Source organism: Rubritalea spongiae (genome assembly GCF_042652385.1).
Classification (GTDB): Bacteria; Verrucomicrobiota; Verrucomicrobiia; order Verrucomicrobiales; family Akkermansiaceae; genus Rubritalea; species Rubritalea spongiae.
The window spans coordinates 399,870-457,540 of record NZ_JBHSJM010000001.1 but is presented as its reverse complement, the minus strand read 5'-3'; the positions used below and the strand labels follow the sequence as shown (position 1 = coordinate 457,540).

Here is a 57,671-nt window from a genome sequence, read left to right as displayed (position 1 = left end):
TGATTCTCTAGAGAAATATCTCAACGCAGTAGAGTCTCTGGCTAAGTCTTGGTGATTCGCTTGTTGCCTTCAGCGCTTTTCTGATGTGTTTGATAAGGGGAGCTGCTCTGTAGAATTGGATGCATGAGTTTGCGGCTATTGTTTGGTGGTTGTGGTTCTTCATAGCTCCTTTTGATGTATTGTGCATTACACCCTTGTTTTTCAGGCGATGTTTAACCGCCATAACCTTGCGATTGGTTTCCTTATCAAGCGCTGGATTTTTGTAGTTGTGGTGTGAAAAGTAATCGATGATTTGTGACGATTCTCCTCTTTCACATCCTGTTCATTTAGTGTAAATGACTAGATGAAATGGTTTCATTCGTTTTGTGCACTTTTGTAACATAGTAAAAAAATGTATAAAATTAAGTTGTTGTCAATTAGTTGCTATGTTACAAAAAGTCCAAGAAAGAGAAAAATGGCTCTACGAAGCTTAAAAAATTTTAATTATGAATAAAATGACAATCAAGCTGCAGGAAGCACTGCAGCAAGCACAACAAACGGCGACTCGCTCGGGGAATCCTGAGTTAAAGGACACGCATGTTTTGTTGGAGCTACTCCAGCAAGAAGGAGGTATCGTTGTCCCGATTTTAGAGAGTGCGGGCATCGACCTCGTTAAGTTAAAGGCAAGCGTGGTGAGCGCCTTGGCCTCTGAGACAAGTGTGAAGGGAAGTTCTGGTCAACCACAGCCAAGTTATGGTTTGAGAGAGACTTTGGATGAAGCGGAGCAAGCTCGCGAAAAAATGGGAGATGACTACTTGAGTGTGGAGCATTTCTTAATCGGAGCTTTAAAATCAAAAAGCCCAGCTGGGAAAATTCTTGAGGGCGCTGGGCTCACCTTAGAAGCGTTAGAGAAAGCCCTCAAAGCGGTTCGTGGTAACCAGAAAGTGACGGATGAAGACCCCGAGGGGAAATATCAGTCACTTGAGAAATATGGTACTGACTTAACAGCACGTGCGCGTGCAGGAAAGATTGATCCTGTGATTGGGCGTGACGATGAGATTCGTCGGGTTATGCAGGTACTAAGCCGCAGGACTAAAAACAACCCTGTGTTGATCGGTGATCCTGGTGTTGGTAAGACTGCGATCGTAGAAGGGCTCGCACGACGCATTGTAAGTGGGGACGTTCCTACTTCGATGCAAGGGAAGCGCCTCATTTCAATGGATATTGGGGCAATGGTTGCTGGCGCGAAGTACCGTGGAGAATTCGAAGATCGCTTAAAAGCATTTTTGAAAGAAGTGAGCGAATCAGAAGGGGAAATCATTCTCTTTATTGATGAGCTACATACAATTGTTGGAGCTGGTGGAAGTGAAGGTGCGGTAGATGCGTCAAATCTGCTCAAGCCTCAACTCGCGCGTGGTGAGTTAAGAACGATTGGTGCGACGACTCTCGACGAATACAAAAAATACATCGAAAAGGATGCTGCTCTTGAGCGTCGTTTCCAGCCTGTGAAAGTGGGTGAGCCTAGCGTCGAAGACACTATTGCGATTCTGCGTGGTTTGAAGGAACGCTATGAAGTTCACCACGGGGTGAGGATCAAGGATAGCGCGATCGTTGCAGCGGCGTCCTTGAGTGATCGGTACATTTCCGACCGTTTCTTGCCGGATAAAGCAGTCGACTTAGTCGATGAGGCTGCCTCTCGTTTGAAGATAGAGCTCGATTCTGTGCCTACAGAAATTGACCAAATCGAACGTCAAGTCATGCAGTTAGAGATGGAGCGTCAGGCACTTGAGAAAGAGTCGGACGCAGCGAGTGCAAAGCGCCTCGACAAGGTGAAGGAAGAAATGGCGAACCTAAAAGAGAAGTCTGATGGACTCATGGCTCAATGGCGTAATGAAAAGGAGGTCATTGATATTGTGAACAATGCGCAAGAGCGTATCGAGGCTCTCAAGACAGAGGCCGAACAAGCAAAACGTGACGGAGATCTCAGTAAAGCTTCTGAAATCACTTACGGTCAGATCCCAGATGCTGAAAAAGAAGCTGAAGAGGCGAAGCTTAAGCTCGATGACATTCAGAAGACTGGTCGCATACTCAATGAGGAAGTGAGCGAGGAAGACATTTCACGTGTGGTGGCAAGCTGGACAGGTATTCCGGTGAGTCGACTACAGGAAGGTGAGCGTTCTAAATTAGTCAAAATGGAATCTCGTCTAGGAAAGCGCGTGATCGGACAAAGGCAAGCAATCGATGCGGTTTCGAACGCTGTTCGTCGAGCGCGTGCTGGTTTGCAAGATGAAGATCGCCCGATCGGTTCCTTCTTATTCCTCGGGCCAACAGGTGTAGGTAAGACAGAGTTGTCTAAGGCTCTAGCGGAGTTTCTGTTTGATGACGAACAGGCGATGGTACGTATCGATATGTCTGAGTACATGGAGAAACATGCCGTATCTCGCTTGATTGGAGCGCCTCCAGGATATGTGGGTTATGATGAAGGTGGACAGCTTTCTGAACACGTGCGTCGTAAACCATACAGTGTGGTGCTGTTCGACGAGGTTGAGAAAGCTCATCCAGATGTCTTCAATGTTCTGCTTCAGGTCTTAGATGATGGTCGGATTACAGATGGCCAAGGTCGTACCGTTGATTTTCGCAATACGGTGTTAATTATGACATCGAATATCGGAAGTCAGTATATCATGGATGAAAGCAATGCTGAGCAGCGTGAGGCAAAAGTGAACGAAGCTCTTCGTGCGCATTTTAGGCCTGAATTTCTCAACCGGATCGATGAGACGATCATCTTTGATCGACTTGATAAAGAGGAACTCGGCAGCATCATTGGTCTTCAGTTAGATCGGGTTTGTGAACGTCTAGGTAAACAAGGGCTCAAGCTGGAGTTAAGCAATGCCGTGAGGGATTACATAGCTGAGCAGGGCTACGATCCGACTTATGGGGCTCGACCACTCAAGCGTGCAATTCAGAAGTATTTGTTAGATCCTCTGAGTTTGGACGTGCTCGATGGAAAATTCGCTGAAGGTGATACGATCACTGCAGAGTTAGATAGTTCTAACAAGGTGGTATTCAGTAAAGCGTAATACCTTTGAAAGCAAAAGGCCGCATCGGACTTCCGGTGCGGCCTTTTTTTTGAGTGATGAAAAATTTTATTCGCTGAGCTCGTCTTCTTTATGGGCCTTGTCGTTACCGTAGTAACTTTTAATGTAGCCGTATTCGGTCATGGTGTCTTCCCAAGAGGCAAGCTGCTGAGCGTTTGCGGAGTAGACGCGGCGTCCTTTATTAAGCCAGTTTAGGCCTTCAGTGTCGTTGTCTTCAGCATAGTTAATCGCAGCATTAGCATAGTAGTAATACGGGGAATCGTCCGTATAGTCGTAGCGCTGAGACATTTCCTTGGCCGTAGCGGTGTGTTGCTTGCGCTCTTCTTCAGAAAGTGAGGAGTCTTTGCCGAGAGCAATCTCACAGAGCATAATTTTAAATTCTACGAGGCGTCGCATTTGCGTGGCGTTTTCCGGAGCAAGCTCGAGAGTGTCTTTAAATCCTTGGAGGGACTCTTTCCATTTCTCGGCAACAAACGCAACTTCGGCGATGTTGAACATGACGTTGAATGATGGGCCGGTGATAGCTTTCGAGAGTTCGAATTGTTCAGTAGCTTTACCAAAATCGCGAAGTTCTACGTAACACGCTCCACGGAGGTTTATGGTTTGAGGGTCGTCAGGGAAGATTTCGATAAGCTCGCGTGAAGCTTCAAGGGCTTCAAAAATACGTTTATTTTGGAAAAGTACGCTTGCTTCGTTACGCTTTTTAAGGAATTCGACACGTGTCTCTTCTGGCAAGTTACTGAAGGCGTCAATGACTTCTTGGTAGCGTGAGTCGACTTGTGCTTTATCACTCGGTGCGTCAGCAGCTTTTCCGAGTTCTGGAGAGGAACCAATTCCTTCAACTGAAGTGGTGTCTTGTGCGAAAAGTAGTGGGTAGCTCAGGAGTAATGCTGTTGTGATAGCAATTTTTTTCATTCTTTAGGAATTTAGTTTCGTTTATTAGAGGCTGAATTTGTGTGAAATCAAGAAGCTACTTTGTATAGAGCTTATTTTCTTTGATATAGTTGGCGACTTTAGGGTGAAGCCAGCGCATGGGGCGATTTTTCTGAGCATCGTTTCTAACAGCAGTGGCTGAGGCTGGGTGTTGGCCGGAGAGGGGCAGAGATTGGAAGCCGTCGAGTGATAGTAGAGGCTCGGTGCGATGGAAGACGATGATCTGAAGTAGTTGTGCAAAATGTTCAGCACGGTTCCAGCGCGGTAGGGCATTCCATTGATCGGTTCCCATGAGCCAGAATAGTTCTGCATCTGGATAGAGTGCTTTAAAATGCTCAGCCGTGCGCCACGAGTAGGATAGAGTCGGAGCGGTGAGATCGTAGTCGCTTACTTCTGCCCATGGAAGTTCGGCAGTGGCTAGTTTACACATTTTAAGACGGTGAGCATCAGAAGCGGTTTCGATGTCTAACTTATGAGGCGATTGTCTGCAGGGTAGAAAAATGACTTTGTCGAGGGAAAGTGAGAGCTTAGCCTGAAGTGCGATGTAGGTGTGGCCAAGATGGATGGGGTCGAATGTGCCGCCAATGAGACAGATTTTTGTTTGCGGAGTTTCCATCGTACTTCTATGGGAAGGCATGCAATTTTTTACCTGCTTCTGGACTGCACTCAAGCTTGGACTGACTTCATTTGGCGGTCCCGTGGCACATTTGGGGTATTTTAGAGAGACCTATGTTGTAAAAAAGGGCTGGATCAGTGAAGAGCGATTTGCTGAGCTGTTAGCATTATGCCAATTCTTGCCAGGGCCTGCGAGCAGTCAATTTGGCGCGGCGATTGGTTACGAAAAAGGTGGCTGGTCTGGGGCTTTAGCTGCGTGGATTGGGTTTACCTTACCCTCAGCGGTATTGATGATTTTGTTAGCGATTGGGCTGCAACCGATTTCAGATGTGTTAGGTGTGGGGTGGATTCACGGACTGAAGCTGGCAGCTGTGGCGATTGTGGCCATCGCCGTGATGGGCATGAAAAAGAAACTCTGCACGATGCCAACGCATCATGTGATCGCTTTGTTGTCTCTATTGCTTCTAGTGATTTTTCATCAAGCATGGTTGCAGCCATTGGTGATCCTCATTGGCGGTGTGGTGGGAGCGTGGTGTTTTGCGGATTATCGGGATTATCAAGAGCATTTAGCTGAGAAAAGGGGACGTTTACCGATCCTAAGTGTGGTTGCACTTGGGCTCTTCATTGCTAGTTTAGCAGTTCTTCCTGTGATGCAAAAAATGGGGGGAGGTGCTGAAGCTACTGCTGGTTTATTACGTGCTGGATCGTTGGTGTTTGGTGGGGGGCACGTTGTTTTGCCATTGCTGGAATCGAGTTATGTGGCTGAGGGCTTGGTGACACAGGATGAATTTCTTGCTGGATATGGAGCCGCCCAGGCGGTACCCGGGCCGATGTTTACTCTGGGTTCTTATTTGGGAGCGGCCACTGGAATTGGAGGAAATGTTTGGTTGGGTGGACTGATAGGAACGGTGGCGATATTTGCTCCCGGCATGTTTTTATTAGCTTGTGGAGTGCCTCTGTGGAATTGGTTGAAGGGAATGCCAAGGGCTCGCGGGGCGGTGAGTGGGGCGAATGCTGCGGTAGTGGGATTACTTGGCGCTGCTCTGCTACAGATGTTTACTTATGTCTTAGGCTCCGATACGAAGATGACCGCGATCAACGTATTGGTCGTTGTGGTGCTTTTCTATTTTCATGGGTTTAGGAAAACGCCTGCTTGGTTGATTGTGTTATCGGCCGGTGTGGTGGGGGCGGCACTGTTGCATTAGATGTCTAGAAATGGGTGAATGGATTTAGTATCATTTAGTTCTGCCCATATTTCAGAGAAATATGTATACTTATCAGACACAAGATTATGCAATATTTCTACGACCTGTCTCTTTTGGATGTGCAGAACGCGCTCAGCCACTGTCTTCGTACTCTCTACCAAGAGTGTGAGTGTTCTGGCTGCGCTGAGAATGGCATCAAAGACGTTTACTGTATTGAAATTGATCTCACTGAATACGCTGCATTCCACGATGGTGTGCATGATTACGCCTTGATGTTTTTTGAGAAGAGCTGGAACGACCGAGTGTGGAAAATGAAGTTGTTCGAGAAACGGCGGGACTTAAGAGCGATCACCACACGAGTGCTGCTCAGTACAAAAGCAACGAACAATCCGCCACACGATCACCATTTATTTACTTCCTCAAATCGTTATATTGATTTTGCCAATTACAAACAACAAGCCTTTAGCAAGGATGTTCCATCTTCGTTCATCCATTTATTTAACCAAAGGTTTGTTGGCTACTTGATGCGCAGTGAGAGAAGCTTTGAAGATGTCCACCGCATGTTCAATGTGTGCCGCTTAGAAGATGTGCTTCCACACGATGAGCAACATAAAGAATGTGAACATTATGCTGCGTACTGCATGAGTGCTTGATTTTTAGCTGTGCGTGCAGTCATTTTTTTTGAGCGAGGAAATGTAGGAAAATCTGTTTGGCGTATTCCGTATGTATGATTAGGTATTGCACCATTGGCTCTACAACTGAGCTGGACTAAGTGATGAGTGAAATACGGTTAGATAAGGTTCTGGAGTATGTGTATGAGCACATTCCAATTACTGAGCACTTAGATGCAAGATTGCGAAAGTATGATGGTGAAATGTTGGAAGTTACCGCTTCGCTAGAGGCAAATATTAATCATCGGAATTCGGCCTTTGGGGGGAGCATGTCGGCGATTGGCATTCTCTCCGGCTGGGCATTACTCTTCATCAAAATGCGTGAGCTGGGGTTAAAAAATAAGTTGGTGATTCAGAGTTCTCAATTTCAATTTCTAGAGCCAGTAGTGACCGACTTTGTGGCAATCAGTGCTTTGCCAGAAGCTAAGGATTACCAACGTTTCCTGAAGATTCTGGAACGAAAGGGCAAGGCGCGTATTCGCATTGATTCCTCAGTTTATGACCACAGTGGCAAGCTTTGTGGAACACATACAGGTGAGTATGTAGCTATTCTTTTGTGATGGTGTAAAGATCTGTGGGTTAAATGGCTATAGAGTTGAGAGAAGTTCGTGCATTTTTGAAACCAAAAAATGGTTGCACAGGTGAGGATGCCAGTTAGCTTGCGCGTCCGCGATTATGGAGAGAGTACAAATTATTCCTGGGCAAAGATGGGTAAGTGATTCCGAACCAGAAATGGGCTTAGGAATGATTCTCAAAGTGGAGCACTCCACTGTAGAAATTCTATTCCCTGCGGCTGAGGAAACGCGTTGTTATGCGCGCGAGAGCGCTCCATTACGCCGTGTCATTTTCAAGAAAGGTGAGGTCATTCTGACGCATGAAGACGAAGAGTTTACCGTGAATGCTATTAAGGAATCGGCTGGGCTTGTGACTTATCTCTGTGAGGGAGATTCTGAGATTCCAGAGGCGATGCTCTCGGATAATACGGGCTTCAATAAGCCTCAGGATCGTTTGTTTGGGGCACAAGTGGATGACAACACTGTGTTCAGATTGAGAGCAGAAGCTCTCTATCGGCAACATCAGATCCGTAAGTCGTCATTGCGTGGCTACATCGGAGGTCGGACCGACTTGCTTTCTCATCAGATCTCGATTGTGAATGAGGTTTCAAAGCGCCTTATGCCGCGGGTGCTATTAGCGGATGAAGTGGGGCTCGGCAAAACGATTGAAGCGTGTATGATAATGCATCGCTTGCACCTAACTGGGAGAGCGGATCGCGTGCTCATTTTATTGCCAGAGCCGTTGATTAACCAGTGGTTTGTCGAGTTGTTGCGTCGTTTTCATATGATGTTCAGCTTGTTTGATGAGGAACGTTGCGCTGCCATACAAGAGAATGATCCGGAGTGTAATCCATTTCTCGATAGCCAGCTGGTCATCGCCAGTGTCGACTTTTTGGCGTACAGTGAAGAGCGAGCAGAACAGGCGCGTGAAGCGGGATGGGATTTATTGATTGTCGACGAAGCGCACCACCTGGAGTGGAACACTGAGGAGATGAGCTGGGAATATGCTCTAGTGGAATCCTTTGCTTGGATTGTTGATAGTTTACTTCTTCTTACTGCGACTCCGCAGCAGCTCGGCGTTGTTGGGCATTTCGCTCGACTTCGTTTGTTAGATCCTGAGCGTTTTTGTGATCTTGACGCCTTTATTGCAGAATCTGAGAAGTACGGAGAAGTGGCACAGATTGTTGAACAGATTGAGGCAGGTGAGAATGTACAGCTTGGAGAGAGCTATTCTGAGCGCGTGCAGGAAGAAGCCACGGCCTATGCCAAGGGAGAAAATGGTAGCCAGGAACGACTCATCGAGGCATTGTTAGATGGTTTTGGAACTGGCCGCGTGATGTTCAGAAACACACGAGATAATCTTACTGGGTTTCCCGAACGAAAGGTCCAATTGAATGGTCTTATTGGTGAGAATACAGAAGAGAAAATCGAATGGCTGGTGAATTTGCTAGGTAAGTTAGGCGATGAGAAGGTTTTGTTGATTTGTCAAACCAAGGAATTGGTAGAAGAAATTTCAGAAGGTGTACTCGATCAAGTTCAAATCAATCTAGCGCATTTCCATGAGGATCTCAGTCTCAATCAACGAGATCGTAATGCCGCGTATTTCGCAGAGAAAGATGGTGCTCAGCTCTTGTTGTGTTCTGAAATCGGTAGCGAGGGTCGCAATTTTCAGTTCGCTCATCACCTTATTTTATTTGATCTACCAGAAGATCCAGAATTACTGGAACAGCGCATTGGTCGTCTTGATCGAATTGGCCAAAAGGAGACGATTCAAATTTACGTGCCGTACTTGGTAGAGTCGGCTGAAGAAGTTTGGGCGAAATATTACCACGAAGGCTTGAACGCCTTTGAGCAAAATGTGCATGGAGTGACAGACGTTTTCCAGCAGACTAGCGAAGCGCTCTACGTCCTCACTGAAGAGTACGATGTAGCAGCTTTGGCAGATTTAATTCAGAATACTCAAAGCATCAAAGCTTCTGTTGGCGAAAAGCTTTCTGAAGGTTATGATAGATTATTAGAGCTCAATTCTCATAAGCCTGAATTGGCAAAGCAAGTGATTAAGGAAATTGAGAAAGCTGATAAAGATGAGCATTTCGAGGACTTTTTACTCCGTATGTTAGATCAGTTCGGGGTGGAAGTGGAGGATTTGGATGATCGCAACTATCTGCTAAAACCGGGCAAGATCACAACGGATGCATTTCCTGAAATTCCTGATGAGGGGATGAGTATCACTTTCGATCGCAAAGTGGCTCTTAGCCGTGAGGATCTGCAATTCATGAGTGTAGATCACCCAATCGCGCGAGCATGTTTTGATATTATGCTCGGTTCTGAAGTTGGCAATTCTTCGTTTGGGGTGTGGGAGGCACCTGGGGAGAAAATGATTTTCCTCGAGAGTTATTTTGTAGTCGAGTCGCTTGCTCCGAGTTACTTGCACATTGATCGGTTTTTGCCAGCTACTCCGATCCGAGTAGCTGTCGACCATGAAGGAAAGGATTGGAGTAATGATAAATCACTAGTGCAAGCGAAGCTTCGTAAAGGTGGTGTGCGTAAATTGCTGGATAAGCCGGTGGTGAAAACGACTATTCTGCCTAAAATGCTCGAACAGCTTGAAGAGTTGGCAAAGAAAGAGATGGTTGGAATCGTTGCCAAAGCAAAACGTGAAATGCGTAAGCAGCTGAAGGCTGAGATCGTGAGATTACAGAGTCTAGCGCAAGAAAATCCACAGATTAGCCCTGAAGAGATCGCTATGCTTGAGGAGCATCGTGATCAACTGGAGGAAGCGATTGTTTCGGCACGCTTGCGACCTGATGCTGTTCGAATGATCTGGAAGGAAACTGCTCTTCAGTAGAGGGAGAGCGTTTTTTTTGAAATGGCTGGGATTCCAAAAAAATACCGGCCTAGTGAGTCAGGAGCGAAGTGTCACTGCAATGCGCTGTGGTGGATAGCGGATTCGCTTTTCATTAGAGAGTGGTGACAGATCTGTTGCTTGTGAATAACTGGTTGCGTTTTTAGGAATTTCCTACACTTTGGTAACTCTGACAAGGGATGGTGCAATCGAAGGAAAAGCTTATAGGTGTAGTAGCAGCGGTGATGATTCACTTGTTGTTGGCTGTAGCTTTGACTCAAGAAGCGATCATCAAATGGTTATTTCCGAAGCCAAAGAGCGAACAAGCTGCAGAGGTTAAAGATAAAGCGAAGACTGTCGTAAGTTTTCGCATAGCACCGAAACCTAAAGTTAAGCCTGAGCCGATTCCTGAAACTAAGGTAGAAGAGCCAACTCCGGAGCCTGAGCCGTCTGAGTCTCAGTTTATGCGTACGGCGGAGAACCAGCTTAAAGGGAAACCAAAGAACACTCGATTTTATGGAAACCGCGATACACTGGCTCAAAGTAATGCGGATACTGATGCTAACGCACCTGAACGAGCTTCAGTGAAAGGAGAGAAACGTGAGTATGAGAATGCTACGGCGTCTGAATATAAGGAAGGCTCGATCGAGCATGAGAATCCTGGAAGTCCAGAAATCCCGCCGATGCCAAAGGAGATGACTTCACCGCCTAGCCCCGAAGCGGAAATAGAAGTGGCACAGGAAAAAAGTGATGGACTCATTTCTGCTCCAGATGCAGGCAAGCCTCTAGCGGGTTCGAATATTCCTTTAGTGGACTACATGGAGACTGTTAAAAAGTTGCCTTCACAAGTCCGGACTAAAGAAACCAATGATAAGATTGATCTAGCAGATAAGGGGAAAGCGAAGACTGGCAGACAAGAGGAAAATAAAGAAGTCACTAAGGCGGAAGATCAAGCGAAGCCACGCAAAGACACAGCCCGACCATCGAGCCAAAGCACCGAATCTGGATTTACGCCCTTATCAAAAGCGACTGAGATGGTCGGTTCCATTACGCGTAGAGGAAGTATTTCATCCAACGATGTGGAAGGTACTCCCTTGGGTAAATATACTCAGAAAGTCCAGAATGCGATCGCGGCTGAGTGGACGCGTAGACTTGGACAACATCGCGATCTTGTACTCCCCGGGAGTATTCGTATTCGTTGGTATGTGTATGACGATGGCAAAGTGAAGATTGACCCTTACCACGTGTACAAAAAAAATGGATCGGAGATTCAGTTTGGCATCACATTTCAATCAATAACCTCTGCAAAAATTCCTAAAATGCCAGCTGATCTCAAGCGCGATCTGAATGGCGATCCGATCTCCATGGTCATTAACTTTCATTTCTAACAAACAACCTTCTTATGCATTTAACTATCCTCGCAACAGCATTAGCCTCTAGCATGGCAAAGATTGCTGAATTTTATGATAAAGGCGGCATCATTATGTACGCATTGACGTTTTGTTCTATACTCACTCTGGCTGTGATCATTTTTAAAGCATTGAGCCTGTCGAGAAAGAAGGTGCTACCTAACGGTATGCAGCAGACTATTAACCATTTCGTGCAGAACTCGAATGACACGGCAGCTGAGCAACTAGCGCTGGAAGCTAGCAAAGGGGAGTCCGTTTTAGCACGTTTGTCACAAACTGTGGTGAACCGTAGTCAAAGTAGTGGGCAGAAAATCCGAGATGCAGTGCAAGCCAAGGCTCATGAGGAGATAGTTAAACTACAAGGCGGGATTCAAGTGCTCGACGTAGTGATCGTGGTTTCTCCGCTACTTGGTCTGTTAGGTACGGCAAGTGGTATCACTACGGTGTTTGACGGTCTTAGCTCTTTAGAAGATGTAAAAATGAACATCATGGCTGCAGGTGTGGCAGAAGCGCTTTCGACGACGATTGCAGGTTTGGCGGTCGCTGTCCCTGCGGTGATTGGCCACAGTTTTTTCAATCGCAAGATCGAGACCTACGCTTCTCAGTTAGAAGTGACTTGTGATGATTTGGTCAATGCAGTGACTGAAAGGCAAGATAAGGCTGCATAACTCAAAAGAATACCTTTATGCAGTTTTATCGCCCTAGAAAACCCATTCCAGCGATACCGATCGTTTCATTGATCGATATTCTGGTGATTCTTTTGATCTTCTTCATCGTGACGATGCAGCCGAAGCAGAAGCGCACGATTTTAGACATTGAGATGCCAGTGGTTGGGGAAATGCCTACTGAGCAAGTTGTCGATGTGCGCACCGTGTTGGCGATTGATAAAGAAGGACTCATCACCCTCGATAGTGTACAGGTGCATGAGAAAATGTTAGTCGACTATTTAAAAACAATCAAAGAGGAGAACCGTAAGCTCGAACTCGAGATGGATAAGCAGGTGCGACTCGAGCAAATGATTATGATCTCAGAGGCATTGACCCAAGCTGGCTTTGAGGCTAACTTGCCGACCCGCGTACGCGATTCCAAGCAAACAACAGACTCATGATTTTAGATATTGTCCAATTCGGCGAACCCGTCCTCCGTAACAAATGCCAGCCCGTCGAGAAGGTCGATGCCGAGCTTGAAAAGTTCGTGCAGGACATGATCGAGACGATGAAGGATGCTGAAGGAGTTGGTTTAGCGGCTCCTCAAGTGGGTGCTGACATTCGCTTGGCCATTGTCGATACATCACACGACCCTGACTGTGTGAGCTTCTTCAAGGTGAATGGAGAAGATGCCAAAATGGAAGACTACATGCCTCTCATTTTCATCAATCCAGAGCTCGAATTTACCGGCCCGCAGGAAACTGACATGGAGGGTTGTCTCTCGATTCAAGAGATTCGTGCCAAAGTGAAGCGCAAATCGATTGTGAAGGCGCACTTGCCTCAGTTAGACGGTTCAGTGTTAGAAATTGAAACCGATGGCCTTTGTTCGCGTGCGATTCAGCATGAGGTCGATCATCTCAATGGGATCCTTTTCATCGATCGTATTAGTTCGACTACCAAGACGCGCCTTAGACGTAAATTGAAGGAACTCTCAGAAACTAAATGGGAATACCCATCTCAGCAAAAAGAGAAATAGCCATTTTCTAACAGTAAGCTCTCTAAACGTCTCGCGCCATATTGGTTCGAGACGTTTTTTGTTTTCGTGCGACTAGCTGCTGAGGGAAAGTGGTTATTGTTAGGAATTAATACGGAGTGAAAAATAGTATGGACGAATTTAATAAAGATTTTTAAGGTATAAGGTTGCCAATCGAGCCAGCTAGGGGCAAGCTGCTCTACATGCATCCTGAGGTAGCACCACTCGTAGAAGCTGGTCGGATTTCTGAAGAAATCGGAACACGATTATCACAACTCGCACCTGGCAATTATTGTCTCCACAAAAGCTGGGGAGCGGGAAAAGTCCTCGACTGGGACATCCGTGGCGGAAAGATTACCATTAATTTTGAAAAGAATGAGGATGCCACAATGGGGCTCCAACTCGCCATTTCAAAGACTGAACAACTGGATGCGGATCACTTCCGTGCACAGAAGTTAGAAGCGATGGATGAACTTCGTGAACTTGCAAGTTCTGACCCTGTTGAACTTGTTCGGAGAACACTGAAATCTAATGGAGGTACGATGAAAATCGACCAGTTAGAACGTGAACTCATCGGTTCAGTCGTTCCTGAAGAAAATTATAAAAAGTGGTGGGACGGAGCGAAGAAAGTTCTTCGTGAAAGCCGCGCCGCTATCGTCCCGACGAAACGTACGGAACCACTCGTTCTCCGCGATGAAAACATTTCTCCAGCTGACTCACTTCTTCAAGACTTTGAAGCAGCCCGTGATTTTAAAGCAAAAGCGCGTGCGCTTGAGGCTATCATTAAGGATTTTAAACACTTTAAGGACAATGCTGAAGCGCAAGAAGCGATCAATAAGAGTATCGATGAATCTGTACGTAAGGGGATGAAGCTGCATCTAGGTCAGGCTCTCGATCTGTTAGTTGGGCGCGATGAATTGATGGCAGCATCGGATATCATTGAGCTCGATGCTTCGGCTCTCCGCGTTTCTGATATTATTGCAAACGAAGGCACGAAAATTGGTGAAGAACTCGGCTCATTGCCAGCTGCGCGTCAGCGTATGGTGTTTGAAGCCTATCCAGCGGCTTATGGCGATGCTTGGGTAAAAGAGCTACTTGCTATTTTTGACACTGTAGGACCGCGTGGTCTTGCTGAAATTGCAAAACTCCTTATCGAGGAAAGTAAGAGTTCTGAGCTATTTGAATTTTTAAGAAAACACATTGGTGGCCGTACATTGGGAGCTGATTCTCTTCTATGGGTATGTCGCGAGCGCAAAAAATCCGCAGAGCCAGTTTTCGACGTGGAAGTAGGGAATGCTATTCTTAGCCTTCTTGAGCGCGACGTCATGGATGACGGACCTCGCAAGAGCAGCCGACTTCAATCCTATTTCATGGAAGATCGCGGACTTATTGCGGATTTACTTGAAGGTGCCGATAATAATGAAGTGCGCAACTTTGCACGTAAGCTTCACCAATCACAAATTTTCCCAGAGCTTGATCGTAAATCTCTGATGGCTCGCGTGATTAAAGCGAATCCACAAAGCCAAGAGCTAGTTAATAGCGATGGTGCAGAGAAGAAAACCGATAGTGTTATCTCCTCATGGGATAGTATTGCGAAGCGCAAGGAAGATCTCGAAGACCTCATCTCAAATCAAATTCCACAGAACCGCGAAGACATCAAGATCGCACGTTCTTATGGTGACTTGCGTGAGAATGCGGAATATCACATGGCTAAGGATCACCAAAAGGTTCTCATGCGTCGTCAAGCAGATACAGAAGCAGCATTGGCTTCAGTTCAAGGTACTGACTTTAGTAATGTAAATACAGATGAGGTTAATATCGGTACGGTAATTGCTTTCGAAGATGCTGATGGGAATTCCGTCACATACACCGTTCTCGGTGCTTGGGACTCCGATACAGACAATAACGTGATTTCCTATCTCTCAGAACTAGGTAACAGCATGCTCGGACTCAAAGTCGGAGATAGCGTGAAGGTTCAGAATGTAGAGATGAAAGTCACTTCGATCGAAGCATACAACAAAGGCTAACAATTTTATAGGAATGCATAGAGTGCGTTCCTTTCTTGAACATAAACTCAAGAAACCAACATGAGCTCTTCACCACATCTGAGCTCAAAACAGAACTAACAAAATGGAATTCACAGCAATTGAAGATATACGCGGACGCGAAATCATTGACTCCCGTGGTAACCCAACTGTCGAAGTTGATGTTACCCTCGCAGACGGTTCATTTGGCCGAGCAGCAGTACCTAGTGGAGCATCCACAGGTGAACACGAAGCTTGCGAGCTTCGCGATGGAGATAAAAGCCGTTACCTCGGCAAAGGCGTTGCGAACGCAGTAGCTAATGTGAACGAGAAAATCGCTCCTGAGCTTATTGGTCTCGACGCTACAGATCAGGCACTCATCGATCGTACGATGCTCGAGCTAGACGGAACCAAGAACAAGACCAACCTCGGTGCTAACGCAATTCTTGGTGTATCACTAGCAGTAGCTCACGCTGCGGCAGCATCTTGTGACCTTCCGCTCTTCAAATACCTCGGTGGACCTAACGCTAAAGTACTTCCAGTGCCGATGATGAACATCGTCAATGGCGGCTCGCATTCGGATGCACCGATCGCGTTCCAGGAATTTATGATTCGCCCAGTTGGAGCTCCAACATTTAAAGATGCAGTTCGCATGGGTGCAGAGATTTTTCACGCACTTAAGAAAGTGCTTCACGACCGCGGTCTCAGTACTGCAGTGGGTGATGAAGGTGGATTTGCTCCAACATTTGATGGTACTTACGATGCTCTCGATACAGTTTCTAAAGCTGTTGAGAATGCCGGATACAAGCTCGGTGAAGAAGTTACATTTGCACTCGACTGTGCGGCATCTGAATTCTTTGAAGATGGGGTTTACAACTATGCGAAGTTCGAAGGCGAAGGTGGTCAGAAACTTACCTCCGATGAGCAGGCTGCATTCCTTGCTGAACTTTGTGAAAAATACCCAATTGACTCAATCGAAGACGGTTGTGATGAGAATGACTGGGACGGCTGGAAAGCGCTTACTGACAAAGTTGGTGACAAGGTACAGCTGGTAGGTGACGATCTTTTCGTAACTAATGTTGAGTTCCTCCAGAAGGGAATCGACCTCGGAGTTGCGAATTCCATCCTTATCAAGGTGAACCAAATCGGTACACTTACTGAGACATTCGACGCTATTGAGCTAGGTAAAGTGAATGGTTATAATTCTGTTATTTCTCACCGCTCTGGTGAAACAGAAGATAATACTATTGCTGATATTGCAGTAGCGACCAACGCTGGTCAGATCAAAACTGGCTCAATGAGCCGTTCAGACAGGATTGCTAAGTACAACCAACTTCTTCGTATTGAAGAAAAGCTTGGTGCTAATGCAATCTATGCTGGCACTCTCTAAGGGTTTCTGTTAAGAAAACTTAGAAACAAATTTTCCTCATGATCTAAAATGGTCATGAGGAATTCTGTGTTTAATTAGAGTCGGATAGAGCTCTTTAGATTACAGAATACAATTCCATGAAAATGGCAAGAAAACAGACATCGAGAATTCGCAGACGATCTTATGCAGATGATCGCATGATGTCGCGGACACTTTTCTTGAAACGTCTCAATGTTTTTGCTTTTTATTTACTGCTAATTATCGCCTGTGGCGGTGTAATTGCAAAGTGTCTTCCAGAGTTTCGTAAGTTACAAAATGCAGAAGAGGAGCTGGCTTTAGTGCAAGCAAATGAAGCAGCCATCAATGCACAGTATGATCAACAGCTGCGAGAATATAGAGCGCTCGAGCAAGACCCTTACTATCTAGAAATTTACGGAAGAGATAGGTTAGATTTGCACAAAGAAGGCGAGCGTGTGTTTCGATTCTCTCGTGAGCGGATGCCATGAGTATATGCTTATTCTTCTAGCAGATAGTCGTGACAATCTTCTGCCAATTCGAGAGCACAGTCGATTAACGCTAGATGACTGTAGGCTTGTGGGAAGTTTCCAAGGTGTCTTTTTGTGACAAAGTCTAGATCTTCTCCATAGAGGCCTTTTGGATTAGCGTAGGATAAGAGTGTTTGGAATCTCTCATAAGCTTCTTTTCTTTTACCTGATCTCGCTAGAGCTTTTACCATCCAGAAAGAGCATACAGTAAATGCACTGGAGGGTTCACCGAAGTCATCTTGATTGCGATAACGGTACATGAGGCCGTCTCGACAGAGTTCTTTTTCGCTTTGTTCGACAGTGGATACAAAGCGAGAATCGGTGGGTGAAAGGAATCCATAATCAGCCATAAGCAAATTTGCGGAGTCTAAATCACTACGGCCGTAAGCTTGCGTAAAAGCTTGTTTTTCTTCGTTCCATCCTTTGGTGCACACATCGTGATGGATCTGGTCACGCAGTGGTTTGTGTTTATCCGCCCAGTTGTTTTTCTTTAGGATTTCGGCTACTTTGATAGCTCTATCAACAGCTACCCAACATAGGACTTTCGAAAATACGAAGTGGCGTTCCTCTCCACGAATTTCCCAAATGCCTCGGTCGGGTTCTTGCCAAAATTCTTCGACAGTTTTGACGATAGATCTAACGCGTGTCCAAACTCTATCGAGAGCTTCTGGAGCGGGGTGGCGATCAGCTATTTTTTGTTGCTTCAGGTCTTTATAAATAAGATCCATCAAAATGCCGTAAATGTCGTGTTGTTTCTGATGGTAGGCTGCATTACCAATTCTAACAGGAGCTGAATCGTGGTAACCGCTGAAGTGGTCGAGGGTTTCCTCGGTGAGTTTACGTTCTCCGCGGATACCGTACATGATCTGTAGGGAGTCATCTTTGGTGGGAACGGTTTGCATTACCCAGTTGATAAAACTTTCAGCCATTGCTGGGTGTCCAATTCGATGGAGAATATCGACTGTCATTGACCCATCACGGATCCAACAAAATCTGTAATCCCAGTTTCGGACTTCGCCGATAGTCTCGGGAAGTGAAGTGGTGGCTGCAGCTAACACGGCACCAGTCGGAGCGAATTGAAGCATTTTCAGAGTGATGGCGCTGCGGATGATCTCTTCAGCATAGCATTCGCAGCGATGTGTCCGAGCAGTCCACAAGAGCCAATAGGAGCGAGTTCTTTGGAGTTTTAGCTCAACGCGTTCAGTGTCAGGTGGAATGACTTTGTCATGGTAGCTGAGAAGCAAGAAGCGTTGCTTCTCAAGCTTGAATGGCTGCTGTTCAAGGATGCACTCTGAGTTGATGTCTGAGTAAAGGTAACAAGATTCGTAGATTGTTTTATCGTGTTCACGTCCAGTAGTTGTACTTTTGATGCGGCCTGGGCCGAATACGAATGATTCAGTATCGAATTTCGCATAATCTAACTTCGGGTCATATTCTACGATTACCTCTGGAGTTCCAGAGAGTGGTCGGAGGACGCGAATAATATCACTTGAGACATCGTCTCTAGCTCCAGCACGTCCATCCCAGGTGTAGCGTGGCATGAAGTCTATTACTTCGAAGCTGCCAGTTGAGCCTTCAAAAGTAGTGACGAGGATACCTGTATTTTTTTCGTAAGCTTGTTTCGTGGCTTTACCATTTGGCATTTTAACTCTGAATTTTCCGCCTTTATTTTTATCAAGGATGGAGGCAAAAATTGTTCCAGAGTCGAAGTCTGGCATACAGGAGAAGACGATAGTAGAGTCGTCATCGACAATGGCACAGGTGCGACCATTGCCAATGATACCGTGATTGTAGTTCAAGTCGTTGTGAGACATCTGAATGTGATAAGAAATGTTAAGGTTAGAGGGTATGGCGCTCGCTAACTAGAGATTCTAGCAGATTTCGTAAACCTTGGATAGTAGTTCGTTGGTTTGCTCTAGTATCACCTTCACCAATTTTAAGTGAATGAAGCACTGAGTTTTCAAAGGTTGGACATGCGAACATAGTTTCGTCAGTAACATCATCGCCTGCAGTCACTGCGATTCTGGGGTGCCAGAGTTGCAGCATTCTCTCTACAGCCACGCCTTTGTTAACGAGCTGGCTAGCGACTTCGATAATCTTTTGGCCATGGTGGACTGAGACAGGGAGCGAGGCAGTTGTGGAAGTGAGTTCGGAGAGTAATCCTTTAGCCCGCCAGAGTGCAAATTCTGGGTCGGCTTGACGGTAGTGCCATACCAGTGCTGAGTTTTTTTCTTCTACTTCGGAGCCAGGTGTTAGGGCTGTAGCTGCTTCCAAATGAGGGAGAACAGTTTCTTTCCACGTCGTGTCTACATGTTCATTAAGTAGCTCCCAGTCATCCATATCTCTGAGTTTCCAATAAAATCCATGTTCAGCAACTAGGTGAAGTGGGAGATCTCCAAGATGCTTTTCCATAAATGCTCGGGGACGACCGCTGACAATAGCTACTTCAATTTGTGGGTGTTCTCCTAATTGTTGAAGTAAATTTTTTAGCTCTTCATTAGGAGTGGCGTCTTCGGGTTTTGCTGTGAATGGTCGCAAGGTGCCATCGTAATCGATGAAGAGGGCGAGCTTTTTGCCGTTATTGAGTTCTTGATGAAGTTGTTTGCTAATGTCTAACAATGGTTGTTCTTCATTGCTGCAAGGGAGTTCTTGCGAAGCATTTTCTAAGTCGGTTAGATATCTCTTTGCCCAAGCTCCGGCGTGGTTGAGATCGAGTCTTTTCTGCATGGCTTGGACTCGCGCTTCCATTTCCTCTTGCTCCATATCTAAGGCGATTTGGATAGTATTTGCCACACCGACAGTGTCGTGTGGGTTGACAAGTAAGGCGTGAGACATTTCCTGGGCGGCACCAGCAAATTCGCTGAGAATGAGGGCTCCAGGTCGAGCCCGATGGCTGTCGCGCTTACAGTCAATAAATTCTTTTGCCACTAAGTTCATGCCATCGACAGTGGGGGTCACCATGCAAACGTCAGCGAGAGCGTACAGAGCCGCAAGTTCTTCTAGGGCGAAGCTGCGGTGAAGGAATTGTACAGGAGCGTGCCCGACTTCACCAAAGGTGCCATTGATAGAGCTCACAGCGCATTGAACTTCTTCTGTGAGGTTATCATATTCTTCGACCCCGCGCCTAGAGGGAACGGCGATGAGAACAAAATAAACTTTATTAGCTTGTTCGGGGTGGGTTTCTAAAAAGTGTCTAATGGCGTCTAGTTTTTGTGGAACGCCTTTTGTATAATCTAGGCGCTCTACGCTAAGAATGAGTTTGTCATCTTCTAGCTGCTCACGATGGGTCTTGTAAGTTTGTTGGAAAATATCAGATTTCGCTGCTTTTTTAAATCCGTGATGATTGTGGCCGATGGGGTGTACACCTAGTTGAATTCTACGGTTACGGTACTGTAAGCCATCGACATCAGCTTCTTGGCCTAGGATGCGAATGAGTGAGGATATGAAGTGTCTGAGGTAGTTGTAGGTGTGAAAGCCGATGAGGTCACAGCCTAGCATTCCTTTTAAAAGTTCATCGCGCTCAGGCAGTGCGCGAAAGACCTCACTGGAAGGGAAGGGGGTGTGAAGGAAGAATCCAATTTTTAAGTCGGGTCTGCGCTGGCGGAGGATTTTCGGTAGGAGCATGAGGTGGTAGTCATGAATCCAGATTGTTGCTCCAGGTGCTGCAATGTTAAGAATGGTGTCTGCGAACTTTTCATTAACCTGCCTATAATACCGTATCCATTCTGGCTGGAAACGTGCCCTTTCAGTCATGTAATGAAGTAAGGGCCACAAGGTGGAGTTCGAGTAACCTTCGTAGTATCCATTAACTTCTTCATCGCTTAGAAGAACTGGCTCTACTCCAAGTTTTCTCATTTGTTCTAAGAATTCGTCTGTCTTTGTTCCTTTACTCGGGCTGCTTCCGCCCCAGCCAACCCATGTGTAATTATCATCCAGACCAGCTCCTTCGAGTGCTGAAGCGAGCCCTCCGGTAGTTCGTTCGAGTGATCCGTTAGAGTTTAACTTAATAGGTAATCTGTTAGATACTAGTATGAGAGAACGCATGTGTGAAAAATAATTAGAATGTAAGAAGTACTAATACATGGCATACTACATATAATTAACGTGCTGTCTACCTCACTCAAGAAGGAGTTTTATGTAGTAATTAGAGCTTAGTCGGTGTGGAAAAATTGCTTCAACGTACGATTGGATTCTATTTGATATGAAATTGATGGCCTGTGGTTAAGTGCCGTTTCGTTCTATGGAGCGATGAAGAAAGAGCGCAAAAGTCTTTTCAATTTAGGGGCGACTGTCTATTGCGTGGGCATGCGCCTTTTTGATACGCTTGCACGAGAAGTCCACGATTTATCACCATTGAATGGAGAACGTTTTGGATTTTATTGTTGTGGGCCTACGGTCTATGGGCCGGCGCACATTGGGAATTTTAGAACATTTGTTGTGCAAGATGTCTTTCGTAGAGCTCTGGAGCTTGGAGGCACTCCAACGAAGCATGTGCGGAATCTCACTGATGTAGACGATAAGACGATTCGTGATTCGCAATCTGCGGGGAAATCATTGCGTGAATTTACTGCATTCTGGACGGAAAAGTTTCATGCAGATTGTACTGCTCTTAACTGTTTGGAACCCCATATTGAACCGAGTGCTGTTGAGCACATTCCGCAGCAGGTTCAGATGATTGGAGAGCTTATAGAAAAAGGACACGCTTACGCTGCTGAGGATGGCTCTGTATATTTCCGAATTAGTTCTTATCCCGAGTATGGGAGCTTGTCGCATTTAGAGAATCGAGATTTGGATCTTGGCCATACTCAAGATACACGAGCGAATGACTCTGACGAGTATGAGAAAGATAGCATTGCTGATTTTGTGCTTTGGAAAGCGCGACGTGAGGAAGATGGTGAGAATTATTGGGAGAGTCCTTGGGGGGAGGGGCGCCCAGGTTGGCATTTAGAGTGTTCGGCGATGATTCGTGAATATCTTGGTGAAAGTTTCGACTTACATTCTGGTGGGGAAGATTTGGTGTTTCCGCACCACGAAAACGAAATAGCCCAGAGCAAGTGTGCTTGTGGTGGTGATTTCGCAGCACATTGGTTTCACATCACCCATCTGTTAGTAGAAGGGAAAAAGATGTCTAAGTCACTTGGCAATTTTTATCGACTCGATGACTTGATTGAAAAAGGGGTGAAGGCCAATGAGGTACGTTTTGCTCTGATCGGAGCACACTATCGGAAGCAACTCAACTTTACTTTAGATAGCTTGCACGCAGCACGCGAGGCTTTGGATAAACTGCTGAAAGCTGAACGTGCACTTGCAGAATTAGCTGGAGTGGATGATACTCCGAGTTACGAGGAGCTTGTTGGTCTTGAAGACAAAGGGCTGTTTGAAAATGCTTGGGAGGGACTGAATGAAGACCTCAATACTCAGCGTGCAATTGGTGCCATGTTTGGCGCTTTACGCAGAGCTCAGAATGAAGCGAACCCATTAACGCAATGGAAAGGGCTTCACTTTATGCTTCAGGCACTTGGAATTGAACTTCCTGTAATAGTTGAAGAAAAGGTGGAAGGCGCTCCTGAGGAAATCAAAGAGATCGCAGCAGAGCGTTGGCAAGCCCGTGCAGATAAAGAATGGGCGAAGTCGGATGAACTTCGTGACCGACTTAAAGAGCTGGGCTGGCTTGTGAAAGACGGCTCGGAGGGCTACAGTTTAGAGAAAATTTAAGAAAGAAATCATTATGCTTCATAGACCACGTCGTAATCGCAAGTCGCCCGCAATTCGCAATCTCGTCCGCGAGACATCACTCAGCGCGAAAGATTTTATCTACCCGCTGTTTGTCCATGAGGACGAGGGAAATGTAGCCATTGAATCCATGCCCGGCTGCACGCGCTGGTCGATTACTGGTCTTGTAAAGGAAGCGGGTGAGGCTCACGCTCTCGGGGTGCCGGCAGTTGTGATCTTCCCAGCTGTTCCTGAGGAGAAAAAAAACTCCTCTGCAGACGAGTGCTATAATCCTGACGGTCTAGTTCCGCGTGCTATTCAAGCGCTTAAGCAGGCGCATCCCACGCTTTGCGTCATTACTGATGTCGCTCTAGATCCATACAACTCTGATGGGCATGATGGAATTGTTAGGCAAAAGACTAATGGTGAGTTGGAGATTGTTAATGATGAGACAGTCGAAGTACTTTGTAAACAAGCTGTGTGCCATGCGCAGGCTGGAGCGGATATTGTTTCTCCCAGTGACATGATGGATGGCCGTGTTGAAGCATTACGCACAGCACTTGACGATGCGGGCCACCAAGATGTTTCGATTCTTTCCTACACCGCAAAGTACGCTTCTGCGTATTATGGCCCATTCCGTGGGGCATTAGATTCAGCTCCAAAAGCTGGAGACAAAAAAACCTATCAGATGGATTATGCCAATGTGCGTGAAGCGGTGCGTGAAGTCGTTCTCGATGAAGATGAAGGTGCTGACATGGTGATGGTGAAACCAGCAGGAGCCTATCTGGATATTATTTCGAAAGTGCGTGAGACGACTTCATTACCTGTGGCTGCTTATCAGGTGAGTGGGGAATACCTTATGATTAAATCGGCTGCTGAGGCTGGGTGGTTAGATGAAAAGGCTGTGGTGTTAGAAAGCCTCTACGCAATCAAGCGAGCTGGAGCAGATCTAATTCTCACCTATTTTGCCAAGTCTGTGGCTCAATGGGAAGCGGATGGAGAGTTTTAAGCTTTCTTGCGATAGGACATAACCTGCAAGTCTCCGTCTAAGCGGTCGTGGACTTCTTGCCGGGTTCCCATGGTAAGTCCATAGGCGTCAAACATTGTGCGAACGAGAGGGTAGCCCTTTTGGGTGCGCATAACGAAGCCGGAGTATTTGGTGTTGAATTGATGGGTGAAGGCAGGAGGGACATAATTGTCATCTCCGACTTTCACATCAAAAAGTGACATGTAAATGGGGCGTGTGTATTTTATCCAGAACGGAGTTTTATAGCGCTTTGCACGAAGACTAGGTTGAGTTCCTAGATGGACTCTTCTTGTGAGTTTTTTAATTTCAGAAAGTTCTGCACGATTTTTCATTAGCCAAATGTCCATCGCAATAGGTTTTGTGAAAAATACGAGATTGTATTCAAAATCTTCACTTAATGAGTCATTAGAGAGATGTTCCAGAGTGATTTTGAATGCGTCAAAATGTTCTAAATAACGCGTTTCAGGTATCGAGGTTGCGCCAAATGCACCATGAGTTGTTCCGTAATATAGAAGTCTTAGTGCTGAATTTGCGATGGCCTTAGCATCTACTAGGGGATAGTCGAAAAAATAGAGTTGTGATGGGCTGAAGGGGGAATGCATCGGGGGAAGGTGTGTGTGTGCGCTTTGGAAGCGTTTAGGCTGTCTAGTTTCATAGGAGTTAACTGTCAAGAATTGTTATTTATATCTAACAGTGAGTTAGTTAGCCGGAAAGGGGAGGTGAGCTAGCGATTGGCTAGGAGCTTCTCAGTGTATTTGGCTAACAGATCGGCTTCGAGATTTACTTTGCTGTTTATGCTGCGAGCTCTTAGATGTGTGTGCTCAAATGTGTGTGGAGTGATCCAGAACACGGCACTATTTTCTGTGAGTTCAGCAATAGTGAGAGAAATTCCATCAATGGATAGTGAACCTTTAGCGATACAATACTTATGAATACTCGCTGGAAGTGATACTTCAAACCTGTGGTCTTGTCCGTGTTTGGAAAGATCTACAATACTGCCAGTGTCGTCGACATGGCCTTGGACGAAGTGACCACCAAGACGATCACTAGGGCGTAGAGCTCGTTCTAAGTTTACAATGGATCCTACTTCAAGTTCTCCTAGAGAGGTGACGGAGAGAGTTTGAGCTAACAGATCGAATTGTACTCCTTTTTCAGCAAATGCAGCGACGGTGAGGCAGCATCCGTTTGTTGCTACAGAATCTCCTAGCTCGAGTTCCTCAGCAAAGGGAATTTCAATGGTAAAGCGAGATTGGTCACCCAGAGCTTCGATTTGAACGATCTTGCCTGTAGTTTCTACTAGTCCTGTAAACATGTTTTGAGTATAGAGCTTAAAAAGCCCCTTGCAATGCGAGGCTTTGGATAATTTATGAATGATTTGAGGACTGGTGAAATGCTGTCTTGTCAGTCATATCTGGACTTGCTAATTCCATCACTAATGGCCGTACCTACGAAATTCCTCAAGTTTGCTTGTCTCATGAGCTTGCCGCTCTCTATATCGAGCTGTGGCATGCTCGCTAACTCGGCTAAATCAGTTGAGGATAAAATCAAATCACTCGGCGAGGAAGAAGAGCATACGCAGTCTCAAGGGACATTGAAGAGCTTGTCAGATTTGAAGCCCAAAGTGTCGTCATCAATGGCGGCGTTACCAAGTGAGGAGGATATTATCTGGGCTCCAGAAGATCCTGATGCTCCGATGGAGGAGCTGGATGATCTATGGGAGAATATGCCTAAAGATGTAGATTCGTGGCATGTTAGTTATATCAAGGCCATGCGTGAGGCGCGTGAGGAGGGGAAGCCTGTATTAATGTGGTTTACTGATTCCCAGAGAAATGTAGCGACTAAGGCCTTGGCGAATGAGGTTTTTAATCACAAAAAATTTAAGGATTGGGCAGATGAAAAAGTGGTTCTTCTTAGAATTGATAGTTTCATCGTTGAAGATAATTCAGACCTTAAAGAGAGAAAGCGACAATATGTGCGCGACTTAAAGGAGCGTTATAAAGTGCTAGGGGCTCCGGTCGTGGTGATGCTCTCACCGCGTGGCACAAGTTTTGGCAAATACACAGGGTATAAATCGGGAAGTGCGGAGTTTTACTTTGGTAGGTTGCGTTCTGGGTACCGCAATGCCGCGCAGGATTACCAGAGATGGAGGCAAGAATACGAACGGAAAGGCTATCGTGTTTGGCATGATTACCGAGGTCGTAAAGTATTCGCTAAGCCCAGAGCTCTGCGCGATGGCGAACTTTACTTGATCACGCCAGATGGGAAAAAATCTAAAACCTCGCTTTCTAAGCTTTCAGCAGAAGATCAAGCGTGGGTTGCGGAGCAGCGTAAGAAAAGCCACAATTAATCAAGACGGACTCTCACTGTTTAGCGAAACAGGAAGTATATACCTAGACCTGCGCCGCCAATCCATACAGCAATAATGTGTGCGACACCGAATGAGCGTGCTCCGGCGCTTTCGGCAGGATCGTCTTTATGAGGTCCAAATAAAACGCTGTATCGCGCTACCAACCAAGCTCCTAGTATGAACCAGACGATGAGAAAAAGGATAATTCCTGTATTAATGAGATACTGCATTAGCTTGAGTGATTTGTTTTTGTGAGAGGGTGTATCACATTATTTCTTCCACAAATTCTTGTTTTTTAAATGGCTTGAATTGGTGAGCTTCTTCGCCCATTCCAATAAAGCAAGGCGAGATGCCTAATTCTTGATAGATGGAGACAATAATTCCGCCTTTGCCCGAGCCGTCTAACTTAGTGACTATCAAGCTATCGAGTTTGATTGATTTATTAAATTCCTTGGCTTGTTGGAGCGCGTTTCCTCCTGTTGTGGCATCGACAACGATCATTTTAGTGTGCGGAGCACTCGGGTCTTGCTTGCCAATTGTGCGTTCAATTTTTTGAAGCTCGTTCATTAAGTTATGACGAGTGTGAAGACGACCGGCGGTGTCGAGAATGAGGAATTGAGCTCCAGTAGTGATAGCTTCTTGGTGGGCCTTATAGCAGACGGATGAAGGGTCTGCATTGGGAGCTCCTTTTACCAAGGGAATGTCCACACGTTGCGCCCAAACTTCTAATTGTTCAACGGCGGCAGCGCGAAATGTGTCAGCAGCGGCGACAACTACGGAGTGGCCTTTATTTTTTAAAAGTTGGGCAAGTTTTGCAGTGGAAGTCGTTTTGCCGGTTCCATTGACGCCAACCATCAGAATGACATGAGGTAAGCCATCTTCTCTAGGGGTGAGTTCTGGAAGGTCTTCTGGAAGAATCTGAGCAATATGTTTTTTTGCTGTGTCTACAACATCGTCTCCAGAGATTTTGCGTCCAAGGTCTTGAAGCTCATCAACAATAGTCATTGTGAGGCGCGCTCCAAGGTCGGCCCCAATAAGGTCGGCTTCAAGTTCTTCCCAGTCTACTTCAGCTCGGTTACGAACCTTGTTAATGATCTTCTTAAAAAATCCAGCCATAGTGCAGCCTCTTTACGCCTAGATGGAGGAGTGGTCAAGAACCTCTCCAACAACTTAGGACGATGGACTGTTTTTTATAAGTATGGTAAGAGACCATAGCAAATACTAGCTGAACTATAGGACTCAGTTCGCCGTGTTTGAGGGGCTTAGTGCAGAATAAGGAGTAGTTATTACTGCTTTGAAGCTGGCTTTAGCCAGGTGATTTTGGCTTCCCGTTTTGTAATGTCTAAAGCTACGGAGGCGTGTTCAAACTCACGGGTGTAGCGGTAGCCATCTTTTTTTGCCGGGCCTTTCGGTGCTCCGAGAGGACGATCGTATTCAGGGAACCAACGCATCCAATGGTCGTTTTCGTTTGCCGAATAACCTTCGTGAGGGCGGAAGTAGCTGTATTTTTCTGCACAAATCAGGAAGATACCAAGTGGATATTGGAGTGCTTGGCGCGCTTCGTCATAGGTATCTACGAAACCATGGGCCTCATCGATGCCCATATGGCTTGAGTTTGACTGCCCCTTGAGCCCAGAAGTGAAGGCGATGATTTTACCTTGGCGAGCAGCTTGCTGCATGGCGTCGATTCCTTTTACGACATAATCTTCATAGCTGACTTTTCCGACATTGTGGAAAAATCCTTCTAAGTAGGAGCCGTCAAAGTAATTGAGGTATTCCAATCCACCATTGTCGAAACGAGCACGAAGAATATTCGCGATCATGAGTTTGTCTGAACCAATCGCTTCACGTGTTTGCTGCATCATCAAATGGTAGCCGTCCATGGTTTGCTTTTTCTTGTCCTTACCGATATCGCGAGCGAGGTAGCCGGGTTCGAGCGCTTTAATGTTTCCATCCAAGAAGACTCCATCGATAGCAGGATCAGTGGTCATGGCTTTGCAGGCTTTAACCCACCAGTCACGTAATGCTGGGTCAGAAAGGTCGTAGGCTTCGACTCTGTTTCTGATGAGGTTAGTGTTGCCATCTTTACTTGATAAAAAAGCTCCGGGGATATCTGCCAATTCCTTATCAGCTGCATAGCCTCCATAGTGGACGATGACATTGCGGTAGTAGAGTGTCTTTACATCTGGGTTGGCCTTTTTGAGACGACGAGCTGAGTCTAAAGTTCCTTCTTCTACTGTACCGAAGGTTGTATGACCATTTGCTTTTTCAAAGGTGACGAGTGGAAACTTCGCCATAAATGCGATTTCTTCATCGGTAAATTTTGTAGCTTTCCGAATGTGCATATAGCGAGGGATGTGATCCCAAGAAAATTCGGGGTAGTTACTTTGATCGACTTCGCTTTCGACAGTTTTTTTGTCGGCGTTATTAGCAAAGCTTGGGCTACAAGTGAGGACTAAGCCTCCGATGACGGAAATGCTGCTAAGTAAAGATTTCATGAATGAGTGTGTATCTTAGTTTCTGGGGTCTAGTAAGCGGTAATTGTAAGGAATCTTGCAAATATTACACAGTTTTTTGTATATATTGAAATCGGTCATTTTGGCAGCTGTGATGAAGGGGGGATAGATGTTATGTGTAGTTTGTTTCTAAACTAGTGATTTAGGAGAGCGAGGTTGCTAAGATTTCGCTTTTTATGTGGTGAGTGGGGAATATGGTGAGGGCAATGAAGAGCTTCCCAGTATTTGAGCGTCGGGTGAATTTTGCCGATACCGATTTAGCAGGCATTGTCCATTTTAGTAATATATTACGATTCATTGAGGAGGCGGAGCATGCGGCAATGTTTTCTGCGGGAGTAGCTCCGGTTTCAAATGTTGGAGGTTTTCCAAAGGTGCATGTGAAATGCGACTATCGCTCACCTCTGAAATTTGGTGATGTAGCTGATATTCTGTTAGAAATTGTCAAAATGGGAGAGAAGTCGCTGTCTTGGAATTTTAAGGTTTACGCAGGGCAAAGGGTTGTGGCGGAGGGGACGATGGTGACAGTCTTTGTGACTTCGTCTGGTGAGGGGACGGTGATTCCGCTGGGTATGCGAGAGGCTTTAGAGAGCTAAAAATTAGGAGGAACGTAATATAAAAAAGCTCAGCGTTGGAGTGGCCAAGCTGAGCTTTTATTGAGTGATTTTTGAGCTGACTACATCACTTCTAGGCTGATTTCGATAGCCTTGGAAGTTGGTGTGTTAGAAATGTCTGCAGTACTGTCGATTGGTACGAGCACGTTGGCTTCTGGGAAGTATGCTGCTGCTGCTCCGCTAGGCATTTCGTAAGGGATGGCGAGGAAGCCTTCGGCATGGCGTTCGCCATCGTCCCAGTGGCTGGTGATTTTGACCTTCTGCACAGGCTTGATTCCACGCTCTTTCATGTCGTCTGGGTTAAGGAAGATGATCATGCGCTCGTTGCCGATACCGCGGTAGCGATCATCTAAGCCGTAGATAGTGGTGTTGTACTGATCGTGTGATCGCAAGGTTTGCAGAATGAGACGTTTGTGGTCTTTCTTTTCGAAGATGCTGAGCTCTGGGTTACTGAAGTTCGCTTTGTTGTTAGGAGTGTCCCAGACGCGTTCTTTGGCGTTGTTAGGGAGATAGAAGCCAGCTGGCTTACGGACTCTGATGTTGAAATCGTCAAAGCCGGGGATGGTGGCTTCAATGGCGTCGCGGATGAGGTCGTAGTTGTCAGCGAATGCGAGCCAGTCGACAGTTTCGGTATTGCCCACGACTTTGTGTGCGAGATTGGAGACGATGGCGACCTCAGACATGAGGCGTTTGGAGATAGGGGTGAGGCGGCCGGTGGAGGAATGGACGATACCCATAGAGTTTTCACAGGTGATGAACTGAGGGCCTTCTTTTTGGAGGTCTAGCTCGGTTCTGCCAAGACAAGGGAGGATGAGGCCAGTTTTTCCAGTGACGAGTAGTGAGCGGTTAAGCTTAGTGACAACGTGGGCAGTGAGCTTACATTTCTGGAGTGCTTCTGCGGTGAAGTCGGTGTCAGGTGCCGCCTGGAGGAAGTTGCCCCCCATGGCGAAGAAGAATTTTGCTTCACCTTTATGCATGGCGTGAATGGCTTCGACTACGTCATACCCGTGTTTGCGTGGTGATTTAAATTTGAAGACTTTCTCAAGAGAGAGGTGAAAGGCTTCCGGAAGCTTCTCATAGATGCCCATGGTGCGGTCACCTTGCACGTTTGAGTGTCCACGGACTGGGCAGAGTCCAGCACCATCACGGCCGATGGCACCGATCATGAGGTGAACGTTGACGACCTCGCGGATGGTGTCGACAGCGTTTTTGTGCTGAGTGAGACCCATCGCCCAACAAGTGATGAGCTTTTGGTCTTTAGCGATGATTTTGTCAGCGAGTTTTTCAATTTCTTCGCGACTGATTCCTGAGTCTTCGATGATGCGTTCCCATGTGGTATTAGCGCATGCTTGGGTGTATGCTTCAAAGCCTTCGGTGTGTTCGGCAATGAAGGCGTGGTCGATGACTGAGGAGTTCGCTGCTTTATCGCGGGCGAGAATAGTTTTGGCAATTCCACGGAAGATCGCCATGTCCCCATTGACTTTTACTTGAAGGTATTGGTCTGCGAGATTAGTCGCGATATTGAGTGCGCCTTTTGGATGTTGAGGGTGTGCAAATCCGAGCAGGCCAGCTTCGCGAAGTGGGTTAATGGCAACGATCTCGCCACCATTGTTGACGCATTTTTCGAGTGAGGCGAGCATGCGCGGGTGGTTGGTGCCTGGGTTTTGGCCGACGCAGATGATGACGTCAGCGGTGTGGAGGTCATCGAGTGTGACTGTGCCTTTACCAACGCCTACTGAAGGTCCGAGAGCTGAACCACTGGATTCGTGGCACATGTTTGAGCAGTCAGGGAGATTATTGGTGCCGTAGTGGCGGGTGAAAAGTTGGTAGAGGAATGCTGCTTCGTTAGAGGTGCGGCCTGAGGTGTAGAAGACAGCTTCGTCTGGGTGGTCGAGAGCTTTAAGTTCATCGGCCATCAAGGTGAAGGCGTCTTCCCAAGAGATCGCTTGGTAGTGGGTCGCACCTTCGCGAAGAATCATTGGGCTGGTGAGTCGACCTTGTTGGTCGTGCCAGTAGTCGCTTTTTTGCATTAATTCATCGATTGAATATTTTGCAAAAAAACGTTCGTCGACGATTTTTGATGTTGCTTCTGAAGCGATGGCTTTGGCACCATTTTCGCAGAATTCCGTCATGGCACGGTGGTCGTCTGGATCTGGCCATGCGCATGATGGGCAATCGAAGCCTCCCATTTGGTTAAGGTCGAGTAAGGCCTTAGTACCACGGACAGGTCCGGCAGTGGACATGACGTGTTTGAGAGATGAGATAACGGCAGGGGCACCAGCTGCCCAAGTCTTAGGGTCTTTACGAGTTAATGGCGCGTCTTCAGATTGCATATTAACATGATTAATGATGTGCATGAGAGATTCAATGACGCATATCATTTTTGTACAAAATGGGCACGACGTTGGACGAAAATGTGACAAATACGCCAGTATGTTTCACGATTGTGTCGAGACTTATTATGTTGTAGGCTGCTAAGATGCGTTTAGTAAGGTTTGGTGAAGTCGGATATGAAGAGCCTGGGGTGGTGCTCGAAGATGGTCGGGTAATGGATGCAAGCGCTGTCGTACGTGATTATGATGAGGGTTTTTTCGCTTGTGGGGGATTAGAATCACTGGCTCAGTGGATCGAGGATGGGTGTGTTGGCGGAGTTTTAGTGGACGAAGGAATGCGAAGGGGGGCTCCAGTGAAGCGGCCGTCTAAGATTATTTGTGTAGGGAAGAACTATATGGATCACGTTGCGGAGTTTGATCATTTAGTGCCAGAGGAGCCTGTATTGTTTATGAAGGCGACGAGTGCTTATTGCAGTCCACATGAAGATGTTAGAATTCCTAAGGGGAGTGAGAAGTTGGACTATGAAGTTGAGTTGGCTGTGGTGATCGGCCGGACTGCTAGTTACGTTCAGCAGAAAGATGCGCGGGAATACATTGCAGGGTATTCTGTTATTTGTGATTACAGTGAACGCTCTTTTCAAAAGGAGCGCAGCGGGCAGTGGGTGAAAGGGAAAAGTGCCGATACCTTTGCGCCGATGGGGCCTTGTATGGTAACGAAGGATGAAGTCCCAAATCCTAACGCGCTGAGGTTGTGGTGCAAGGTGAATGGAGAACTAAGGCAGAATGGTTGGACTGGTGATATGCGGTTTAGTGTAGATTCTCTGGTGAGTTACATTTCTGGGTTTATGACTTTGCTGCCAGGAGATGTAATAGCAACAGGGACTCCTGGCGGTGTGGGGATGGGTTTTAAGCCGCCTCGTTATTTACAAGTGGGGAACAGTGTCGAATTTGGGATCGAAGGAATCGGTGAGAATCGACAGCGGGTCGTGGCTTTTTGAGAGAGGGTAGTAGATCAGTTCAGGGATACATTGAGTGCGGCATTGGAGGATCTGAAGGTGGTATTGAGTAATCTAACATTTGTTAAGGAATTAAAACTCTACTGTTGAGTATGTTTTGAGCTGTTGTTCTGGCAAAACAGAGGTGTCAGATTTGTTAGGAAATTAGAACACGCTTTTTCTTGCGCGAACCGTGTTTTGGCTTATAAAGTCGCGTTCCACTGATTCGTGAGCGTGACACATTTGTTACAAGATATGTCACTCTCGCGGAATTTTGTGCCCTTTTTTAGGGGCCTCACACTGACCGAACATTCATATGAATCCGGATAGAGCAACACTCAACTTTCTAAACAGCTTCCCAGAAGAAGCACGCAATAGGGGCGACGACCTTCAGCAAGAAGGCGCAGTCACTCAGATTTTTGGTAACCACCTTTTCATTCAGGGAAGAGTGGAAGATAAGACAGGTACTTTCCGCACAAGCCTACGCCTACAGGGCAATCGTTGGTTTGGTAGTTGTACTGCAGAAGACGAAATCATCGCTGGCGCGTGTCTCTATGCGACAATGATGGAGCGGATGCACCGCGGTGAAGACCTCCCTGAGAGTCCTAACGAGTTTGATGATACACCAGTTATCGACTTGATTGAAGAAAAGCTCGACCGTGAGCTTGACGACAAAGAGGCAGATTTTGTTAGCAAGGTCGAGAAACGCTACCGCCGATATGTGATAGAAGGTGAAATCCACGATCACGACATGGTGCGTTTGAATCCGCGTTGGGAAATTGTCACTTATGATCCTTTGGAACTCTGGCCAATGCCTCCAGGTGATATTCTAGAGTTTTGGAATTACTTAGCCTACGCATTTTATAAAAAGCGCCTTCCTTACCCTGAATTCATGAATGCTGTCACAGACCTCGAGGCTGTGCAGAAGAAGATGAAGGACTGGGAGAAGGAGCGCGAGATTGCTGAATGGTACGACCGTATCGAAGATGTCAACGAGCGTCCGCCGGCGGAAAAACCAATTAAATGTGAGTTCCGTATCGTTTCGACCATGAACGAAGCCCGGGTCGAAGTACGTGAGGACGATGGTGAGTGGCTTGCGCTGAGGGAGAAAAACGACATTGAGCGTTTGATGACTCTATTTGCATCTGCTGCTTTACGTATGGATTCTCAGAGTCAAGTGATCTGGGAGCATTATTTGGCATTTTACAAAGATGAATCTACGGCAACGATGGATCTCGACACCGAGCCTGCGTGCCGTTTCATGAACCGTTTGTTCCGTCAACCGGCACTTAAGGGGTACATCGTCAACCTTGACGAGAATTACTACAAGGTTGTGAAAGACGAGCTCAAGTGGGTGTGTGAAGATGATCCATACCACCCTGATAATTTCGCACTTCAGCTTGTAACTAAGGCTGGTATTAATGTTTCTCACTCAGTGCGTTTGTTGCCAGGCCGTGAAGAGCTCTATCAGTCAGATGAGACTGTATTTCCAGGGCCACCACGTTGGTTAGAGGATACGGAGGTAATGCCACGCTATATGATTCCTAAGCAGGTGATTGACTCACTAGAGGGGGTTGAGTTTCTTCGTAAAGTAGGAGCAAAGCTTCCTGAGTCACTTAAGAAGCGTGTTCTCGATCTGGATCTTTTCCCACGTTTTGAAATGCGTATTGAGCAGGGGCTCACTGCTGCTGAGACTGAACACTTAGTGATTAATGTACTAGCTCATGAGAAGAAAGAGCGTCGTACTGAGAAACTTGTCAAAGAAGGTTGGGAACTTGTTGAGCAAAAGCCTGTCAAAGGGAAGCAACTGTTACGTTTCGCTCGTGAAGATCTCTACCCAGTTCCTGGATTATTGCAGGAAATGGGACTTACTTATGATGAGAAGTTAGAAGAATTTAAGACCCGCGTGACGAAGCAATTTCCAGAGAAATTTGCCGAGTGGGCCCAGCATTTGCCTGAGGCAATGCAGGTGGAGATGGACTTCAAGCTGAAGACTCTATTAGCCGATCCAGTAACTGCGGCTATTCGCTTCGAAGTGGTAAACCAAGACATCGATTGGTTCGACCTAAAAATCGTGATCGACGTGGAAGGTGTGGAGCTTACCAAAGCTCAGATTCGCCAATTGGTTGCCGCACGTGGTGGCTATGTCCGCATGGAAAACGGTGGTTGGATGCGTCTTGAGATCAAGCTCGATGCTGACCAGCACGAAGCTGTGACTCGTCTCGGGCTCGATCCGTTTGACCTGTCCGGTGAAACCCACCGTATGCACGCACTACAGCTTGCTGATCCGAAAGCGGCTGAAGTGTTCGATCCGAAGGCGTGGAAGCGCATCAAGGATTCTGCACACGACATTCAAGTCAATCTCGACACACCAGTTCCAGAAGGCTTGAACGCTACATTGCGTCCATACCAAGTGGATGGCTTCCGTTTCCTTACCTACCTCGCGACGAACCGCTTCGGTGGTATTCTTGCGGATGACATGGGTCTTGGTAAAACGATCCAGTCTATTACCTATATTCTTTGGTTGCGCCAGCAAGCACTCGATGCAGGTGAGAAGAGGCCAGCATTGGTTGTGTGTCCTAAGTCTGTTCTTGATGTTTGGGCGACAGAAGCTGAGAAGTTCGCCGCTGAGCTTAAGGTTAAAGTACTTCGTACTCGCGACGACCTGGATGTAAATGAAGCGCAGAACGAGCTCGATCTAGTCGTTCTCAACTACGCTCAGCTTCGCGTCTGTGGTGAAGACTTGAATACGATCAAGTGGCTCACTGTTATTCTCGATGAAGGTCAGCAAATCAAGAACCCTGATTCTAAGGCAGCCAAGTCTGCTCGTGAGCTTAATTCTGCGAACCGTTTGGTCCTGACTGGTACTCCTATTGAGAACCGCTTGATGGATATGTGGTCACTAATGGCATTCGCTATGCCGGGTGTTCTCGGGTCACGTGCATACTTCAAGAAGCGTTTCGACAAGCGTAAGGATCCGTCCTCGCAGACACGTCTCGCTGCGAGACTTCGTCCATTCTTGCTTCGTCGTACTAAGCTACAGGTTGCAAAAGACCTTCCACCTCGTACTGAAGAAGAAGTCTTCGCAGTCATGGAGGATGTGCAGTCTGAAATGTATAAGGCTGAGCTCAAGCGCATTCAGAAAGCATTGCTCGGACTCGATTCCGACGAAGCTGTGAAGAAGAACTCCTTTGCGATTCTTCAAGGTTTGATGCGCTTGCGTCAGATTTGCTGTCACCCAGGCTTGATCGATCCGAAGTATCTCAAAGAAGAGAGTGCTAAGATGACAGCCTTGTTCTACTTGCTTGATCAGCTTCGCGAAGAAGGTCACAAGGTCTTGGTATTCTCCCAGTTTGTTTCCATGCTTGATATTATCAAAGCACGTCTCGAAACCGAGAGTCGTCCATATCACTACCTCACCGGTCAAACGAAAGACCGTAAGGGTGTGATTGAGAGCTTCCAGACAACTAAGGATGCATCGGTATTCATGCTCTCGCTCAAAGCGGGTGGTGCAGGTCTAAACTTGACTTCAGCATCCTACGTTATTCTTTACGATCCATGGTGGAACCCAGCCGTTGAGAACCAAGCGATTGACCGTACGCACCGTATTGGTCAGAAGAACAAGGTTATCGCCTACCGTTTGCTCACTCGCGACACTGTGGAAGAGAAGATTCGTGTGCTTCAGCATCAGAAGACGGCTCTTGTTACAAATGTCCTCGGAGATGAAGGCTTCGCAAGTAACCTCGGCGTCGAAGACCTCCAGTTCATCCTCAACCACGGTGGGGACATGTTCGGCGAAGAAGAGGAACAGAAATAATTTTCTTATCCATAACACACTCAAAAGCCTGGGCCCGTCAAACGGCTCCGGGCTTTTTTAGTTGTTTAGCGGTTTATTAAATTGTCCCCCGTTAAAATCATTCAATCCTAAGCGTGCTCTTATCCAGCACGCTTTTTTCTTTAAATGATCTACAAGAAATCGCCTTCTCAGCGCGTAAACCTTGTAGATTTTTCTAACAGTATGCGCCCACCAAAGCATTCCAATCAACCTGAAACCGCCCACCTGTTCCAACCTCTGCTCATCGATATTCTTGACCCGACCCACGAGCTCGTCGTCTTAGCAGCGAAAATCGACTGGGACTGGATCGACGGACAACTCTGCGAATTGTACTCGACCACGGGGCGCGCCGCCATTCCCACCCGACTCATGGTTGGCCTGCATCTACTCAAACATGCCAAGGCTCTTTCCGACGAAGAAGTCTGCCGACAGTGGAAAGAGAATCCCTACTTCCAACTCTTTTGTGGTGAAAAATATTTCCAGCACCGCTTCCCGATCGAGCGCAGCTCCATGACCCATTGGCGCAAACGCATCGGTGATAAGAAACTCGAAACCCTCATCAGTGAACTGCTACGAGTTGCGCATCAAACAGGAGCCCTGGACATTGAAAGCCTGAGCAAGGTCATCGTCGACACCACCGTCCAGCCCAAGAACGTCACCCATCCCACCGATGCCAAGCTCGCTTTGCGCGGACTCACAGAGCTTGTCAAAATGGCAAAACTCCACGGCATCAAACTGCGCCAATCTTACGCGAAGGAAGCCAAGCGACTCGCCATCATGGCTGGTCGCTACGCCCATGCCAAACAGTTCAAACGCATGCGTAAGACTCTCAAAAAACTCAAGGGACGCCTTGGCCGCGTGGAGCGCGACATCTCCCGCAAAATCAATGGCAACGCGGACCTCGAAGAGACCTTTCGCCTGCCATTTTACAAAGCCTTCCTCATCCGCACGCAGAAGCCGCGCGACAAGGTGAAGATCTACAGCTGGCACGCACCGGAGGTTGAATGCATCGCCAAAGGCAAGGCGCACAAACCCTACGAATTTGGCATCAAAGTTTCGGTGACCACACCGATGGAACGCTCTGCAGGCGGTCTGTTCGTCCTGCACAGCGAAGCCATCGAAGGCCGACCTTACGACGGCCATACTCTTAATCGGGTCATTCAGGCAACCCGAGCCATCAGCGGCATCAAACCCGAACGAATCTACGTGGATAAAGGCTATGTCGGCCACGACTACCCAGACAAGCGCGCAGTCTTTCGCAGCGGACAAATCCGTGGCGTGACCCCCGAGATCAAAAGAGAACTTTGGCGCCGCTCCGCGGTCGAGCCAGTCATCGGACACATGAAAACCGACGGTCACCTAGGACGCAATTATCTCCACGGCAAGGATGGAGATAAGATCAATGCAGTCCTGTGTGGCGCAGGCCACAATATGCGCCTTCTGCTCAAGTGGTTCGCCACTTTTTTGCTCAAAATCCTCAGTACAATCTTTCCACAAAAAAGCTCCGGCCACAGACCGGAGCTTCAATGCGCTTGAAAAATGCTATTTTTAACGTGGGACTAAATTTTGATCGAAAAATAAAAAATTCTGGTGAGCGGAAAGCTAACCAGAGCTGCGACGAATCGGGGATTTACCAAGAACGCTCGGCGATAGTGGTGCCAGCGTGGTGGCCGCTCATCCAGGCGTTTTGAAAATTAAAACCACCTGTGATGCCGTCGATGTTCATGACTTCACCGGCGAAAAAGAGATTTGGGGTGCGTTTACTCTCCATGGTCTTGAGGTTGATCTCCTTGAGGTTGACTCCGCCAGCTGTCACAAACTCGTCTTTATTGAGGCTCTTGCCGAGTACGGGTAATTGGCAATTGTTGAGCAAGTTACTGAGAGTTTGAGCGTGAGCCTTTGAGAGTTGCGCCCATGTTTGAGTGCTAGGGACTTCTGCCAACTCTAACATCCTAGCCCAGAGTCGTTTGGGGATTTCTTCAAACGGGCAGCGAGTGGAGAGTTGGCGTTTACCCCAGTCGCTGCGGAGTTGGGCTATACGTTCAGAGACATTGGTTTGAGGCAGCCAATTGATACTGAGAGTGAATTGATAATCTAAGTCTGCTAGGATGCGAGCACCCCAGGCTGATAGTCGGAGAATACCAGGGCCGCTGACACCCCAGTGGGTGATGAGGAGTGGCCCAGAGGATTTGAGCTTGGTTTGTTCTACTGCGACTTCTGTATCGGCCACGGATAGTCCAGGAAGCTCGGTGAGAAGTGGGTGATCTATTTTAAAAGTGAAAAGAGAGGGTACGGCGGGTTCGAGATTATGACCGAGTTGTTCTGCGAGTTTTGCGCCTGCCGTGAGTCGGGTTCCACCGGTGGCGAGTAAGACGCAACGAGCTTGTAGTTCATCGCCATTGTCGGTAGTGACGATAAAGTACGTGTCATCAGGGTTTTCTATAGCCTCGACGGATTGGACCCCACAGGCGGTTTCTATTTCAACTCCAGCATCGTGTGCTGCTTTTATTAGGCAATCAATGATGGTCTGTGAGTTGTCGGTGATTGGGAACATTCGGCCATCGGCTTCTGTCTTGAGTTCCACACCTTTTGACTGGAACCAATCGACAGTATCTTTCGCGCTCCAGCGGTGGAGGGGACCAATCAGGGACTTTTCTCCTCGCGGGTAGAATTTGCTGAGTTCCTTTGGGTCGAAGCAGTGATGTGTGACGTTACAGCGCCCGCCGCCAGAGATTTTGACCTTGCCCAATACGTTAGGAGATTTTTCTAGAATGAGTACTTTACTCGCGCTGTTTTCTGCGGCTGTGATGGAGCCGAAAAAGCCAGCGGCACCGCCGCCAATGGTGATAAGGTCGTACATGGAATTTGATGTAGCAGTCGGTGGTGAATAGTCAATGTTTCGGAGAGAGCGAAGTTGACGACTGCTGGTGGATGTCTATGTTAGATGTGAATATGAAAACTCCTATTACTGTTTCTGTCACTGGGGCTGCTGGCCAGATTGGATATGCATTACTTTTTCGAATTGCTTCCGGGGCAATGTTTGGTCCTGAGCAGCCGGTGAATCTTCGACTGATTGAGATTGAACCTGCATTGCCAGCACTTGAAGGGGTGGTGATGGAACTCGATGATTGTGCCTTTCCGTTGTTGCAAGATGTGGTGACGACAGCGGATTTAGATGAAGGCTTTAAAGAGGCGAATTGGGTTCTGTTAGTGGGCTCGGTTCCTCGGAAAGACGGTATGGAGCGCAATGATTTACTCGGAATCAATGGTAAGATTTTCACTGGACAAGGAGAAGCGATTGGTCGCTCTGCTGCGGAAGATGTGCGTGTGTTGGTGGTGGGTAACCCTTGTAACACGAACTGTCTGATTGCGATGCATCATGCGAGCGGGGTTCCGAAGGAACGTTTTTTTGCGATGACAATGTTAGACGAAAATCGTGCCAAGAGCCAGTTGGCTGTCAAGGCGGGTGTGCACAGTTCGGCGGTTACTAATATGTGTATTTGGGGAAATCATTCTTCGACACAGTATCCTGATTTTTACAGCGCCAAGATCAATGGCGTTTCAGCTGCAGAAGTGATTGGAGATGAAGCTTGGCTGAAAGAGACGTTTATTCCAGCGGTTCAGCAAAGAGGTTCTGCTATCATCAAAGCGAGAGGAGCATCTTCGGCTGCATCTGCGGCAAATGGGGTGGTGGATACGGTGAAACGACTAACGACTCCGACGCCTGCGGGTGATTGGTTTAGCGTGGCAGTTTGTTCACCAGGGGCTTATGGCATTGATGAGGGATTAATCGCTTCGATGCCGATTCGCACCGATGATGGTGAGACTTGGAGCGTGGTTGAGGGCGTGCAAGTTAATGCGTTTTCGCGAGCGAAAATTGATGCTTCAGTCGCTGAGCTGAATGCTGAAAAGGATGCGGTGTCGGCTCTTTTGTAGATCGGACAAGTGCAGATTTGTAGGTTGTTTTTGAGATGCTGAGGTTTTTCTGTTTAGCATTTTCTATTCAAAAGGCCTAAAGCTGGCATTTCTGTTAGCTTCTTGCTTTGTTGATACCAATTTCGCGTTCGAATTCTAAGTTCGGTGCGAGACCGGCCTTGAGTGCATCGTTATAGGCTTTTTGAGCTTTAGTGTTGTTTCCCATCATTTTGTGAAGCACAGCGAGGTTGAAGTATGCTTCTTCGTATTCAGGGTCGAGTTCAATGGCGTTGGTGAGGAATTCGAGAGCGTTTTGGTTACGGCCATTTCTAGCTTCAATGATGCTGCGGTAGAGGAAGGCTTCTTTGTGATCAGGTTTGAGGTCGATGGCTCGGTCAATGGATTTGGCTGCGAGGTCGTCATTTTGCTGGTAGTAGCGCGACATGCCTAACATGAAATGAGTATATGGGTTGCGGGGGCGTTGGGTGGCGCCGAGTTCGAAAATTTCTTCGGCTTCTTGGTATTCACCGAGTTTGAGTCTGACTACTCCTCGGTTGACTAGGAAGCTGTAATCAGGAATGGAGTCATAGGCTTCATCGTAGAGTTCTTTGGCGACGGGAAGGTTGTCTTTTTCGATCCAGCGTTTAGCGATGGAATGGTAGGTGGAGATTCTTTCGTCAGCCTTTGCTTGAGCAATTTGGTGGGATTGTTGGTCGACATTACTGCCGCCGAAGTGGAGGTCACCTTGGGACTGGGCGACGGTGAGCATGTCGCGCTCACGCTCGGTGAGTTCGACTTCTTCGCTGGCGAGTTTTTCGTATTCGTTGACGAAATCTGGATCGATGAGTGCAGTGCGTCGGTATTCGTTCCAGAGAAGTTTCTCAGCTTGTTGGCGGCGTTTGGCTTGGGCCATGAGACGTTTAACTGTCTGCTTGAGGAGTTCGGCTTCTTCGCGTGCTGCTTCGTCAACTGCTGGTTTATCGGAGATGGAGCTTAGGCTTTCACGAGTGTTTGCTAGAGTGGCTTCGAGGTTTGAAATGCGCTTGCGGAACTCGATGTTTTCTTTCCGTTTGTATATGAGTTGTTGCTTGGCGATGGCGACGTCAGTTTCGGCTTGGGTGACGCGGTCGAGGGCTGCGTTTTTATCTGCGTGCAGTTGTTCGAGGTTACGTTTTGCAAGGCTGAGTTCTTTACCGAGGCGCAAGTTCTCTTTCATCAACTCCTTGGCGCGATCGGCGTCACTGAGTTTGAGCATCTGGCTGAGTTGGTCGCGTTCTGCGGTCATATTAGCGAGTTCGTCGCGAAGTTCATTTTCGATGGTTTCGGACTGTGACAGTCGGGCGAGAAGAGCTTTAATTTCTCCATCTTGCTCGCGGCGTTTTGACTCGGAAATCGCGAGTTTTGATTTCAGATTTTGAATTTCGTTACGCATGGTGGCAACGACCGCTTTGGTGTTAGTTTCGGACTGTTCGAGGAGTTTGGTTTTTTCTGCGAGTTGGTCTTTAGCAAGTTTGGTTTCTTTTTGGAGTTGCTGGTTCTCGAGGGTTTTGATCTCGAGCAGCTTTTTGTTGCGTTGGTATGCTTTAGCTAGATAGCTGAGTTCTTGCTCTTGTTTAGCTTTCTCCTTTTGGAGCTTTTCTACATCGGCTCGGAGTGGAGCAGTGGCGAGAGCATTGCGAGTGCGCTGAAGTTCTTCGATGGTATCGAGTAACTTTTGTTGGTCGTTTTGGCCGAGTTGTTGGCTGCGGCGCAGTTCTTGTTGGAGGCGAGCGATTTCGCCGTTGAGCATGCGGGATTGTGTGCTTTCAGCACCGAGTCCTTGTTGTTGTTTGCGCAGCTCGGTTTGGAGTTTTGAGATTTGCTGGTGGAGTTCTAGCTTTTCCGCGTTGTGTTGGTTTTTGAGTTTTTCGAGATTGGCTTGCATCTCGTTGAGGCGGTTGTTGAGCTTGGTAATTTGTTCGAGATCCGATGGCGGCAGCTGATTGATTGGGTTGCTCGGCGATGGGAGGGTGGATGTTTCGGAGCCGACGAAGTCTTGGAGCTTAGATTGTTCTGCGAGAAGGGCTTTTTGGGCCATTGGTTCGACGCGTTTGATGGCTTCACTTGTCGATTGGATACGCCCTTGGACGATGTGTGGTTTCCATGCGGGATGTGTGGCGGAAAGTGACTGGTAGTAGCGGAGTGCTTGTTGGTATTTATTCCATGCTTCCTTGGCTTGATCTTGTTGCTCGAATTTTTCTGCCTCGCTGATCGCTTGATATGCGGAGAGTAGGATAGTTCCTGGGCGCACGATTTCGGTCTCTTCAGCTAAGCCGCTGAGAGGGACGAGTACGAGGAAAAGGTAGGATAGGTAGGTGAGGAAAGTTCTGCGCATCGGTTTGCAGGGTCTTGTAGGAGAATCGCTTAGCGAGTGGAAGTCCATTTTTAACTAATTAGATTAGTCGCTTTCTGAAAGTGGAAATTGGCTTGTCCAGTTTTCAAATTCTGCTGGGATGTTGGCGCGAAATGTCATGCGCTCAGATGTACGTGGGTGATTAAAGCTAAGTCGTCTAGCGTGGAGCATGAGGCGTCCCGGCTGTGCTTTCTGACGGGCGATTTTGGCGTAGATGGGATCGCCGATAATGGGGCATCCGAGGTGGAGCATGTGGACTCGAATTTGATGAGTGCGCCCGGTGTGGAGATCACAGTGGATGAGTGAGCTGTTTGTCGCTTCATCGTGACCGAGGTTTTGGTAATCAGTGATTGCTGGTTTTCCTGAGCCGGGATTTACCACTGCCATTTTTAGTCGGTTGACGGGATGGCGTCCGATGTTGGTGTATATGGAGTCTTCGTCTTTATTGGGTTTGCCTTCGACGACGGCGAGGTATTGCTTTTTCGTTTCACGCTCTTTGAATTGATTCACGAGAGCGACATGGGCAAGATTTGTTTTGGCGACGACCATGCAGCCGGAAGTGTCCTTGTCGAGACGGTGGACGATGCCTGGTCGCTCAGCTCCGCCTTCATCCGCAAGTTTCCCTTTGCAATGAAATAGTAGAGCGTTGACGAGGGTGCCTGTTTGGTTACCAGCAGCTGGATGGACGACGAGGCCTGAATCTTTATTGATCACGATGAGGTCATCATCTTCGTATATGACGGAGAGTGGAATGTCTTCGGGTTGTGCTTCTTCTGGCTCGGGTTCTGGGATTTCGATGGTGATGATATCGCCAGCTTGGACTGAGTACTTGGCTTTTTGTTGAGCGCCATTGACTAGGATGTCGCCGGATTTGAGTAAGGACTGAATGCGGCCGCGTGAGAGATCGGGAAGCTGGGTCGTGAGGAAGGCATCGATGCGCTTACCTGTATTGTCATCCACGGTGATTTTCATGATGGGATCGTTTTGTGATGTGGGCTGCTAAGCGAGAAAAAATTTTCTATTTCTAAAGTTTTTCAGTGGCAGCTGGAGGAAATTTACCTAGGGTTGCGCTTCATGGATGAAAATGAGCGAACAGCAGAAATCGAGAATTGCCGTGCATGTGGGAATTCGATGGACGTGACAAGCTTCGCTCCATTTACGGAAGTTCAGTGCCCAGAGTGCCATAAGAATGTGCATGTAAAGACGGATGTCGGTGGTTATGAAATAGTGGCCAAGCAGGGTGTGGGTGGGATGAGTTTGGTTTTCAAAGCGGTGGATAAAACTCTGGGGAGGAAAGTGGCGATTAAGTTGCTGAACGAGTCGTATTCGTCAGATGCCAAGAGGATTGAAGAGTTTGAGAAAGAGGCAAAAATCACCGCCGCCATTTCGCATCCGAATGTGGTGAGGGTGTTTACGGTTGGCCAAGCGTACGGCCGGTATTTTATCGCGATGGAGTTGGTGGATGGTGAGTCGCTTGAGCAGCGCTTAGCGGTGTCGGGTAAGTTAGATGAAGAGGCGGTGACTCGCTTAGCGATTGAGGTGGTCGAGGGGCTGAAGTCTGCGCATCAAGCTGGCTTGATTCACCGCGATATGAAGCCTGGTAATATTTTATTGGATACTAATGGGCGGGCGAAGATTGTGGATTTTGGCTTGGCTCTTGTAACATCTGGAGGGAAGGCGCTGGCGGAAGAGATCTGGGCGACTCCGTATTACGTGCCGCCTGAGACTTTGCGGCTGCATGAAGAGGATTTACGTAGTGATATGTATGCTCTAGCTGCAAGTTTGTATCACGCATTGACTGGTGAACCTCCATTTACTGCGGACACTACATCGACCTCTGAGTTACTTAAAATTAAGGCGTCGGTTCCTAAACTCGCCAACAAAGCTGATGGGGTAAGTAAGTACATGTGTGCGATTATCGATAAGGCGATGGCGTTTGAGGCGAGTGAACGATTTCAGAGTTATGAGGAATTGCTAGATGTCTTGAAGCAGTTAGATGCATTTTACCGGACAGGGGTAATTCCCGAGCCGATTGAAAAAAAGAGCAAACAGCCAACTCGCCGACGTCGTAGAAAGAAGTTGCCAGTTGTGCCAATTGCTGTTGGTGCAATGGGGGTGATTGCGGCAGTAGGGTATTTTACACGACCAGATACAGTGGAGGTGGAGCCCGAAGTTGAAATTTTTGATGTTTCTGCTGAAGATTCAACTTCTGATAAAGAACAAGCCCTGCGGGTGTTTATTGCGACTGAGTTGAAGGTTGCGCAAAATTTATTCAAGGAACAAGAGTATCAGGCTGCACACCAACGCTATTTAAAGTTAGCTTTAACAGACGAGGTGCCCGTAGAGACAGCATTTTGGGCCGGTTTACAATCGGCATCATCTGCTTGGCTCAATGCTGATTCGAGATCTGCTCGCGAAGCATTAAGCAAAGTGGCTGCAAAGATTCGTAAGGACGATGGCAGTACGCAGGAATGGGTAGTGGTGTTAGAAAACTTGGGTGGCTTGGAAGCGGTCAAAATCCCGTCCAATTTATCGGCGAGTTTGGAAGCTTCTATACTGTTTGCTTCTGCTCTTAAGGAGTGGAATCAGGGACGTTGGGAATTAGCACACCAGTCATTTGATTCGTTAAAATCCAATGAGGCTTCCGAGATGTACACTCGAGAAGTGAAGCAATACTTGGCTGATTACCGTTTGTTAGAGAAGTATCCTGAGGGTTTATTTGCTATAACGACGGCTGAGCTAGATCAAGTGATGGTGGAGCTAAATGAAGTGGAGCATTTGGTTAAGACGCCAGGAAGGGCCACATTTAATATTGCTCAGTGGAAACTGCAGGTAGAAGCAGAGAAGCGTAAAATTGAGGAGGAGAAAAAGCGCGAGTCACTCGATAAAAAAGTGGCGAAAGAGGAGGCAAGAAAATCTTGGATAGAGGCGAAGGATGCGGCTGAAAAATTTGTGGCTCAGTATTTTTTCAAGAATGCATCACGGAGTTTGAGTAAGGTCGATCCACCTAATCAAAAACAGAAGGAATGGGCGGAGGCTATGGTGTTTTTTAGCAGTAATGCCGGAGAGCTTTATGATACGACCGCAGAGATATTTGCTGAGAAGAGTGGGAGTTTCGTGGTAGTTAACAAATTTGGCGGACGTATTTTTGATAAGGTGTTAGGAGCTGAAAAAAATGGATTGCTGGTCAGCTTTGAAGATCAAGATCCGACAAGGCTAGGCTGGTCGAAGTTGGCTCCGCAGTCGATGTGGGAGCTGCACAAGTTGTTTCCAAATTCGAAAATTCCAGAAGAGTTACGGTATGATCGCATGGTGCAACTGGCGTGTTATACTTATCTAACAGGTTTGCGTGAAGAGTCGCAACTAGCTGTAAATAAGATTTGTGAGAGTGAGGATGATTTTGCGGAGAAATGGCACAAGTATGTCGCGGTTCTTGAGGCTGGTAAGGAAAATTAACCGTGTGTGGCTTTACAGGATATTTCGAGCTCTTTCGATTAGTTCGGGATAGAGGATAAGGAAGAGTTTTTCGAATTCAGAGTAATGGCGTTCGAAGTCTTGGTAGCACTCAGCGAGTGGGAGCGTCCATTTGCGGTTTCTCTTTGAGATACGATCGAGGGTGAGTTTGATGCCGTCTTTGCTTACATAACATTCTAACCAATTTTCTGATTTGAGGTAGGGGTAGGCGTGGGCGAATTCTCCGATCCACCATTGGGGATGTTGTTCGAGGCTCTGGTAGAATTGGTTGATGAATAGAGAGCGTTCTTGCTGGTAGAATAAGTTCCAGTGGCGACTGAGGAAGTGGTCGTATATGATGTCGATGGCGATGCCTGCGAGTCGACGGCGGTTGGGATCGATGAGTTGTTTGGCTTCGCGAAAGGTTGGGTGGCTGTCGGTTAGGGAATCGATTGCTCGATGCATGATGAAACCTTGCACGAGTTCGGTTGGCCATTTTTCTAACAATGACTCATGGGTGCCCTTGGCGAAGTCGCCTAAGAAATTGCCAATACGCGAGGCGTCAGAATTATGTGCGAGGGCGACGTGGGCGAGGTAGTTCATTTATAATTGAAAGAGGTAGGTGAAGCACTTGAGCGTTTGCTTAGGGAATAGCAAACCGATGATGGCTCCGATTGGTGAGTAGAATGCCATATTTTTACAATAGGCTAGATTGATTCCGTCTGAGGAGAAGAGCAGACCTATGAGTACAATCAGGAGGTAGGAGACAATGGTACCGACTAGTCCCGCTATGAATCGCAATCCGAAAGTACTCATTGGGTGAAATGTTAGTGTATGAAAGATGGAGAGATAATTGTTATGATTTAAGGTATATAGGAGAGGGTTCTGTGCAAGTTAAGAGAAGTAAATGAACGGGCAGTAAGGTTGACATTCTTTGATTCGGAGGGATGCTGCGGCCATGGAAATTGAACAGATCATTACACATCCTGGCGGCGCTCATAAAGATGACTTTTTAGCGAGTTGTTTGATGGTTTATTCTTATGGAGTGCCAGTAGTACGCAAGGAGCCAACTGAGGCAGAGGTGGCGAATGCTGCGATTGCTGTATTGGACGTAGGTGGGGAGCATAACGAGGAGAAGATGAATTTTGACCATCATCAGTTTCCTGCTGATTATGAGCCGACTTGTGCGTTGAGCTTGGTGTTGATGCACCTTGGTTTGTATGAAGACGCACGCTTATACTGTGATTGGTTAGAGACTTCTGAATGGCTAGATACGCGTGGGGCTGTGAAAACTGCAGCGTGGTTGGGAATTGACCGTTCAGCCATGGCGAAACTTAATTCTCCAGTTGACATCACGCTACTTCGCCGTTTTGCAAAGGCTGAAAGGCATGAAGCTGGACAGCCGGTTTATGAAGTGATGCGGATGATCGGCGAAGACATGGTGACCTTTCTTAAGGGCATGAGGGAGCGCATGGAGGAGATCGATCGTCAGAGTGAAGTCTGGGAGATTGACGGAACATTCAAAGTACTTTTTATGCCGCGGACTGAACCGATGACTAGTGAACCGTCTGCAGGGATGGGACGTTATATCGAGAACCAAGAGCCTGATTGTGTGGCGATGGTGTACCCAGACCGTCGTGGGTCGGGTTATGGCCTAACTCGTTATAATGACGATTTACGCTTTGATTTTACACGTTGTGAGAACGAAGATGATGTGCATTTCGCGCACAAGGCAGGATTTATCATCAAGACATCAGCGACGGAAGTAGAACGACTCCAAGAGCTCTTAAGAATGGCTTGGGTGGGCTAGGAGATTTTTTATGGCCTATCGTTAGCGTGTTTCGCTTCACGGTAGGCTGGTTATGCATTTCAGCTATGCTGAAGTGTTGGGTTTTACAGGTGTAAAACTACGCCTAGCCTACTTGTTGATAGGTTTCTAAGGTTGTGCTCTAGTAGGCTTATTCTGCTGCAGTTTGTTTGCGCTTTTTCACCCAGAGCAGGAAGATCACGGTGGTCACTAGCATGAATACCATGAGTCCGAATAGTGCGAAGGCTCGATCCGTCTCGCTGTCCACATTCTCAGGAATAGCTCCTTCGATTGGCATCTTTGGGTCGCTGAGAATTGTGATCGATCCATTTGTGAGCGTCACTTTACTGAGCTTGTTAAACACTTCTGCGAGTTCTTCATCTTTGCGGTATTCAGAGAAGAGGAAGGTTGGTAGCTCTTTGGTGTACTTTTCGGGAACTGGATTACCATTGTCTGGGGTGATGTCTGTGACAATAGGGAAGACTGAACCCATCGCAATGATCGGGTCGACAGTCATGGTGGCATTGACATAGCGAATCCCGTCAAATCCGGCTCGGACTGGGAAGCTGATGTCTGAAATGATTGATGTTTTAGTGATTTCAGTGACACTGAGCGTGTCGCGGAAAGCTTTAAGTTTAGGATAACGGGCGATGGCTAAGTTCATCTCCTCGACATTGAAGGTGACCTCAGTACGCTTGCCGGCTCTTACAGCATTACTAAATGTGTCTATCTTGTTGTCGAGAGCTGTGGTGGCTGCCGTGTCTGCTGTGGAAGCCAGAACTGGTGCATCTTTTTCTAATTCAGAGATGCTGATGATCGCCGCTTTGTTTTCGCGATAGGAATACCAACCGATGCCCGCTAAGAAGAAGACCATGCCTAAAATCACGATGAAGATGATACAACCTGCGATGGGTGTAGGTTTTCCAGTGGCTTCAGTATTTGGCTTGGACATGTGCGTTTGATGGGCTTGCTGGGAGGAAGTTTCAAGTTTAATTAAGCGCGTGTTGCAAGATTGCGGGATGTACTCTACTGGTCGGCATGGCAAAGATTTTGGTAGGCCTCTCTGGGGGCGTTGACTCAAGTGTAGCTGCTGCTCTGATGGTTGAGCAGGGGCACGAAGTGGTTGGCGCTTACATGAAAAACTGGATCAACACTGATAATGTCCCGGGAGATTGTCCGTGGGAGAATGATGTCGATGACGCGCATGCTGTGGCGAAAAAGCTCGGTATCGAATTTCGCGTAGTGGATTTGATAGACCAATACCAAGATCGAATTGTCGATTATTTACTCGAAGGATATCGCAGTGGGATCACGCCTAACCCGGATGTGTATTGTAATCGTGAAATGAAATTTGGGGTATTTCTTGATTACGCACTCTCGCAGGGATTTGAGTATGTGGCTACTGGTCACTACGCTCGCAAGCGCGACCGTGCGGATGGTTCTGCCGATATTTTACGTGGGGCTGATACGAATAAAGATCAGTCTTATTTTCTAGCATTGATGGAGCAACATCAAGCGAAGCATGCGCTTTTCCCATGTGGAGAAATGCAGAAACCTGAGGTGCGCGAGGTGGCGAAACGTTTTGAATTGCCGACTGCTCAGAAAAAAGACAGTCAGGGGATTTGTTTCATTGGCAATGTGAAGATGAGCGATTTCTTACGACATTATGTACCGGATCGTCCCGGGAATATTGTCGATACCGAAGGCAAGCGTCTCGGCCGTCATAAGGGCTTACACCTATACACGCTCGGCCAGCGAAAAGGGCACGGTGTGGCATCGCCTCGTGACGGAGTAGCGTACGTGGTAGTAGGGAAAGACCTTAAAAAGAATGAACTTATTGTCGGTTACAATGAGGAAAGTACTCCGGGGCTCTACGCCAGTAAATCGGTGGTGGGAACTGTTTCATGGGTGAACAAGCCTGTGACAGCTCGTCGCAAGATCGAAGCTCAACCACGCTATCGTGCCAAAGGTGAGCCAGTGTGGGTAAGTCCACGTGAGGATGGTAAGCTAGATGTTGAATTTATCCGTCCACAGCGCGCACTCACACCTGGTCAGATCTGTGCATTTTACGAGAATGGCGTACTGCTCGGTGGTGGAGTGTTTGAGTCAGTGGAGTAGCAATCGTTTTTTACAAGGCCGTCAGAGATCGGTAAGTAGGGACATAGATGCTACGGAAATGGAAAGCAGAATCAAGAAAGTTGGTTTTGGTGAAAGAATAATGATTAGTCTCGATCATTTAAAATTATGTTGTTTAGTTTCCTGAATTTTTGGTGTTCGGCTAGATGGGGTAGTTTTCTGCTGTATGTTGACGTTCTGGGTAAATACTACGAATCTCAGGATGAGCACGGATGAAGCTGTTGGTTTCCACTAAAGTACTTGCTGTTGAATAGGTTTAGCAGGTGGTGCGACGATTATCTTCGTACTATTGTGAGTACATTTTAGGTTATATGAATCTAGTTTCAGGGGAAAATAACTGCATTGATGTTTGTTGAAAGATTGAGCAATATAATTGCGAGGTGATAGTATTCAGCTTAATGCATTTGAAGTGAGAACAAAAGAGATGATTTATGCCCTACACGGGGCGGTGGGGATGGCGGCTGATTGGAAGGAATTTGCTCAGGCGATGAAGATTGAGGGACGAAGTGTGGCGCGGGTGGATCTGTGGAAGTTTTTGGCGTGTTGTCCTATGCCGATTGGCGAGTTTGGGGCGGCTTTTAATAAGGAAGTGCACTCTAAGGAGGCTGTGCTGTTGGGTTACTCAATGGGGGGGAGATTGGCATTGCATGCATTGTTAGATACTCCTCGGAAATGGAGTAAGGCGGTGATTATTTCGGCTCATACAGGACTCGCTCAAGAGGATAGGATTCCTCGGCAAGCGCATGATGCAGCTTGGGCGGCGAAGGCACTGAAGGGGGAATGGGACGCATTTCTAGCTGAGTGGAATAGCCAAGGTGTGCTAGAAGGTAGTGCTATGCCTGATAGAGGAAAGTTGAAGGTGCAACGTGAGGCGGTGGCTCGTTCATTTATGGATTGGTCAGTGGGACAGCAGGAGGATTTGTTGGAGAGGGTCGGTGAAATTACGTGTCCTGTTTTATGGGTAGTGGGAGAGAGAGATGGGAAGTTCGTGGAAGTTGCGAAGAAGGCAGCTGAGCGAAATTCGCTTATTCGGCTGGAGGTGGTGAAGGATTGCGGGCATCGCGTACCGTGGGAGCAGGCTGAAGTATTCGCGGATCTGGTGGCTGACTTTTTGAACGAAAATCCTGTATCGCTAGGTGAATCTAGGGTTTAAGCATTTGCCATGAATAGCACGCTAAAATCTTGTATTCTTGCGGCACGGCCGAAGACTTTACCTGCAGCAATTGTACCTGTATGGCTGGGTTGTGTGTTGGCGTGGAAATTAGAGGGTGTTTTTGATTGGTGGTTGGCGGTGTGTACATTGATGGGCGCTGTGTGGATTCAGATCGCGACAAACTTTTTTAATGATGCGATCGATAATGACAAAGGTGCTGACACAGAGCATCGTTTAGGTCCGGTACGTGCGACGGCGAGTGGCTTGCTCACGCGTGGGCAAGTGTACGGGGCGGCGGTATGTTGTTTGGCCATTGCTGCTGTGTTCGGCTGGTTTCTTTTTGAGGCTCGGGGATGGACGATGGTGGCGATAGGTGTGCCGTCACTCTACCTTTGTTATGGCTATACGGGAGGACCAGTGCCTTTGGCGTATCGGGGGCTTGGAGAGTTGTTTGTGATACTTTTCTTTGGCGTGGTCGCCGTGATGGGGACCGTGTTTGTGCAGCTAGGGAGTTGGCCGGAAGAAAGCTTGTTGTTAGGGTTGCAGGTTGGATTGCTGAGTGCGGTGTTGATCTCGGTAAATAATTTACGGGATCGAGTCGAGGATGCTGGCAATGGGAAAAATACTTTGGCGGTTAAGCTTGGTGAGCAGTGGGCAATGCGGGTGATTTTATGGGAGCTCGTCGGTCCGTTTGCTTTATCGCTCGTTTGGTTTATGATGGGTTACCCTCTTCTCGCATTAGGTTCGTTGGTTTACATGGGAATGGGTTTAGTGATTTGGCGATCGATCAAAGTCGAGCCACCGAGTGCGAAGTACAATAAGTATTTAGCATTGGCGGGGATGCAGTTGCTGCTTTTTGCTGTCTCTATGACGGTTGTCTGTGTTATCTAACATCTCATGTTTATGAGCGATCCAATCTACATGCACCGCTACAGTTTGCAGAGTAAGAGTTTGCTCAATAGCCAATCGAAACGCAGGAGCTTTGACGGCATTTTGCTTCGTATTGGCGACGGTGTGGGTTGCGTGCACCCATGGGTAGAGCTCGGTGATCCCTCGGTAGATCAGTTAATTGCAAGTTTGCAGATAGAAGATTTTAGAAGTCCTTTATTGAGGAATGCGATGCATTGCGCGCAGATTGATGCTGAGGCTCGGAATAAGGGAGTGAGCTTGTTCGATGGTTTATCGGTGCCTGAAAGTCACGCGACGATTACGGTTGGTGAAGAGCAAGTTGAAGCAGCTGTGCGGCAGGGATTCAAGGTGGTGAAGTTGAAGCTTGGGCCAAATATTGATTTGGAAATGCTGGAGATGCTTCATGCGCGACATCCGAATTTACGTTGGCGTTTTGATTTTAACCAAAGCCTAGACGAAGCTAAGCTTTTGGCATTTTTGCTGTCCTTATCAGCGAGCTTGGTTGAGCAGATAGATTTTGTGGAAGATCCTTGTGATAGAAGGGTCGATATGAAGAAGTGCAGCGTTCCCATTGCTATCGATAAGGGGGTGGAAATGTGTGATAGTTCGTATCAATATGCTGTGGTTAAACCTGCGGTTGATGATGTGACTCAGGTTTGCGAACGCGCGCAAAGCTTAGGTCTCAAGGGGGTGTTTACGAGTTATATGGATCATCCTGTTGGGCAGTCTTATGCAGCATGGATGGCTGGAACTGCGAATGCGTTATATTCGCAATTAGAGATGGTAGAATGTGGGCTTATGACTCAAGGGCTGTTCGAAGAGAATGCTTTTATTGAAGCTCTGGGGCCTATTGGGCCGAAGTGGAATGCTGCTGATGGAGTCGGGCTAGGGTTTGATTCGTTGTTAGATGAACTCGATTGGAAACGAGTAAAGTGATGGAATGCCACTGTCCATATCTCGAACCAGCTTTTTGGCATTCCGAGGATTTATGTGTAATGTGCAATCCTTTTAACGCGGGTGATACAGAGCGATTGAATGGCTGGTTGGATCAGCAAGAGGATGAGAGTTTTCGTCATCATGTCTATTTTCAGACATCGGGATCGAGTGGTAAAGCGAAGTGGGTTGCTTTATCAAAATCTGCTTTATTAGCGTCTGCTAGAGGGGTAAATCGGCATTTAGAGATTGAGACAGGTGCGAAGTGGGCGTTGTGTTTGCCGATTTTTCATGTGGGAGGCTTTGGGGTGTTGGTACGATCATTTTTGACAGGTGGGCATTGTCAGGTATTTCATGAGAAGTGGGATGCGGTTGCGTTTTCGCGCTTTATGTTTCTGCAAAGGGCTGAGTATGTTTCTTTGGTGCCGACTCAAGTGGTTGATTTAGTGGAGTCGAGGTGTGTGGCTCCTGATAGTGTGAAAGCGGTGATAGTTGGTGGTGGAAAATTGGAAGATAGCTACTATGAGCGTGCTGTAGGTTTAGGGTGGCCGATTTTACGAAGTTATGGGATGACGGAGGCTGGATCGCAAATTGCTACTGGTGGTGATGATGAGGAAGGAATGAAAGTGCTGGATATCTGGCAGGTGAGAGTGGGTGAGGATGGCTTGTTAGAATGGAAAGGTGAGGCGGGGATGAGTTTTTACATTGAGGAAACAGAAGAGGGGTTTCGGCGAGTTGACCCCAAAAGAGATGGATGGTTCCTCACGCAAGATCGAGTAAGGATTGAAAATGGGAGATTACGGATGCTAGGCCGTATCGATTCTTTAGTGAAGGTGTTAGGTGAGCTAGTCGATCTCACTCTCATTGAGGAACGCATTCAAAGGGCAACTGGTAAGGAATGCGTGGTGCTGACTCAGCCGGATGCTCGACGTGGTGTTAAGCTTTTCCCCATTGTAGAATCTTCTGAGGATGTCGTGGTTCCAGAATTCAGTGGAATTGAGAGTTTAGAAGAGATTCGTATTATTTCTTCATTTCCTCGAACAAGACTTGGCAAGGTGATACGTGCAGAATTACGTGGGATGATAGAGCGTTAGTTTCTCTCTAAAAGCAGTCGAAATATTAGAATTTCGTGTTTAGGCTGGCGGCACATGACCTTAGAAGATCTCGGATGGAACGATGCCTTTGCGGCCGAATTTAAGCCTTTTATCAAAAAGGGTTGGGTGCCTGCACGTTTGATTCGTGATAATAAGATCACCTATGGAGCACTTCTTGAAGGCGGTAAAGAGCTTGAAGTGATTATGAGTGGAAAGGTTTACCATGATGCAGAATCCGATGCTGAACTTCCCGCCGTGGGAGATTGGGTGGCACTCGATGTGGGTGGCGACGATGAAGATTCGGTGATTCGCGCACGCTTGTCACGTCAGACTTGTTTTTCGAGAAAGCTCCCAGGGAAGAGTAGTGAGGAACAGGTGATGGCTGCGAATGTGTCTGTGGTGGTGGTGGTGACTGATGCTGGCTCAGACTTTAATCCACGGAGGATGGAACGTTACTTCATGTTGATTGAACGGAGTAAGGCCAAAGCAGTGGTGTTGGTGAACAAGAGTGATTTATTCCCTGATGATTTGAATCAATCAGCTAAGGAAGAAATTCAGGCATTAACAGCTGAAGCGGATGTGTATATCACCAGTGCGGCGAAGAATGAAGGCTTGGAAGTACTTAAGAAGTATTTGGCGCCAGGAGTGAGCATCACTATCGTAGGATCTTCTGGAGTTGGGAAGTCTACACTTGTGAATCAACTGTTAGGCGATGAATGGCAATGGACGAGTGAGGTCAATGAACTCACTGGCAAAGGGCGGCACACGACGACAGCTCGTGAACTTCTGGTGTTAGAAGAAGGTGGGATATTGATCGATAACCCAGGCATCCGCGAGGTGCAGATGTGGACGGATGAGACGACACTGCGAGAAAGTTTTGCCGACATTGATGAGATCGCAGCACAGTGTAAGTTTCACGATTGCAAGCACGGAACGGATAAAGGCTGTGCTATTCGCGTTGCGGTGGAGTCTGGAGAGCTTCCGCATGATCGCTACGAGAGTTACCTCAAGTTAGAAGATGAGGTGGCTCAGCTCAAGAAACGGAGGGAAAAGCGTAAGATGAATGTGGAAAGACGCGCTAAGCGTGACCATAAGGTGAAGGCGCGTAATCTCGCAGATCGTATCGATTATGAGAAAAGACAACGACCAGAGCGGTACTGAATTAGGTTTAGGTTGTTACAGCTGGAGGCCTACGTTCGAGCTTTTGACAGGAGTGTGAATGTGGCTCGAATGCTGTAAGGATGTTTTGGTAGATGCGTTCAGCGATTTTGGCATCGCCGCAGGTGAAGATGTCGATGGCTGCATAGGCCTGCTCTGGCCAGCAATGGATGGCGATGTGGCTTTCTGCAATAATGACGACTCCACTGAGTCCAATGGGGTTGAATCCATGGATCACTGTTTTGACCACGGTAGCTCCTGCGGATCGCGCGGCTTGTTCCATCGTTTTTTCAAGCAAGGGTGCAGACTCGAGGAGTTCGGGCATACAGCCTGAACATTCTAAAAGGTAGTGGACACCGTGGCTACTGTGGAGAGGTGAATCCATAGATTATTGAACGGTTTGTTGGAAGCGATCGAATTCGTCTTTTGACTTAGCGAGCACGATGATGCGGTCACCTTTTTCGATGCGCATTTGTTTGTCAGGATTTAAAATCGGCTGAGAATCACGGCGGATGCCAATAATTTGGAGATCTTCTTGGTAGTCGAGTGCTGCTTTTTGGAGCTCGATGATTGCTCGGTCGTGCAGGATGGTTTCACAGCTGTAAAATTGACTGCCCCTCGTATTTGTAAGAAGTTGACCAAAGGTGCGGTGGATGCCTGGATGGCAGTATTCCTGCACCATCATTTTATCACTCATTCCTTCTACGACGACGAGTCCATCGACGGAGGAACGTTCGAACATTTTTTGGTTTCTAGGGCTTACTACTTCTACGACTGTCCTGATAGAGTGGTCGATTTCTTCTTCGATCATTTCTACAATGGTACCAATAGTGAAGGAGTTGTGGTCGCTGGATGTGTCACTCGGATCTTTAGCCAAGATGAGCGTGCCATTGGCTGTTCTGATTGATGCTTTGTTGAGAATTTCTTCATTTGTTGGGTCTCCGTGAATGAAGCGGATATCATGTTTTAAAAACTCTTCTGGTATTTCTTCGAGCTTATCGTCGATCACGATAATGCCCCGGGTGCTACCTTCTGGAGTGGCTCTAAGTTCATTGATGATATGAAGCACTTTGGAGACAGAGGGGCAGTAGCATACGATAATATGGTCTTTCATATGGATATTGATGAGTCCTTTTCGTTTTTTAGCAGTGATATTGATGAGGCTCTCTGCGAATGAGCCGAGGAGGTAACCGATGAGTCCGATACCTAAGAGAAAACAGGGGTAGGCAATGAAAAATCTGCCAATAAAAGTGACGGGGAAATAATCACCGTAACCTACGGTAGTCATGGTGACCATGGCCCACCAGACAGAATCGATCAGGCTGAGGCCTTCTTGGTGAGGGGATTCAACGAGGTAAAATGCGAAGCCAAAAACGAGGTTTAGGCTGAGCGCACCAGCAAATGTTCGCAGGAGCTTGCCTGGAAGGCTGTGATTAGTTTGCTGAAAATAGCGCTTTAGATAGATGATCCACATAAGCGGTTAGAGGGTCCAAGGGGTTTGCCAAATCGGCTGGTCAGAGCAGGGAGATTTGAGCGATGGGTTATGTGTGGCATGTTGTGGGAACCAAGCATTGAGGTTAGAAAGGATTTCTATGTCGTCTGAGTAGAGGTCGCGCAGTAGGCTGAATCCTTGATTGGCTATATCATCGAGGATTGTTTCTCCTGTGATGATAGAACCATTGTCTTCAAAGGTGAGTTGTTCTGCTCGAATGGCGGAGTCGCAGATCTTGCGGATTTCTTTCCAAGCTTCCCCTGAAATAAGTTCGGTCTGCCAGGCGGCGGTGTCGGTATCGAGCTGTTCTTCTTGAACCTGTTGATAAAAGACGAGCTCTTCGGGATTACCACCGAGGTGTTTGATGATGGGAATGCGCATATCTTCCCAGCGGTCTTCGAGAAGGAAACGCTTCCATGCGAGTTCGGAATCGAAGTCCTGATAGGATGAAAGGGCAAAAGACCCCTCAGCTAGGTCGACGTGTGCGAAAATATCTATGTAGGTGAGGTAGCTTTGGTAGTGTCGGATAAAGGCCTCTGCCTTTATCTTCCCTTTTTTGCTAAGCGTGTAGTGGTGTGACTTATCGAATTCGACATAGCCTTTGCTGAGTAGCCATTGAAGAATAGGAAGAAAGTCTTCGGAACCGTCTGCAGCGATGATGTCATAGCGGGTGCCATGACGTAGCATTTGGTGAAGAATGTAGCTGGCTGTGTAGCGTTGGTAATCCATTTTACTTTATTGGATACTTAGGAAAATGAGCCGGTGATGATGAGGGCAGCGCCGACGCTTGTGGCGACCTCGATAAGTGCAGCGCCCCAGTTTGAGTCATCAGCAATTTCTTTGTTGAGGTGACAGGATGGGAGAAGCATTTTGTCAACAACTAAGCGAGTGATGCATAGAAGTATGGCGGAAACGAGTGCCCAGAT

Annotated in this window: 49 protein-coding genes (2 of these 49 cut by a window edge); 29 read left to right on the top strand and 20 right to left on the bottom strand. The window is 47.3% G+C overall.

Features of this window, described 5'->3' with window-relative positions:
• A protein-coding gene (locus ACFPK9_RS02280) for a tetratricopeptide repeat protein (protein ID WP_377092959.1) crosses the window boundary here: on the top strand, positions 1-55 show its 3' portion. It extends 1,307 nt beyond the left edge of the window; 55 of the gene's 1,362 nt are visible here — the last part of the coding sequence; its start codon lies beyond the left edge, outside the window; it ends in the stop codon at positions 53-55.
• A gap of 430 nt (positions 56-485) precedes the next feature.
• The gene (clpB, locus tag ACFPK9_RS02275) at positions 486-3,059 is read left to right on the top strand and encodes an ATP-dependent chaperone ClpB (RefSeq protein ID WP_377092957.1); all 2,574 of its coding nucleotides are present in this window, start codon (positions 486-488) and stop codon (positions 3,057-3,059) included.
• Between the two features lie 66 nt (positions 3,060-3,125).
• Here the strand turns inward: clpB and ACFPK9_RS02270 are convergent, their stop codons facing one another.
• Complete coding sequence (locus ACFPK9_RS02270) at positions 3,126-3,992, bottom strand: tetratricopeptide repeat protein (RefSeq protein WP_377092955.1); 867 nt, start codon at positions 3,990-3,992, stop codon at positions 3,126-3,128.
• 55 nt (positions 3,993-4,047) lie between these two features.
• Complete coding sequence (nadD, locus tag ACFPK9_RS02265; protein WP_377092954.1) at positions 4,048-4,647, bottom strand: nicotinate (nicotinamide) nucleotide adenylyltransferase; 600 nt, start codon at positions 4,645-4,647, stop codon at positions 4,048-4,050.
• On the opposite strand from nadD, the gene chrA reads away from it, so the two are divergent.
• The 11 genes from chrA to ACFPK9_RS02210 all read left to right on the top strand — a co-directional run bounded on the left by chrA (position 4,646) and on the right by ACFPK9_RS02210 (position 16,888).
• Positions 4,646-5,830 (top strand): chromate efflux transporter, encoded by a 1,185-nt coding sequence (chrA, locus tag ACFPK9_RS02260; protein ID WP_377092953.1) that lies wholly within the window; start codon positions 4,646-4,648, stop codon positions 5,828-5,830. The two genes, nadD and chrA, sit on opposite strands and share 2 nt — an antisense overlap.
• A gap of 86 nt (positions 5,831-5,916) precedes the next feature.
• Positions 5,917-6,483, top strand: a complete 567-nt coding sequence (locus ACFPK9_RS02255) for a hypothetical protein (RefSeq protein WP_377092951.1) — start codon at positions 5,917-5,919, stop codon at positions 6,481-6,483.
• 122 nt (positions 6,484-6,605) lie between these two features.
• On the top strand, positions 6,606-7,061 hold the full coding sequence (locus ACFPK9_RS02250) for a YiiD C-terminal domain-containing protein (RefSeq protein ID WP_377092950.1): 456 nt from the start codon (positions 6,606-6,608) through the stop codon (positions 7,059-7,061).
• A 115-nt stretch (positions 7,062-7,176) separates the two neighbouring features.
• A complete protein-coding gene (locus tag ACFPK9_RS02245; protein ID WP_377092949.1) occupies positions 7,177-9,903 on the top strand; it encodes a helicase-related protein in 2,727 nt (908 codons plus the stop codon).
• 197 nt (positions 9,904-10,100) lie between these two features.
• On the top strand, positions 10,101-11,288 hold the full coding sequence (locus tag ACFPK9_RS02240) for a hypothetical protein (RefSeq protein ID WP_377092948.1): 1,188 nt from the start codon (positions 10,101-10,103) through the stop codon (positions 11,286-11,288).
• Positions 11,289-11,302: 14 nt separating this feature from the next.
• Positions 11,303-11,977, top strand: a complete 675-nt coding sequence (locus tag ACFPK9_RS02235) for a MotA/TolQ/ExbB proton channel family protein (RefSeq protein WP_377092946.1) — start codon at positions 11,303-11,305, stop codon at positions 11,975-11,977.
• Positions 11,978-11,994: 17 nt separating this feature from the next.
• On the top strand, positions 11,995-12,417 hold the full coding sequence (locus ACFPK9_RS02230) for an ExbD/TolR family protein (protein WP_377092945.1): 423 nt from the start codon (positions 11,995-11,997) through the stop codon (positions 12,415-12,417).
• Positions 12,414-12,992, top strand: coding sequence for a peptide deformylase (gene def / locus ACFPK9_RS02225; RefSeq protein ID WP_377092944.1), 579 nt, complete (start codon positions 12,414-12,416; stop codon positions 12,990-12,992). Before ACFPK9_RS02230 ends, def begins: the two co-directional genes overlap by 4 nt.
• A 200-nt stretch (positions 12,993-13,192) precedes the next feature.
• Positions 13,193-15,016 carry a GreA/GreB family elongation factor gene (locus ACFPK9_RS02220; protein ID WP_377092943.1) on the top strand — a complete coding sequence of 608 codons (1,824 nt, stop codon included), beginning with the start codon at positions 13,193-13,195 and terminating at the stop codon, positions 15,014-15,016.
• Between the two features lie 103 nt (positions 15,017-15,119).
• The gene (gene eno, locus ACFPK9_RS02215) at positions 15,120-16,403 is read left to right on the top strand and encodes a phosphopyruvate hydratase (RefSeq protein WP_377092941.1); all 1,284 of its coding nucleotides are present in this window, start codon (positions 15,120-15,122) and stop codon (positions 16,401-16,403) included.
• A 122-nt stretch (positions 16,404-16,525) separates the two neighbouring features.
• A complete protein-coding gene (locus ACFPK9_RS02210; RefSeq protein ID WP_377092939.1) occupies positions 16,526-16,888 on the top strand; it encodes a septum formation initiator family protein in 363 nt (120 codons plus the stop codon).
• A gap of 8 nt (positions 16,889-16,896) precedes the next feature.
• On the opposite strand, the gene ACFPK9_RS02205 is transcribed toward ACFPK9_RS02210, so the two are convergent.
• Complete coding sequence (locus ACFPK9_RS02205; protein WP_377092938.1) at positions 16,897-18,741, bottom strand: glycoside hydrolase family 15 protein; 1,845 nt, start codon at positions 18,739-18,741, stop codon at positions 16,897-16,899.
• A 25-nt stretch (positions 18,742-18,766) separates the two neighbouring features.
• Positions 18,767-20,971, bottom strand: a complete 2,205-nt coding sequence (locus ACFPK9_RS02200; protein ID WP_377092936.1) for a bifunctional alpha,alpha-trehalose-phosphate synthase (UDP-forming)/trehalose-phosphatase — start codon at positions 20,969-20,971, stop codon at positions 18,767-18,769.
• Between the two features lie 204 nt (positions 20,972-21,175).
• Here ACFPK9_RS02200 and cysS point away from each other — a divergent pair, with 204 nt between their 5' ends.
• Both cysS and hemB read left to right on the top strand, forming a co-directional pair.
• Complete coding sequence (cysS, locus tag ACFPK9_RS02195) at positions 21,176-22,642, top strand: cysteine--tRNA ligase (RefSeq protein ID WP_377092935.1); 1,467 nt, start codon at positions 21,176-21,178, stop codon at positions 22,640-22,642.
• A gap of 13 nt (positions 22,643-22,655) precedes the next feature.
• Complete coding sequence (gene hemB, locus ACFPK9_RS02190) at positions 22,656-23,648, top strand: porphobilinogen synthase (RefSeq protein WP_377092934.1); 993 nt, start codon at positions 22,656-22,658, stop codon at positions 23,646-23,648.
• Here hemB and ACFPK9_RS02185 read toward each other — a convergent pair.
• Positions 23,645-24,268 (bottom strand): hypothetical protein, encoded by a 624-nt coding sequence (locus ACFPK9_RS02185; protein ID WP_377092933.1) that lies wholly within the window; start codon positions 24,266-24,268, stop codon positions 23,645-23,647. The genes hemB and ACFPK9_RS02185 overlap by 4 nt on opposite strands.
• 122 nt (positions 24,269-24,390) lie before the next feature.
• Positions 24,391-24,978, bottom strand: coding sequence for a riboflavin synthase (locus ACFPK9_RS02180; protein ID WP_377092931.1), 588 nt, complete (start codon positions 24,976-24,978; stop codon positions 24,391-24,393).
• 123 nt (positions 24,979-25,101) lie between these two features.
• Between ACFPK9_RS02180 and ACFPK9_RS02175 the strand changes: the two genes are divergently transcribed.
• Positions 25,102-26,013, top strand: coding sequence for a thioredoxin family protein (locus ACFPK9_RS02175; RefSeq protein WP_377092930.1), 912 nt, complete (start codon positions 25,102-25,104; stop codon positions 26,011-26,013).
• 20 nt (positions 26,014-26,033) lie between these two features.
• Here ACFPK9_RS02175 and ACFPK9_RS02170 read toward each other — a convergent pair whose 3' ends face one another.
• The 3 genes from ACFPK9_RS02170 to ACFPK9_RS02160 all read right to left on the bottom strand — a co-directional run bounded on the left by ACFPK9_RS02170 (position 26,034) and on the right by ACFPK9_RS02160 (position 28,511).
• Complete coding sequence (locus ACFPK9_RS02170) at positions 26,034-26,243, bottom strand: hypothetical protein (RefSeq protein ID WP_377092929.1); 210 nt, start codon at positions 26,241-26,243, stop codon at positions 26,034-26,036.
• Between the two features lie 34 nt (positions 26,244-26,277).
• Positions 26,278-27,129 (bottom strand): signal recognition particle-docking protein FtsY, encoded by an 852-nt coding sequence (ftsY, locus tag ACFPK9_RS02165; protein ID WP_377092927.1) that lies wholly within the window; start codon positions 27,127-27,129, stop codon positions 26,278-26,280.
• Between the two features lie 170 nt (positions 27,130-27,299).
• Positions 27,300-28,511, bottom strand: coding sequence for a putative glycoside hydrolase (locus ACFPK9_RS02160; RefSeq protein ID WP_377092926.1), 1,212 nt, complete (start codon positions 28,509-28,511; stop codon positions 27,300-27,302).
• A gap of 224 nt (positions 28,512-28,735) precedes the next feature.
• On the opposite strand from ACFPK9_RS02160, the gene ACFPK9_RS02155 reads away from it, so the two are divergent.
• Positions 28,736-29,122, top strand: a complete 387-nt coding sequence (locus ACFPK9_RS02155) for an acyl-CoA thioesterase (protein ID WP_377092925.1) — start codon at positions 28,736-28,738, stop codon at positions 29,120-29,122.
• 80 nt (positions 29,123-29,202) lie between these two features.
• On the opposite strand, the gene ACFPK9_RS02150 is transcribed toward ACFPK9_RS02155, so the two are convergent.
• Positions 29,203-31,473: an FdhF/YdeP family oxidoreductase gene (locus tag ACFPK9_RS02150; RefSeq protein WP_377092923.1), complete on the bottom strand. Its 2,271-nt coding sequence runs from the start codon at positions 31,471-31,473 to the stop codon at positions 29,203-29,205.
• A gap of 146 nt (positions 31,474-31,619) precedes the next feature.
• Here ACFPK9_RS02150 and ACFPK9_RS02145 point away from each other — a divergent pair, with 146 nt between their 5' ends.
• The 3 genes from ACFPK9_RS02145 (at position 31,620) to ACFPK9_RS02135 (ending at position 37,839) form a co-directional block, all read left to right on the top strand.
• Positions 31,620-32,471, top strand: coding sequence for a fumarylacetoacetate hydrolase family protein (locus tag ACFPK9_RS02145; RefSeq protein ID WP_377092921.1), 852 nt, complete (start codon positions 31,620-31,622; stop codon positions 32,469-32,471).
• Between the two features lie 313 nt (positions 32,472-32,784).
• Positions 32,785-36,285 carry a DEAD/DEAH box helicase gene (locus tag ACFPK9_RS02140; RefSeq protein WP_377092920.1) on the top strand — a complete coding sequence of 1,167 codons (3,501 nt, stop codon included), beginning with the start codon at positions 32,785-32,787 and terminating at the stop codon, positions 36,283-36,285.
• Between the two features lie 201 nt (positions 36,286-36,486).
• Positions 36,487-37,839 carry an IS5 family transposase gene (locus tag ACFPK9_RS02135; RefSeq protein ID WP_377096525.1) on the top strand — a complete coding sequence of 451 codons (1,353 nt, stop codon included), beginning with the start codon at positions 36,487-36,489 and terminating at the stop codon, positions 37,837-37,839.
• Between the two features lie 94 nt (positions 37,840-37,933).
• Here the strand turns inward: ACFPK9_RS02135 and ACFPK9_RS02130 are convergent, their stop codons facing one another.
• A complete protein-coding gene (locus ACFPK9_RS02130) occupies positions 37,934-39,163 on the bottom strand; it encodes a BaiN/RdsA family NAD(P)/FAD-dependent oxidoreductase (protein ID WP_377092918.1) in 1,230 nt (409 codons plus the stop codon).
• A 92-nt stretch (positions 39,164-39,255) separates the two neighbouring features.
• Between ACFPK9_RS02130 and ACFPK9_RS02125 the strand changes: the two genes are divergently transcribed.
• Complete coding sequence (locus tag ACFPK9_RS02125; protein WP_377092916.1) at positions 39,256-40,239, top strand: malate dehydrogenase; 984 nt, start codon at positions 39,256-39,258, stop codon at positions 40,237-40,239.
• A 94-nt stretch (positions 40,240-40,333) separates the two neighbouring features.
• Here the strand turns inward: ACFPK9_RS02125 and ACFPK9_RS02120 are convergent, their stop codons facing one another.
• Positions 40,334-42,592, bottom strand: coding sequence for a tetratricopeptide repeat protein (locus ACFPK9_RS02120; RefSeq protein WP_377092914.1), 2,259 nt, complete (start codon positions 42,590-42,592; stop codon positions 40,334-40,336).
• Between the two features lie 63 nt (positions 42,593-42,655).
• Positions 42,656-43,582 carry an RluA family pseudouridine synthase gene (locus ACFPK9_RS02115; protein ID WP_377092913.1) on the bottom strand — a complete coding sequence of 309 codons (927 nt, stop codon included), beginning with the start codon at positions 43,580-43,582 and terminating at the stop codon, positions 42,656-42,658.
• A gap of 102 nt (positions 43,583-43,684) precedes the next feature.
• Between ACFPK9_RS02115 and ACFPK9_RS02110 the strand changes: the two genes are divergently transcribed.
• Positions 43,685-46,066 (top strand): serine/threonine-protein kinase, encoded by a 2,382-nt coding sequence (locus ACFPK9_RS02110; protein ID WP_377092912.1) that lies wholly within the window; start codon positions 43,685-43,687, stop codon positions 46,064-46,066.
• Positions 46,067-46,078: 12 nt separating this feature from the next.
• Here the strand turns inward: ACFPK9_RS02110 and ACFPK9_RS02105 are convergent, their stop codons facing one another.
• Positions 46,079-46,666, bottom strand: a complete 588-nt coding sequence (locus ACFPK9_RS02105) for an acyl carrier protein phosphodiesterase (RefSeq protein ID WP_377092911.1) — start codon at positions 46,664-46,666, stop codon at positions 46,079-46,081.
• A complete protein-coding gene (locus tag ACFPK9_RS02100) occupies positions 46,667-46,879 on the bottom strand; it encodes a hypothetical protein (RefSeq protein ID WP_377092910.1) in 213 nt (70 codons plus the stop codon). It abuts the gene before it with no gap.
• A gap of 142 nt (positions 46,880-47,021) precedes the next feature.
• Between ACFPK9_RS02100 and ACFPK9_RS02095 the strand changes: the two genes are divergently transcribed.
• Entirely contained in the window at positions 47,022-47,873 is an 852-nt protein-coding gene (locus tag ACFPK9_RS02095; protein WP_377092908.1) for an MYG1 family protein, read from the top strand.
• Between the two features lie 148 nt (positions 47,874-48,021).
• Here the strand turns inward: ACFPK9_RS02095 and ACFPK9_RS02090 are convergent, their stop codons facing one another.
• Entirely contained in the window at positions 48,022-48,822 is an 801-nt protein-coding gene (locus ACFPK9_RS02090; protein ID WP_377092906.1) for a hypothetical protein, read from the bottom strand.
• Between the two features lie 86 nt (positions 48,823-48,908).
• On the opposite strand from ACFPK9_RS02090, the gene mnmA reads away from it, so the two are divergent.
• From mnmA to rsgA, 6 genes are all read left to right on the top strand, one after another.
• Entirely contained in the window at positions 48,909-49,988 is a 1,080-nt protein-coding gene (gene mnmA, locus ACFPK9_RS02085; RefSeq protein WP_377092904.1) for a tRNA 2-thiouridine(34) synthase MnmA, read from the top strand.
• A gap of 442 nt (positions 49,989-50,430) precedes the next feature.
• The gene (locus ACFPK9_RS02080; RefSeq protein ID WP_377092902.1) at positions 50,431-51,159 is read left to right on the top strand and encodes an alpha/beta fold hydrolase; all 729 of its coding nucleotides are present in this window, start codon (positions 50,431-50,433) and stop codon (positions 51,157-51,159) included.
• Positions 51,160-51,168: 9 nt separating this feature from the next.
• The gene (menA, locus tag ACFPK9_RS02075) at positions 51,169-52,050 is read left to right on the top strand and encodes a 1,4-dihydroxy-2-naphthoate octaprenyltransferase (RefSeq protein ID WP_377092900.1); all 882 of its coding nucleotides are present in this window, start codon (positions 51,169-51,171) and stop codon (positions 52,048-52,050) included.
• A 12-nt stretch (positions 52,051-52,062) separates the two neighbouring features.
• On the top strand, positions 52,063-53,004 hold the full coding sequence (locus tag ACFPK9_RS02070; protein ID WP_377092899.1) for an enolase C-terminal domain-like protein: 942 nt from the start codon (positions 52,063-52,065) through the stop codon (positions 53,002-53,004).
• A 59-nt stretch (positions 53,005-53,063) separates the two neighbouring features.
• A complete protein-coding gene (locus ACFPK9_RS02065; RefSeq protein WP_377092897.1) occupies positions 53,064-54,095 on the top strand; it encodes an AMP-binding protein in 1,032 nt (343 codons plus the stop codon).
• Between the two features lie 54 nt (positions 54,096-54,149).
• Positions 54,150-55,256: a ribosome small subunit-dependent GTPase A gene (gene rsgA, locus ACFPK9_RS02060; RefSeq protein WP_377092895.1), complete on the top strand. Its 1,107-nt coding sequence runs from the start codon at positions 54,150-54,152 to the stop codon at positions 55,254-55,256.
• Positions 55,257-55,263: 7 nt separating this feature from the next.
• Here rsgA and speD read toward each other — a convergent pair whose 3' ends face one another.
• The 4 genes in view from speD to ACFPK9_RS02040 are tightly spaced (at most 17 nt apart) and all read right to left on the bottom strand, a layout consistent with a single transcriptional unit that may run on beyond the window.
• Positions 55,264-55,638: an adenosylmethionine decarboxylase gene (gene speD / locus ACFPK9_RS02055; protein ID WP_377092894.1), complete on the bottom strand. Its 375-nt coding sequence runs from the start codon at positions 55,636-55,638 to the stop codon at positions 55,264-55,266.
• A gap of 3 nt (positions 55,639-55,641) precedes the next feature.
• Positions 55,642-56,727, bottom strand: coding sequence for a potassium channel family protein (locus tag ACFPK9_RS02050; RefSeq protein ID WP_377092892.1), 1,086 nt, complete (start codon positions 56,725-56,727; stop codon positions 55,642-55,644).
• A 6-nt stretch (positions 56,728-56,733) separates the two neighbouring features.
• Entirely contained in the window at positions 56,734-57,474 is a 741-nt protein-coding gene (locus ACFPK9_RS02045; protein ID WP_377092891.1) for a hypothetical protein, read from the bottom strand.
• A 17-nt stretch (positions 57,475-57,491) separates the two neighbouring features.
• On the bottom strand, positions 57,492-57,671 hold the end of the coding sequence (locus ACFPK9_RS02040) for a DUF350 domain-containing protein (protein WP_377092890.1). It continues 702 nt past the right edge of the window; only the last 180 of its 882 coding nucleotides appear in the window; its start codon lies off the right edge, out of view; its stop codon occupies positions 57,492-57,494.

Excerpts from the sequence above, each read along its gene's own strand:
- clpB (WP_377092957.1), top strand. The coding sequence starts at position 486 with ATGAATAAAATGACAATCAAGCTGCAGGAAGCACTGCAGCAAGCACAA.
- ACFPK9_RS02270 (WP_377092955.1), bottom strand. The coding sequence starts at position 3,992 with ATGAAAAAAATTGCTATCACAACAGCATTACTCCTGAGCTACCCACTA.
- chrA (WP_377092953.1), top strand. The coding sequence starts at position 4,646 with ATGCAATTTTTTACCTGCTTCTGGACTGCACTCAAGCTTGGACTGACT.
- nadD (WP_377092954.1), bottom strand. The coding sequence starts at position 4,647 with ATGCCTTCCCATAGAAGTACGATGGAAACTCCGCAAACAAAAATCTGT.
- ACFPK9_RS02255 (WP_377092951.1), top strand. The coding sequence starts at position 5,917 with ATGCAATATTTCTACGACCTGTCTCTTTTGGATGTGCAGAACGCGCTC.
- ACFPK9_RS02250 (WP_377092950.1), top strand. The coding sequence starts at position 6,606 with ATGAGTGAAATACGGTTAGATAAGGTTCTGGAGTATGTGTATGAGCAC.
- ACFPK9_RS02245 (WP_377092949.1), top strand. The coding sequence starts at position 7,177 with ATGGAGAGAGTACAAATTATTCCTGGGCAAAGATGGGTAAGTGATTCC.
- ACFPK9_RS02240 (WP_377092948.1), top strand. The coding sequence starts at position 10,101 with ATGGTGCAATCGAAGGAAAAGCTTATAGGTGTAGTAGCAGCGGTGATG.
- ACFPK9_RS02235 (WP_377092946.1), top strand. The coding sequence starts at position 11,303 with ATGCATTTAACTATCCTCGCAACAGCATTAGCCTCTAGCATGGCAAAG.
- ACFPK9_RS02230 (WP_377092945.1), top strand. The coding sequence starts at position 11,995 with ATGCAGTTTTATCGCCCTAGAAAACCCATTCCAGCGATACCGATCGTT.
- def (WP_377092944.1), top strand. The coding sequence starts at position 12,414 with ATGATTTTAGATATTGTCCAATTCGGCGAACCCGTCCTCCGTAACAAA.
- ACFPK9_RS02220 (WP_377092943.1), top strand. The coding sequence starts at position 13,193 with ATGCATCCTGAGGTAGCACCACTCGTAGAAGCTGGTCGGATTTCTGAA.
- eno (WP_377092941.1), top strand. The coding sequence starts at position 15,120 with ATGGAATTCACAGCAATTGAAGATATACGCGGACGCGAAATCATTGAC.
- ACFPK9_RS02210 (WP_377092939.1), top strand. The coding sequence starts at position 16,526 with ATGGCAAGAAAACAGACATCGAGAATTCGCAGACGATCTTATGCAGAT.
- ACFPK9_RS02205 (WP_377092938.1), bottom strand. The coding sequence starts at position 18,741 with ATGTCTCACAACGACTTGAACTACAATCACGGTATCATTGGCAATGGT.
- ACFPK9_RS02200 (WP_377092936.1), bottom strand. The coding sequence starts at position 20,971 with ATGCGTTCTCTCATACTAGTATCTAACAGATTACCTATTAAGTTAAAC.
- cysS (WP_377092935.1), top strand. The coding sequence starts at position 21,176 with ATGAAGAAAGAGCGCAAAAGTCTTTTCAATTTAGGGGCGACTGTCTAT.
- hemB (WP_377092934.1), top strand. The coding sequence starts at position 22,656 with ATGCTTCATAGACCACGTCGTAATCGCAAGTCGCCCGCAATTCGCAAT.
- ACFPK9_RS02185 (WP_377092933.1), bottom strand. The coding sequence starts at position 24,268 with ATGCATTCCCCCTTCAGCCCATCACAACTCTATTTTTTCGACTATCCC.
- ACFPK9_RS02180 (WP_377092931.1), bottom strand. The coding sequence starts at position 24,978 with ATGTTTACAGGACTAGTAGAAACTACAGGCAAGATCGTTCAAATCGAA.
- ACFPK9_RS02175 (WP_377092930.1), top strand. The coding sequence starts at position 25,102 with ATGGCCGTACCTACGAAATTCCTCAAGTTTGCTTGTCTCATGAGCTTG.
- ACFPK9_RS02170 (WP_377092929.1), bottom strand. The coding sequence starts at position 26,243 with ATGCAGTATCTCATTAATACAGGAATTATCCTTTTTCTCATCGTCTGG.
- ftsY (WP_377092927.1), bottom strand. The coding sequence starts at position 27,129 with ATGGCTGGATTTTTTAAGAAGATCATTAACAAGGTTCGTAACCGAGCT.
- ACFPK9_RS02160 (WP_377092926.1), bottom strand. The coding sequence starts at position 28,511 with ATGAAATCTTTACTTAGCAGCATTTCCGTCATCGGAGGCTTAGTCCTC.
- ACFPK9_RS02155 (WP_377092925.1), top strand. The coding sequence starts at position 28,736 with ATGAAGAGCTTCCCAGTATTTGAGCGTCGGGTGAATTTTGCCGATACC.
- ACFPK9_RS02150 (WP_377092923.1), bottom strand. The coding sequence starts at position 31,473 with ATGCAATCTGAAGACGCGCCATTAACTCGTAAAGACCCTAAGACTTGG.
- ACFPK9_RS02145 (WP_377092921.1), top strand. The coding sequence starts at position 31,620 with ATGCGTTTAGTAAGGTTTGGTGAAGTCGGATATGAAGAGCCTGGGGTG.
- ACFPK9_RS02140 (WP_377092920.1), top strand. The coding sequence starts at position 32,785 with ATGAATCCGGATAGAGCAACACTCAACTTTCTAAACAGCTTCCCAGAA.
- ACFPK9_RS02135 (WP_377096525.1), top strand. The coding sequence starts at position 36,487 with ATGCGCCCACCAAAGCATTCCAATCAACCTGAAACCGCCCACCTGTTC.
- ACFPK9_RS02130 (WP_377092918.1), bottom strand. The coding sequence starts at position 39,163 with ATGTACGACCTTATCACCATTGGCGGCGGTGCCGCTGGCTTTTTCGGC.
- ACFPK9_RS02125 (WP_377092916.1), top strand. The coding sequence starts at position 39,256 with ATGAAAACTCCTATTACTGTTTCTGTCACTGGGGCTGCTGGCCAGATT.
- ACFPK9_RS02120 (WP_377092914.1), bottom strand. The coding sequence starts at position 42,592 with ATGCGCAGAACTTTCCTCACCTACCTATCCTACCTTTTCCTCGTACTC.
- ACFPK9_RS02115 (WP_377092913.1), bottom strand. The coding sequence starts at position 43,582 with ATGAAAATCACCGTGGATGACAATACAGGTAAGCGCATCGATGCCTTC.
- ACFPK9_RS02110 (WP_377092912.1), top strand. The coding sequence starts at position 43,685 with ATGGATGAAAATGAGCGAACAGCAGAAATCGAGAATTGCCGTGCATGT.
- ACFPK9_RS02105 (WP_377092911.1), bottom strand. The coding sequence starts at position 46,666 with ATGAACTACCTCGCCCACGTCGCCCTCGCACATAATTCTGACGCCTCG.
- ACFPK9_RS02100 (WP_377092910.1), bottom strand. The coding sequence starts at position 46,879 with ATGAGTACTTTCGGATTGCGATTCATAGCGGGACTAGTCGGTACCATT.
- ACFPK9_RS02095 (WP_377092908.1), top strand. The coding sequence starts at position 47,022 with ATGGAAATTGAACAGATCATTACACATCCTGGCGGCGCTCATAAAGAT.
- ACFPK9_RS02090 (WP_377092906.1), bottom strand. The coding sequence starts at position 48,822 with ATGTCCAAGCCAAATACTGAAGCCACTGGAAAACCTACACCCATCGCA.
- mnmA (WP_377092904.1), top strand. The coding sequence starts at position 48,909 with ATGGCAAAGATTTTGGTAGGCCTCTCTGGGGGCGTTGACTCAAGTGTA.
- ACFPK9_RS02080 (WP_377092902.1), top strand. The coding sequence starts at position 50,431 with ATGATTTATGCCCTACACGGGGCGGTGGGGATGGCGGCTGATTGGAAG.
- menA (WP_377092900.1), top strand. The coding sequence starts at position 51,169 with ATGAATAGCACGCTAAAATCTTGTATTCTTGCGGCACGGCCGAAGACT.
- ACFPK9_RS02070 (WP_377092899.1), top strand. The coding sequence starts at position 52,063 with ATGAGCGATCCAATCTACATGCACCGCTACAGTTTGCAGAGTAAGAGT.
- ACFPK9_RS02065 (WP_377092897.1), top strand. The coding sequence starts at position 53,064 with ATGTGCAATCCTTTTAACGCGGGTGATACAGAGCGATTGAATGGCTGG.
- rsgA (WP_377092895.1), top strand. The coding sequence starts at position 54,150 with ATGACCTTAGAAGATCTCGGATGGAACGATGCCTTTGCGGCCGAATTT.
- speD (WP_377092894.1), bottom strand. The coding sequence starts at position 55,638 with ATGGATTCACCTCTCCACAGTAGCCACGGTGTCCACTACCTTTTAGAA.
- ACFPK9_RS02050 (WP_377092892.1), bottom strand. The coding sequence starts at position 56,727 with ATGTGGATCATCTATCTAAAGCGCTATTTTCAGCAAACTAATCACAGC.
- ACFPK9_RS02045 (WP_377092891.1), bottom strand. The coding sequence starts at position 57,474 with ATGGATTACCAACGCTACACAGCCAGCTACATTCTTCACCAAATGCTA.